Annotated in this window: 45 protein-coding genes and 1 tRNA gene (1 of these 46 running past the window's edge); 29 read left to right on the top strand and 17 right to left on the bottom strand. The window is 52.1% G+C overall.

Annotated features, from left to right (window positions below):
* Positions 1–383 carry the end of a sugar phosphate isomerase/epimerase family protein gene (locus tag ABD931_RS24200; RefSeq protein WP_345270600.1) on the top strand. The gene continues 460 nt to the left of window position 1, outside the view, so the window shows 383 of its 843 coding nt (coding positions 461–843); the start codon falls outside the window, past its left edge; it ends in the stop codon at positions 381–383.
* Positions 380–1,213: a phosphogluconate dehydrogenase C-terminal domain-containing protein gene (locus ABD931_RS24195; RefSeq protein ID WP_345270599.1), complete on the top strand. Its 834-nt coding sequence runs from the start codon at positions 380–382 to the stop codon at positions 1,211–1,213. The genes ABD931_RS24200 and ABD931_RS24195 overlap by 4 nt, the downstream gene beginning before the upstream one ends.
* A 73-nt stretch (positions 1,214–1,286) precedes the next feature.
* Here the strand turns inward: ABD931_RS24195 and ABD931_RS24190 are convergent, their stop codons facing one another.
* Positions 1,287–2,414 carry an endonuclease/exonuclease/phosphatase family protein gene (locus ABD931_RS24190; protein WP_345270598.1) on the bottom strand — a complete coding sequence of 376 codons (1,128 nt, stop codon included), beginning with the start codon at positions 2,412–2,414 and terminating at the stop codon, positions 1,287–1,289.
* 199 nt (positions 2,415–2,613) lie between these two features.
* Here ABD931_RS24190 and rimP point away from each other — a divergent pair, with 199 nt between their 5' ends.
* The 6 genes from rimP to ABD931_RS24160 all read left to right on the top strand — a co-directional run bounded on the left by rimP (position 2,614) and on the right by ABD931_RS24160 (position 13,682).
* Entirely contained in the window at positions 2,614–3,114 is a 501-nt protein-coding gene (rimP, locus tag ABD931_RS24185; RefSeq protein ID WP_345270597.1) for a ribosome maturation factor RimP, read from the top strand.
* 91 nt (positions 3,115–3,205) lie between these two features.
* Complete coding sequence (gene nusA, locus ABD931_RS24180; protein ID WP_345270596.1) at positions 3,206–4,450, top strand: transcription termination factor NusA; 1,245 nt, start codon at positions 3,206–3,208, stop codon at positions 4,448–4,450.
* 76 nt (positions 4,451–4,526) lie between these two features.
* On the top strand, positions 4,527–8,006 hold the full coding sequence (gene infB, locus ABD931_RS24175) for a translation initiation factor IF-2 (RefSeq protein ID WP_345270595.1): 3,480 nt from the start codon (positions 4,527–4,529) through the stop codon (positions 8,004–8,006).
* 220 nt (positions 8,007–8,226) lie between these two features.
* A complete protein-coding gene (locus ABD931_RS24170) occupies positions 8,227–10,320 on the top strand; it encodes a BatA domain-containing protein (RefSeq protein WP_345270594.1) in 2,094 nt (697 codons plus the stop codon).
* 93 nt (positions 10,321–10,413) lie between these two features.
* Positions 10,414–11,523, top strand: coding sequence for an LBF_2804 family protein (locus ABD931_RS24165; protein WP_345270593.1), 1,110 nt, complete (start codon positions 10,414–10,416; stop codon positions 11,521–11,523).
* A 233-nt stretch (positions 11,524–11,756) separates the two neighbouring features.
* Positions 11,757–13,682: a T9SS type A sorting domain-containing protein gene (locus ABD931_RS24160; RefSeq protein ID WP_345270592.1), complete on the top strand. Its 1,926-nt coding sequence runs from the start codon at positions 11,757–11,759 to the stop codon at positions 13,680–13,682.
* On the opposite strand, the gene gldE is transcribed toward ABD931_RS24160, so the two are convergent.
* From gldE to mutY, 3 genes are all read right to left on the bottom strand, one after another.
* Entirely contained in the window at positions 13,669–15,030 is a 1,362-nt protein-coding gene (gene gldE / locus ABD931_RS24155) for a gliding motility-associated protein GldE (RefSeq protein WP_345270591.1), read from the bottom strand. The two genes, ABD931_RS24160 and gldE, sit on opposite strands and share 14 nt — an antisense overlap.
* A 36-nt stretch (positions 15,031–15,066) precedes the next feature.
* Complete coding sequence (locus ABD931_RS24150) at positions 15,067–15,627, bottom strand: single-stranded DNA-binding protein (protein WP_345270590.1); 561 nt, start codon at positions 15,625–15,627, stop codon at positions 15,067–15,069.
* Between the two features lie 73 nt (positions 15,628–15,700).
* The gene (mutY, locus tag ABD931_RS24145) at positions 15,701–16,789 is read right to left on the bottom strand and encodes an A/G-specific adenine glycosylase (RefSeq protein ID WP_345270589.1); all 1,089 of its coding nucleotides are present in this window, start codon (positions 16,787–16,789) and stop codon (positions 15,701–15,703) included.
* 140 nt (positions 16,790–16,929) lie between these two features.
* Between mutY and ABD931_RS24140 the strand changes: the two genes are divergently transcribed.
* From ABD931_RS24140 to ABD931_RS24130, 3 genes are all read left to right on the top strand, one after another.
* The gene (locus tag ABD931_RS24140) at positions 16,930–17,232 is read left to right on the top strand and encodes an HU family DNA-binding protein (RefSeq protein WP_345244793.1); all 303 of its coding nucleotides are present in this window, start codon (positions 16,930–16,932) and stop codon (positions 17,230–17,232) included.
* Between the two features lie 77 nt (positions 17,233–17,309).
* Positions 17,310–18,179 carry a tetratricopeptide repeat protein gene (locus ABD931_RS24135; protein WP_345270588.1) on the top strand — a complete coding sequence of 290 codons (870 nt, stop codon included), beginning with the start codon at positions 17,310–17,312 and terminating at the stop codon, positions 18,177–18,179.
* Positions 18,180–18,525: 346 nt separating this feature from the next.
* Positions 18,526–20,088, top strand: coding sequence for an Rne/Rng family ribonuclease (locus ABD931_RS24130; RefSeq protein WP_345270587.1), 1,563 nt, complete (start codon positions 18,526–18,528; stop codon positions 20,086–20,088).
* An 81-nt stretch (positions 20,089–20,169) separates the two neighbouring features.
* Here the strand turns inward: ABD931_RS24130 and ABD931_RS24125 are convergent, their stop codons facing one another.
* Together ABD931_RS24125 and ABD931_RS24120 are read right to left on the bottom strand one after the other, a co-directional pair.
* Positions 20,170–21,285 carry a hypothetical protein gene (locus ABD931_RS24125; protein WP_345270586.1) on the bottom strand — a complete coding sequence of 372 codons (1,116 nt, stop codon included), beginning with the start codon at positions 21,283–21,285 and terminating at the stop codon, positions 20,170–20,172.
* Positions 21,286–21,314: 29 nt separating this feature from the next.
* Complete coding sequence (locus ABD931_RS24120; RefSeq protein WP_345270585.1) at positions 21,315–21,509, bottom strand: hypothetical protein; 195 nt, start codon at positions 21,507–21,509, stop codon at positions 21,315–21,317.
* Positions 21,510–21,724: 215 nt separating this feature from the next.
* Between ABD931_RS24120 and ABD931_RS24115 the strand changes: the two genes are divergently transcribed.
* The gene (locus ABD931_RS24115; protein ID WP_345270584.1) at positions 21,725–22,732 is read left to right on the top strand and encodes a LytTR family DNA-binding domain-containing protein; all 1,008 of its coding nucleotides are present in this window, start codon (positions 21,725–21,727) and stop codon (positions 22,730–22,732) included.
* Here the strand turns inward: ABD931_RS24115 and ABD931_RS24110 are convergent.
* Positions 22,713–23,411, bottom strand: a complete 699-nt coding sequence (locus ABD931_RS24110) for a LuxR family transcriptional regulator (RefSeq protein WP_345270583.1) — start codon at positions 23,409–23,411, stop codon at positions 22,713–22,715. The genes ABD931_RS24115 and ABD931_RS24110 overlap by 20 nt on opposite strands.
* A 272-nt stretch (positions 23,412–23,683) precedes the next feature.
* Between ABD931_RS24110 and ABD931_RS24105 the strand changes: the two genes are divergently transcribed.
* Positions 23,684–24,076: a hypothetical protein gene (locus ABD931_RS24105; protein WP_345270582.1), complete on the top strand. Its 393-nt coding sequence runs from the start codon at positions 23,684–23,686 to the stop codon at positions 24,074–24,076.
* Between the two features lie 66 nt (positions 24,077–24,142).
* Here ABD931_RS24105 and dnaG read toward each other — a convergent pair whose 3' ends face one another.
* Positions 24,143–26,161, bottom strand: a complete 2,019-nt coding sequence (gene dnaG, locus ABD931_RS24100; protein ID WP_345270581.1) for a DNA primase — start codon at positions 26,159–26,161, stop codon at positions 24,143–24,145.
* A 268-nt stretch (positions 26,162–26,429) separates the two neighbouring features.
* Between dnaG and ABD931_RS24095 the strand changes: the two genes are divergently transcribed.
* Positions 26,430–27,758, top strand: a complete 1,329-nt coding sequence (locus ABD931_RS24095; RefSeq protein ID WP_345270580.1) for a vanadium-dependent haloperoxidase — start codon at positions 26,430–26,432, stop codon at positions 27,756–27,758.
* Positions 27,759–27,837: 79 nt separating this feature from the next.
* Here ABD931_RS24095 and ABD931_RS24090 read toward each other — a convergent pair whose 3' ends face one another.
* The 3 genes from ABD931_RS24090 to ABD931_RS24080 form a co-directional block, all read right to left on the bottom strand.
* Entirely contained in the window at positions 27,838–29,730 is a 1,893-nt protein-coding gene (locus ABD931_RS24090; RefSeq protein ID WP_345270579.1) for an amidophosphoribosyltransferase, read from the bottom strand.
* A 129-nt stretch (positions 29,731–29,859) separates the two neighbouring features.
* Positions 29,860–31,344, bottom strand: coding sequence for an NADH-quinone oxidoreductase subunit N (locus ABD931_RS24085; protein ID WP_345270578.1), 1,485 nt, complete (start codon positions 31,342–31,344; stop codon positions 29,860–29,862).
* Positions 31,345–31,395: 51 nt separating this feature from the next.
* Positions 31,396–32,220, bottom strand: coding sequence for a TerC family protein (locus tag ABD931_RS24080; protein WP_345270577.1), 825 nt, complete (start codon positions 32,218–32,220; stop codon positions 31,396–31,398).
* 214 nt (positions 32,221–32,434) lie between these two features.
* On the opposite strand from ABD931_RS24080, the gene yihA reads away from it, so the two are divergent.
* Entirely contained in the window at positions 32,435–33,040 is a 606-nt protein-coding gene (gene yihA, locus ABD931_RS24075) for a ribosome biogenesis GTP-binding protein YihA/YsxC (protein WP_345270576.1), read from the top strand.
* Between the two features lie 146 nt (positions 33,041–33,186).
* Complete coding sequence (locus tag ABD931_RS24070; protein ID WP_345270575.1) at positions 33,187–33,681, top strand: DUF5606 family protein; 495 nt, start codon at positions 33,187–33,189, stop codon at positions 33,679–33,681.
* 133 nt (positions 33,682–33,814) lie between these two features.
* On the opposite strand, the gene pyk is transcribed toward ABD931_RS24070, so the two are convergent.
* Complete coding sequence (gene pyk / locus ABD931_RS24065) at positions 33,815–35,251, bottom strand: pyruvate kinase (protein WP_345270574.1); 1,437 nt, start codon at positions 35,249–35,251, stop codon at positions 33,815–33,817.
* Between the two features lie 90 nt (positions 35,252–35,341).
* Positions 35,342–37,852, bottom strand: coding sequence for a replication restart helicase PriA (gene priA / locus ABD931_RS24060; RefSeq protein ID WP_345270573.1), 2,511 nt, complete (start codon positions 37,850–37,852; stop codon positions 35,342–35,344).
* 148 nt (positions 37,853–38,000) lie between these two features.
* Between priA and ABD931_RS24055 the strand changes: the two genes are divergently transcribed.
* The gene (locus ABD931_RS24055; RefSeq protein ID WP_345270572.1) at positions 38,001–39,023 is read left to right on the top strand and encodes a YpdA family putative bacillithiol disulfide reductase; all 1,023 of its coding nucleotides are present in this window, start codon (positions 38,001–38,003) and stop codon (positions 39,021–39,023) included.
* Positions 39,024–39,078: 55 nt separating this feature from the next.
* On the opposite strand, the gene ABD931_RS24050 is transcribed toward ABD931_RS24055, so the two are convergent.
* The gene (locus ABD931_RS24050) at positions 39,079–40,107 is read right to left on the bottom strand and encodes a ScyD/ScyE family protein (protein WP_345270571.1); all 1,029 of its coding nucleotides are present in this window, start codon (positions 40,105–40,107) and stop codon (positions 39,079–39,081) included.
* Positions 40,108–40,307: 200 nt separating this feature from the next.
* Here ABD931_RS24050 and ABD931_RS24045 point away from each other — a divergent pair, with 200 nt between their 5' ends.
* The 4 genes from ABD931_RS24045 to ABD931_RS24030 all read left to right on the top strand — a co-directional run bounded on the left by ABD931_RS24045 (position 40,308) and on the right by ABD931_RS24030 (position 47,296).
* Positions 40,308–41,804: a capsule assembly Wzi family protein gene (locus tag ABD931_RS24045; RefSeq protein ID WP_345270570.1), complete on the top strand. Its 1,497-nt coding sequence runs from the start codon at positions 40,308–40,310 to the stop codon at positions 41,802–41,804.
* Positions 41,805–41,859: 55 nt separating this feature from the next.
* A complete protein-coding gene (locus ABD931_RS24040) occupies positions 41,860–44,241 on the top strand; it encodes a family 78 glycoside hydrolase catalytic domain (RefSeq protein WP_345270569.1) in 2,382 nt (793 codons plus the stop codon).
* A gap of 89 nt (positions 44,242–44,330) precedes the next feature.
* Positions 44,331–46,616: an ATP-binding protein gene (locus ABD931_RS24035; RefSeq protein WP_345270568.1), complete on the top strand. Its 2,286-nt coding sequence runs from the start codon at positions 44,331–44,333 to the stop codon at positions 46,614–46,616.
* A 59-nt stretch (positions 46,617–46,675) separates the two neighbouring features.
* The gene (locus tag ABD931_RS24030; protein ID WP_345270567.1) at positions 46,676–47,296 is read left to right on the top strand and encodes a response regulator; all 621 of its coding nucleotides are present in this window, start codon (positions 46,676–46,678) and stop codon (positions 47,294–47,296) included.
* A gap of 7 nt (positions 47,297–47,303) precedes the next feature.
* On the opposite strand, the gene ABD931_RS24025 is transcribed toward ABD931_RS24030, so the two are convergent.
* Complete coding sequence (locus tag ABD931_RS24025) at positions 47,304–48,575, bottom strand: S1C family serine protease (RefSeq protein ID WP_345270566.1); 1,272 nt, start codon at positions 48,573–48,575, stop codon at positions 47,304–47,306.
* A 186-nt stretch (positions 48,576–48,761) separates the two neighbouring features.
* On the opposite strand from ABD931_RS24025, the gene ABD931_RS24020 reads away from it, so the two are divergent.
* Together ABD931_RS24020 and ABD931_RS24015 are read left to right on the top strand one after the other, a co-directional pair.
* Entirely contained in the window at positions 48,762–49,541 is a 780-nt protein-coding gene (locus tag ABD931_RS24020; protein WP_345270565.1) for a DUF3575 domain-containing protein, read from the top strand.
* Between the two features lie 501 nt (positions 49,542–50,042).
* Positions 50,043–50,495 (top strand): outer membrane beta-barrel protein, encoded by a 453-nt coding sequence (locus tag ABD931_RS24015; RefSeq protein ID WP_345270564.1) that lies wholly within the window; start codon positions 50,043–50,045, stop codon positions 50,493–50,495.
* A gap of 41 nt (positions 50,496–50,536) precedes the next feature.
* Here the strand turns inward: ABD931_RS24015 and ABD931_RS24010 are convergent, their stop codons facing one another.
* Both ABD931_RS24010 and ABD931_RS24005 read right to left on the bottom strand, forming a co-directional pair.
* Entirely contained in the window at positions 50,537–51,853 is a 1,317-nt protein-coding gene (locus ABD931_RS24010) for a Gfo/Idh/MocA family protein (protein WP_345270563.1), read from the bottom strand.
* A gap of 61 nt (positions 51,854–51,914) precedes the next feature.
* On the bottom strand, positions 51,915–53,132 hold the full coding sequence (locus tag ABD931_RS24005) for a dipeptidase (RefSeq protein ID WP_345270562.1): 1,218 nt from the start codon (positions 53,130–53,132) through the stop codon (positions 51,915–51,917).
* A gap of 123 nt (positions 53,133–53,255) precedes the next feature.
* Here ABD931_RS24005 and ubiE point away from each other — a divergent pair, with 123 nt between their 5' ends.
* The 6 genes from ubiE (at position 53,256) to ABD931_RS23975 (ending at position 57,575) form a co-directional block, all read left to right on the top strand.
* Positions 53,256–53,984 (top strand): bifunctional demethylmenaquinone methyltransferase/2-methoxy-6-polyprenyl-1,4-benzoquinol methylase UbiE, encoded by a 729-nt coding sequence (gene ubiE / locus ABD931_RS24000; protein WP_345270561.1) that lies wholly within the window; start codon positions 53,256–53,258, stop codon positions 53,982–53,984.
* Entirely contained in the window at positions 53,927–54,655 is a 729-nt protein-coding gene (porT, locus tag ABD931_RS23995; protein ID WP_345270560.1) for a type IX secretion/gliding motility protein PorT/SprT, read from the top strand. Before ubiE ends, porT begins: the two co-directional genes overlap by 58 nt.
* Positions 54,656–54,777: 122 nt before the next feature.
* A tRNA-Val gene (locus ABD931_RS23990) sits at positions 54,778–54,852 on the top strand.
* Positions 54,853–54,978: 126 nt separating this feature from the next.
* A complete protein-coding gene (locus ABD931_RS23985; RefSeq protein WP_345270559.1) occupies positions 54,979–55,821 on the top strand; it encodes a hypothetical protein in 843 nt (280 codons plus the stop codon).
* 266 nt (positions 55,822–56,087) lie between these two features.
* Positions 56,088–56,519, top strand: coding sequence for a very short patch repair endonuclease (locus ABD931_RS23980; RefSeq protein ID WP_345270558.1), 432 nt, complete (start codon positions 56,088–56,090; stop codon positions 56,517–56,519).
* Positions 56,520–56,549: 30 nt separating this feature from the next.
* Entirely contained in the window at positions 56,550–57,575 is a 1,026-nt protein-coding gene (locus ABD931_RS23975; RefSeq protein WP_345270557.1) for an HNH endonuclease, read from the top strand.
* Positions 57,576–57,671 lie beyond the last annotated feature (96 nt).

Raw genomic sequence — 57,671 nt, 5'->3', positions numbered from 1 at the left:
TCGGCAGTAAGCACGTAGGCATCTGCCTCGACTCTGCCAACTCGCTGGGTGCCGCCGAAGGGCTGGAAACAATTGTCGATTGCCTGGCTCCCTATACGGTGAACCTGCACCTAAAAGATTTCGGCATTCAGCGGCTGCCGCATAAAATGGGCTTTCAGATTGATGGCCGGCCCGCCGGCAAAGGCATGCTGAATATCCCGTGGCTCTTAGAAAAGATTAGTAAAACGGGTAAGTGCCATACGGCTATTCTGGAGCAGTGGGTAGTGCCGGAGACGGAGCAGGACGACACCCTGCGCAAAGAAGAGCAGTGGGCCAACGAGAGCCTTCAATACCTGAAACCCTTATTTGAATCCAAATCACCTATAACCTTTACCAACGAATGACAACGATTACCCTGGTCGGTGCGGGCGGCAAAATGGGCTGCCGGCTGGTCGATAATTTTCAGAAGCTCCCTCATTACGACGTACACTGCCTGGAGGTAAGCCCCAAAGGCCTCGAAAACCTGCAACAGCGGGGCGTTACCGTAAAAAATCAGGCCGACGTGGTCCCCATATCGGATGTCGTTATCCTGGCCGTGCCCGACGTAACTATCGGAGCCATCTCCGACGAAATCATCCCAATGATGAAGCCCGGCTCCGTAGTTCTCACCCTCGACCCGGCAGCCCCGCTCGACGGCGTTATTCACCACCGCGACGACCTCGGCTATGTGATTGCCCACCCCTGCCACCCCTCCGTCTTCAACTGGGAGCCTACCGAAGCAGCCTTCCGCGATTTCTACGGCGGCATCTCGGCCAAACAGTCCATTGTGGTAGCCCTGATGGCCGGCACCGAAGACCACTACCAATTAGGCGCAAAAGTAGCCCAGGAGATGTACCAGCCCATTAAAGACACCTACCGGATTACGCTGGAGCAGATGGCTATTCTGGAGCCGGCTATGGTGGAGACCCTGGCCCAGACCTGCATGGAAGTGGTGAAAGAAGGTTACGACCGGATTGTGGAATTAGGCGTACCCGAAGCAGCCGCCCGCGACTTTGTGCTGGGCCATCTGCGTATTCAAATTGCAGTCCTGTTTAAAGAAGTCAACGGCACCTTCTCCGATGCCGCCTACAAAATCAGCAAACGCGCCAAGCCTCTGCTCTTCCGCGACAACTGGAAGCAAATCTTCGAGATGGACGACATCCGGGAGCAGGTGAAGGATATTACGAGGAAGTGAGTGAAGAGTTAAGAATTAAGAGTGAAGAATTATGCGGCTTCGGCCGTCCGATGGCGCAAGCAACTCTTAACTCTTAATTCTTAACTTCTTCAAAAACGTAGGTTCCCATAATCGGGAAGTGGTCGGAGTAGGGAACGTCCCGGTAGGTAACAAAGTCGAGCACCTGTAGGCCGGCGCTGTAAAACTGATTGTCGATGCGGATGAAACGGGGAGCGCGATTGAGGGTGAACTGAAAACCCCGGCCGCCATCTTCGTAGGCGTTACGCAACCGCCGGCGGAGTCGCTCGTACACAATACTATACGGAGTCTCGTTCAAGTCACCGGTTACAATCACGGGGTAAGGGCTTTCAGCTACGTATTTTTCTACGATCCGCACCTGCTCCCGGCGTTCAATAAAACCTTCTTTCAGGGAAGACAGTATATCTTTCGTTTCACTTTTAACACCTTCCATTTCTTTCTGAGTGAACACTTTCCGAACGCGAATCCCCATCGAATGCAGATGAACATTAATAATCCGGATTGTATCGCCACCAGCGTTAATATCCGTCCACAGTACCCCATTCAGGTGCTGTAACAGTTCTCCGCCCTGATTCAGGATTGGATAACGCGAAAAGGTAACTACGCCTATAACCTGATCTGGTTGTGAAGTCCCTTTAGGCGGTAAGCTGGCGTAATAGGAGTAACCGGCATCACGCAGCCGTTGTATAACCCGGTAGCCCGGTATGTTGGTATTACTGTAAAACTCCTGAAAGCATTTTATAGGAGCCTCCTGTTCGACTGACCAGGTAATGACCTGACGGGCTTTGGGAGATAAACGCCGGGGCTTCCAGTAAGCATCGGCGTCGAAACCGGTGGTATTAAAGCTTAAAACTTTGAGCGGGCGATGACCGGTTTGAGGTACCTGAGGCACATTATACGCAATAGTTCGCGGCCAGAACAGAAATCCGGCCAGAATCGAAACGGCTGATAATAAGGCCCGCCAGGAACGGCCTAACGACCAGCTTAACACAAACCCGATGTGCAACATCCAGGTCACTGGCATGGTAATCAGCAGCAGACTTGCCGACCAATGCTCTGTGGGCAGTTTGTATAGCAGAAAATACAGCAGCAGCGTGTACAGGAACAGCAGCAGATTCAACGACCAAAGCAACGACGACAAAAATGTACCAATTAGTCCGCCAACGCGTACGCGGGTAGCCATAGATAGAATTAAAATCGGGAGTAATGGTAATGTACCGGTTATTCAACCGCTAAACTTACAGCTTGTTTGCCAAACCATCCCTTTTACCTGAGCAAAAGGCTTGCTCCTTAGTCGGTTTTCTATTATCTTTGCAGCGCTTACCAAACAAGTGACTGTTCGGAAAAGGGAGTTTTACTCCCTTTTTTGTTAGGGTATTAGCATGGACGACATTGCTCGCATTACCGAACTGCTCCAGCCGTATCTGAACGGTGATCAGTTCTTTATTGTTGATATTCACGTGGCCGGTCGCCAGGGTGGCCGGATCAAGGTTACTGTCCTGCTCGACAGTGACGAGGGCATTACCATTGACGAGTGCGCCAGCGTTAGCCGGCGTCTCGGTGCGCAGTTAGACGAAATTGATTTATTCAGCGGAGCTCCTTTTACCCTTGAGGTATCATCACCCGGCATCGATTTTCCGCTTCAGTTCCGGCGGCAGTATTTGAAAAACGTCGGTCGCCAGGTTGCGGTCACGCTGAAAGACGGTCAGGTTCTGCACGGACAACTGGAGTCGGTCGGCGATGATCATATTGTAGTGGATATTCCACCCGTAAAAAAACCAAAGAAAAAGGCTGTTGAAACGATTGCCCCTGAACCCACCGGATTACAGACACTCCGGTTTAACGATATTCAGAAAACCAACGTAGAAGTGTCCTTTAAATAGGTTTGAAGTTTAAGGTTTAACGTTTGAAGTTGCTCCGCCGGAGTGAACTCACACCTTAAACCTTAAACCTTAAACCTCAAACGCTAAAAAGATGAACAGCGGAGTACTTATAGATTCGTTCGCCGATTTTGCCAAGTCAAAGAATATTGACCGGCCAACGATGATCAAGATCCTGGAAGATGTGTTCCGGACGATGATACGTAAGAAATTCGGCACCGACGATAACTTTGACGTAATCATCAACGCGGAAAGCGGTGACCTCGAAATGTGGCGCACCCGCGAAATTGTCGACGATGATTCGGAAGATATCTGGGATTACGATAAGATTCCTTTATCGGAAGCCCGTCGGATCCAAACCGACTTTGAAGTGGGCGAGCAGGTTGCCGAAGAGGTAAAGCTGGAAGACTTCGGCCGCCGGGTGGTGCAGACCGCCCGCCAGACCCTCATCCAGAAAATCAAGGATCTGGAGAAAGAGCTGTTGTACCAGAAATACAAAGATCAGGTAGGTGATCTTGTCAATGCCGAGGTGTACCAGTTGGTCAAGAATGAAGTAATTCTGGTCGACAGTGAAAACAACGAACTGAGCCTGCCGAAAGGCGAGCAGATTCCGAAAGACCGCTACCGGAAAGGCGAAAGTGTGAAGGCAGTAATTCACCGGGTTGATATGCTTAACGGCTCGCCGAAAATCATTCTGTCCCGCACATCGCCGATCTTCCTGGAGCGGCTGTTCGAAACAGAAATTCCGGAGATCTACGACGGCCTGATTTCCATCCGGAAGATTGTGCGGGAACCGGGCGAACGGGCCAAAGTAGCCGTCGAATCATACGACGACCGCATCGACCCCGTTGGTGCTTGTGTGGGGATGAAGGGTTCCCGGATTCACAGCATTGTGCGCGAGTTGGGCAACGAGAACATCGATGTCATCAACTATACCGAAAACCTCGAACTGCTCATCAGCCGTGCCCTCAGCCCGGCTAAGATCAGTTCGATGCAAATTGACCGCGACGCCAAACGGGTGTCGGTATTCCTCAAACCGGATCAGGTGTCACTGGCCATCGGAAAAGGCGGCCAGAACATCAAACTAGCCAGCCGGCTGGTCGATTTGGAGATCGATGTATTCCGTGACACCGAAGGGCAGGAAGACGATGAAGATGTTGATCTGTCGGAATTTACCGACGAGATCGACGAGTGGATCATCGAAGAACTGCGTCGGGTAGGACTCGATACGGCCAAGAGCGTGCTGGCGCTGAGCAAGGAAGAACTACTCCGCCGGACCGATCTGGAAGAAGAAACGATCGACTACATTCTGGATATCCTGCGTCAGGAGTTTGAATAAGAGGGATTTTTATTACTGTAACTATTGTTCTTACCATACAAACAACCATTAAATTTGCCTATTATAGACCGAACGTATGGCAGAAGATAAATCAATGCGCCTAAGCCAAGCGGCAAAAATTCTCAACGTGGGTATTGCCACGGTGGTGAGTCATCTCTCTGCCAAAGGGTTTAAGGTCGAAAGTAATCCCAACACCAAGTTATACTCCGAGCAGTTGGAGGTACTGGCTAAGGATTTTAAATCTACAGACCTCGTCAACGGAGCGAATGCGCGCCCGGCCCCGGTGGCTGAAGCGCCCCGCCGGGACGAAGGAAATGTAGTGCAATATTTCCGCGACGATAAAGGACGTCCTGCATCGTCTCAACCGCAGACTGCTACTCCGGCCCCGGCTCCGGTCGAGCGTACTCCCGAGGTTCCTAAGGCCAGCGAGCGCGTGGCCGAGCCTGTTTCCGGCAATCAATTGCCAGGTCTGAAAGTATTGGGTAAAATTGACCTGAATGCCAAACCGGCACCGGCTCAGCCAAATCCGCAACCTGCCACTCCGTCCCCGGCTCCGGTCGAAACCCGGCAACCACAGCCTGCACCGGCCCAGCCGGCCCCCCGGCCCACGGCCGAACCCGCGCAACAGCCGGTGGTCGCTAAACAGCCGCAACCGGCCGAACCGCAGCCGCAGCGTACAGACATCCCGAAACCGGCTCAACCAACCGCCCCGGCTCCTGTCGAAGCCCGGCAGCCGCAGCCGGCACCGGCCCAGCCGGCTCCCCGGCCCACGGCCGAACCCGCGCAACAGCCGGTGGTCGCTAAACAGCCGCAACCGGCCGAACCACAGCCGCAACGTACGGAAGCCCCAAAGCCGGCTCAACCGGCCGCCCCGGCTCCCGTTGAAGCCAAACAGCCGCAGCCTGCACCGGCTCAGCCCCAACCAGCTCCCCGGCCCACAACCGAACCCGCGCAACAGCCGCAACCCGCTGAATCGCAGCTACGTACCGATCGGCCGACCCGGCCTGCTGAGCCGAACCGCCCGGCCGAACCGGTAGCTCCGCCTGTTCAGGCAGATGAAACAGAAGGGAATGGGTCATCAGAAACTATACGGGCTGAAGGTCGCCACCAACTGCGGGGTCTGACTATCAAAGGAAAAATTGATCTACCCGTCGATAACCCCCGCCAGTCGGGCGGTGGCGACCGGGATCGTGATAAGAAGAAGAAACGCAAACGCATTCGCAGCCGCGAAGGTGTAGCGGTAGGCCCTAACACCGGCGGAGGTGGCCAGCCCGGTCAACCCGGCGGGCAGGGTGGTAATAACTTCCGGAACCGTGAAGGTGGACCAGATCGTGGTCCCACCGGTCGTGGCCCTGGTGATCGCAATCCGAACGAGCGTGGTCCGCAGGGTGACCGCAATCAGCAGGGACGCGGCCCCGGCGATCGTCCACAAACCGAGCGTGGTCCGCAGGGTGACCGTCCGCAATCAGATCGTCCACAGGGCGAACGTACCGAACGCGGACCGGCACAACAGGGTCAGGGCAATCGTCCGGCTCAGGCCGGTGGACCGGGTGCCGGCAACAATGCCAACCGGGGTGGTACCAACAATGCAAACAAGCGGAACGACCGACCGGGCGATAAACGGCGCGAACGCCGGGAGGAACCCTCAGCCCGTGATGTACGGGATTCGATCAAGGCGACGCAGTCCCGGATGCTGGGATCAAATAAACCAAATCGGGGTGCCAAAGCCAGAGAGGATCGTCGCCGGAACCGCGCCGAACGCGAAGAGCAGCGTTTACTGGCCGAACAGGAAGACGCCAAGGTACTGAAGGTAACCGAATTTGTGTCGGCCAACGACCTGTCCTCGTTGATGGATGTCTCCGTTAACGAAGTGATCTCGGTATGTATGAGTCTGGGCATGTTCGTTTCGATCAATCAGCGGCTCGATGCCGAAGCCATTACGGTGATTGCCGATGAATTTGGCTACGATGTGCAGTTTGTTTCGGCCGAGGAAGAGGTAGAGGCAGGCATCGACGACGGACAGAACGATGCTCAGGAAGATCTGGAGTCCCGTGCGCCCATTGTCACCATCATGGGTCACGTTGACCACGGTAAAACATCATTGCTTGACTACATCCGCCGGACCCGCGTTGCCGCCGGTGAAGCCGGGGGTATAACCCAGCACATCGGGGCTTATAGCGTAACGACAGAAGATGGTCGGATGATCACCTTCCTGGATACACCGGGTCACGAAGCCTTTACGGCCATGCGTGCCCGCGGGGCCAAGGTAACCGATGTGGTTATTATTGTGATTGCCGCCGATGACAGCGTGATGCCACAAACCCGCGAGGCTATCAACCACGCACAGGTGGCAGGTGTACCGATTGTCTTTGCGTTCAGCAAAGTGGATAAGCCGGGCGCCAACGCCGAAAAGATCCGCGAAGAGCTGGCCCAGATGAACCTGCTGGTTGAGGACTGGGGTGGCAAATACCAGGCTCAGGAGATCTCATCCAAGTCGGGTATGGGTATTGACGACCTGCTGGAGAAGGTGCTGCTGGAAGCCGAACTACTCGATCTGAAAGCCAATCCGAACCGCCGGGCCAATGGTACCGTTATTGAAGCCTCGCTCGATAAAGGCCGTGGTTACGTCTCGACTATTCTGGTACAGAACGGTACGCTTAAGGTAGGTGATATTGTACTGGTAGGTGCCCACTACGGCCGTATACGGGCAATGACCGATGATGTAGGACAGCGCATCAAAGAAGCGGGGCCGTCAACGCCGGTTCAGATTCTCGGTCTGCCAGGTGCCCCACAGGCCGGAGACAAGTTCAACGTCATGGAAACCGAGCGCGAAGCCCGCGAAATTGCCAACAAGCGCGAGCAGTTGGTGCGCGAGCAGACCATGCGGACCCGCAAACACATTACGCTGGAAGAGATTGGTCGCCGGAAGGCTATCGGTTCGTTCAAAGAGCTGAATGTGATCGTGAAAGGTGACGTAGACGGTTCGGTAGAAGCCTTGTCGGATTCACTGCTGCAACTCTCGACCGAAGAGGTACAGGTGAATATCATCCACAAAGCCGTTGGTCAGATTTCCGAATCGGATATTCTGCTGGCATCGGCCTCGGATGCGATCATCGTCGGCTTCCAGGTACGGCCGTCGGCGAGTGCCCGTCGTCTGGCCGAGCAGGAGCAGATTGAGATTCGTCTGTACTCGATAATCTACGACGCCATCAACGAGGTCAAGGATGCTATGGAAGGTATGCTGGCCCCGACGGTTGAGGAGGTAATTGTCGGCAACATTGAAGTACGCGAGGTCTTCAAGATCAGCAAGATCGGTACCGTAGCGGGTTGTTACGTAACCGAAGGGCTGATCAAGCGCAACAACAAGATCCGGGTTATCCGCGACTTTATTGTGGTGCATACCGGCGAAATCAGCGCGCTCAAGCGGTTTAAAGATGATGTAAACGAAGTTCGCTCCGGCTACGAATGTGGTTTGAGTGTGAAAAACTTCAACGATATAATGGTGGGAGATACCATTGAAAGCTTCGAATTGAAAGAAGTGAAGCGGACGCTGTAAGCTCACTGAGCCGTTTACCCGGAAAAGGCCTTCCTGTTCGCACAGTGAAGGCCTTTCTGCATTTTACCCCATACCTGCTCCCTGAACCTAATTGCCATCGAAAACTCGTATAGCTTTTTATAAACAGGTACTTCCGGAACCCGCCCGATTTGTTAATTTCAGGCTTCCTAAACCAAAACCGTGTTGTAGGGCGTTAATCACTTACTGAGCAAGCGTTTTCATGAGTTTTCTATATCCTTCGTTCCTGCTGGGCTTACTGGCCGTGTCGGTACCCATTGCCATTCACTTATTTAATTTTCGGCGCACCCGCCGGGTGTACTTTACTAATGTCGCCCTGCTGAAAACCGTACAGACCGAAACCAAGTCGTTCCGGCGGCTCAAGCACTGGCTGCTGCTGGCGGCCCGCGTGCTGTTTATCACCTGTCTGGTATTGGCCTTTGCACAGCCGTTTATCCCGAGCAAAAATAAACTGGGCCTGACACGGCAGGGCGCCACCAGCCTCTACCTCGACAACTCGTACAGTATGCAGAATGAGCAGAACGAGAAGCGTTACCTGGATATGGCGATTGGTAAGCTGGACGAACTGATGACCCTGTTCCGGAATGCCTCCTCGCTGCAACTGCTCACCAACGACTTCTCGGCCGATGAACAGACACTGGCTACTGCCGATGCCATTCGTGACCGGGTAACGTCTGTCCGGTTTGCCCATACGCCCCGCACATTGGAGGCCATTTATCGGCGACAGAAAAATCTGCTGGCTACGGCCAATCCTGGAGGGCGCAATCAGCTTTTTTGGTTCTCCGACTTTCAGAAAAGTACCGCCGGTGACCTCAGCCGCCTGCAAATTGACACCACCGACCGGCTGTTTCTGGTTCCGCTCGACGCTAAGCCTACCCGTAATGTATACGTCGACTCGGTATGGCTGAGTACCCCCTTTATCCGGGAGATGCAGAACAACAGCCTGAACGTGAAACTTAGTAACAGCGGCCGTGACGCCGTGCGTAATCTGCCCATCCGGCTGTACCTCGATGATATTCAGACCTCAACCGCTACGGTTAATCTGGACCCTAAAGGTGCCGGTATTGCCACGCTCAACTTCAACGTAACGGCCAAAGGATACCACCGGGGCCGCATTGTCTTTGAAGATTATCCCATCACGTTTGATAATCAGTACTTCTTTGTTATCGAAGCTTCCCCCTCCATCCGGGTGTTGCACCTGCACGAGCAGAAAAGTAATACCGATTATGTAGATGCCGTTTTTTCCAATGACAGCCTGTTTGTTCGCCGGAGCTACAGTGCCCGCAATTTCGACGTTGGGCAGTTGAAAGAAACCGACCTGGTGGTGCTGGAAGGTGTTTCGCAGATCAACGGAACGCTGCGTACCGAACTGGAGCGGTTTGTCAGGCAGGGCGGCAGTCTGGCTGTGATTCCACCTGGTAACCCCGACGTAAATACCTACGGGCCATTTTTAAATGCCCTCGGCGTGGGGGGCGTACAGTCGCAGGCTCAGCCGTTGCCTACGGCCCAGCCCCTAAGCGACCCCGACCGCCGGAGTCCGTTCTTCCGCGATGTGTTTCAGCAGACCTACCAGAGCGAACCGCTCAACCTGCCCAACGCCGTACCGGTCTGGCGCTGGAATGCCGGCGACCGCCTGCTGACGCTGCGCGATGGCAATCCCTTTCTGACCCAGTCCCGTGCCGGGCAGGGCTATCTGTATATGCTGGGCAATCCGCTTGATCCTCAATACGGCAACATTGCCCAGCACGCCCTGTTTGTGCCGGTCATGTATAAGATAGCCGCGCTGAGTGCACGGCCGCAGCGAACGGCCTATTCGTTCGACGAAAATCTGGTGTCTATTCCCATTACAAATCCGTCGGAGAAGGCGGTGTATACCCTTAAGAAAGACAAGCTGGAATTTATTCCGGTGCAACGGGTGGTAAATAACCAGTTATTGCTGGAGATGCCAAAAAGCAATCAGCTCAGCAGCGGTCAGGAAATTGAATCAGGCTACTACGAGCTACAGCTCAGCCGCGACGGAGCCGCCGGCAGCGAAGGCAACGGCCGAACCGAGCGCCTGCTGGCCATCAATCATGGCAACCGAGAGTCGACCATGGATTTTTATTCGGCCGCCGAACTGCGTCAGGCCTTCGCCAACCAACCCAATGTGGAAGTGTTCGACAGCATCAACGACGGTGATTTTGTGAAGGTGCTGGAAGAAGAGAACCTCGGTAAAAGCCTTTGGCAGTACTTCCTGATTGCTGCCCTTGCCTTCCTGCTGATGGAGATCCTGCTGGCGCGGTTTATGAAAGGATAAGTCAAACCGCTACAAATAGAGGCAGTCCGCAAACAGCAGCAGCCATTGAGCAGTTATACTGCTTAGTACACTGACCGTCTTCTGCTGACCATTATGGCGACACCTCCGCCAAACGATGCCTCTGGCCCCACCAATCACCTGGCGCTGCGTTATTTACGGCGTTCGCTCGATTTAACCCATCCGGCCGACGAACCGTTTGTGATGAACGAGTGGGAGCAGCGTATTATTCGGCGTGTCAAATGGGAAACAATAGCATCGGCAACAGGCGTGGGTACCGCCGGTCTGTTACTGCTGTACCTGCCACAATATTTCTGGCCTGCCCTCTTCGAAAGCACCCTGATCGCCGTGTTTGAACAGGAGTACGAAGTCCCGCTGATTACTATTTTATACGGTATTCTGCTGGTTTATCTGGAGGTTTATCTGCTCATTTATATGAACCTGCGGGCTATCCGGATTATTATGGCCATCTGCCAGTTTCCCCGTGCCCACGATCCGCATTATGAGCGACATTTATACGCCACCACCGAAGCGGCACTGGATACCGACAACTTCGGCTTATTTCGTTTTGGTCTTCACCCTTATTTCAGCCTGCCGCAGTGGGGCTTAACTGTTTTCTTTTTATCTCACAAACTCCTGGCAGCGGTAAGTACCTTTCTGCTGAAATTTCTGCTGAGGCTGCTTTGGGGAGGGTATGCCGTACCGGTTTTAACCAATACCCTGATTGGCATACCCATGTTTGCCTTCTGGAATGTGATTGCCTCCCTGGCTGTAATTCATGAAGCTAAAATCCGAATTATGGCTCCGCTTACAATTCGGGGCTTTGTAGATGAAATTCATGAAGAGTGGGGGCAAAATCCGCAGTTTTGTGCGCTTATCCCTGAAGCGCTTTCTTTTTTGTCGATTCAGGCACGGCAGTATAATTATGCGCATCTGTTATTGACCGAAGAGCTGATGGATCGGTTTGGCCTGGATGTGATTCACCCCAAAGGCCGGCTTCTGGAGCAAATGGCTCAGGTACCCGACGAAGTTCGGCAGGGTCTCGAACGGCTCATTGTGTTCGGTGCTTTGATTGATGGTCGCTTATCCCGGCTTGAAAAACGCCGGCTGCGTCAGCTAAAAGTCAATGGCTGGCTAACCTACCAGATGACAGAAATAAAAGCCATGGGAAAGCAATTCTGTCAGGGCCGGGGCTTATGGATATAAATCATCAATTGCCCCTCCACTTGTCTACCTGCTGCGTTTAGCGGGCTGTACCTGTAAGAAACTGATTGTATGGACACCTGCATTACCCGATTTGTTTCTTTATTTTGTATAATCATTTGGATCAACAAACAATAATGAAACTGTGCATAAAGTTTTTACTCTGGACTTGTTGCCTTCTCCAAAGTTCGCTTTCTGCGCTGGCGCAATTAGAGGTTACGTATCCATTCCCGCGAATGGTTGTTCAGCGCAATAGCAACAATAAGGCCCCGTTGCATATTGCCGGTACCTACTCTATACCTGTTGATTGTATTGAGGTCCGGCTTACGCCAGCGCTGAAGAATCATGGTCGGCAAACCGATTGGATGCCGCTCCAGTCTGATCCGCAGAACGGCATTTTTCAAGGTACCATTCAGGCCGAAGGCGGGTGGTATACCCTGGATGTACGAGGCATACGCGACGGACGAATGGTGAGTCTGGCGCAGGTAGAGCGGGTAGGCATTGGTGAAGTTTTCCTCATTTCCGGGCAATCCAACGCAACCGGTATTCTTGATTACGGCTCCAAAAGCAGTTCAGAACGAGTTGTCACCCACAATGCCATCAACACCTACTTCCGGGACGATGGCATGCTGCTCGCGCCCAATACGCCCTTTCCGGTGCCGGCCTTTTCTACCCTTAGTGACAATAGTAATGTGTATCCGGCTGGGTATTCTTCGTGGTGCTGGGGCGAGCTGGGCGACCTGATTGCCGACCGTTTTGGTGTCCCGGTTGCTTTTTTCAATGCATCCTGGCCCGGCACCATTGCCGAAAACTGGAGTGCATCAGCAAAAGGAATTCCGGCCGAAAATATCTGGATTAGAAAATACTGGCCACTCAATCAGCCCTATGCTAATTTGCGTAATACGTTACAGTATTTTCACCGCCAGTTCGGTATCCGGGCAGTATTATGGCATCATGGAGAATCAGACGCGATCCCCCTGGCAACTACCGAGGATAATTACTACCGCATGATTCAGGACCTTATTAATGGCTCCCGTCGGGATTTTTCCGATAATCTTGCCTGGGTAGTTGCGCTGAGCTCTGTAAGTCATTATACATCAACACCTGTTCCCTCTATTATTAATGCCCAGAACCGGTTAAGTCAAACACCCGGCTATAATGTATGGCCGGGACCGGATACTGATAAAATTCAGGTACCCCGTCCTTCGCATGGCCATTTTGAAAACGTAAGAAATGGTCTGCAGGGCCTCTCTCTCTGCGCGGCCTCCTGGAATCAGTCGCTGACGGATGATTTCTTTAGAAAAGCACCGGTTAGCCAGCCGTTATGGTTTCTGCGAACAGGGCTGCTTCCTGCTCAAATTCCTGTGGGCACAGAGCTGCCTGTGCCGTTTAGCCGGCTAGGATTTGATAATATCAATACCGAGTATAGTATCGAGTTGCTCGATAACCAGGGGCAGTTTATGATGGAACTGGGCAGAGGACCGGCCAGTCCTGTCCGGGTCCGCATTCCCCGTGACCTGTCTGCTGGTAAATACCGGCTGCGGGTAGCTTCGTTAAAACCCGTACTCTCTGGTGTTCCTTCGGCTTCTTTTGAGGTAACAGCCCCGGGTGAATCAGCCAGAACCTTACTTGATGCCCAGACCGAGACGGCCGGCTACATGAATGCCGTCCACTGGCTAACGGCTCAGGAGCCAGCCGGCAGCCGCTTTGTTATAGAACGCCAGGATAGTCTCGGGCAGTTTCAGACACTGGCTACCGTGCCTGCCCGCACCGACGGAAGTCTGCACCACCTGTATTCGGTTTTTGATAATCGGCCGTTGCCCGGTGCCAACCGCTACCGGATCAGGCATGAGCTGCCCAACGGAAAGGCTTATTACAGTGGCATTCTCCTGGCGAGTCCGATCGGCGATATTGATGAGCCGTTTATCTTTCCTAACCCGACAGATGGCCACAACCTGACCTTACGAGTCCCAGAGAGCGGGAACTGGCAGCTCACTATACTTGATATAAATGGCCGGCTTCGCTGGCAGCAGCCGGTGCTGGCCGTAGCGAACCGGCTGATTTCGCTACCCCTGCCTGCTACCCTTACGAGTGGTGCATATGTGATGCAGATTCAGAACGATAATCACCATACCACCCGGAGACTTATCATTCAGCGTTAGATCGGTTATTCAGCGTTGGCGTCAGGCTGTTCTGGGTAATTCTGACTTCGTTGATGCGCTTATCATCGGCGCTAAGAACGTGGAAGGTAAAGCTTTCGTACGTAATTTCTTCCCCGGAGGTCGGCAGGCGGTTAAATAGCTCCAGCAGCAAACCGCCCAGCGATTCACTGTCTCCACGTACGTCTTCAAATATAGCTGAATCAACATCCATGATTCGGCACACATCAGACAAGGGCACTTTGCCTTCAATAACTACCGTCCGCTCATCCAGTCGCCGGTAGTTTTCGGGCGTTTCCTCGTCAAATTCATCATTGATGTCGCCGAAAATTTCCTCGATAATGTCTTCTAACGTGATAAGGCCCCGCGTACCGCCGTATTCATCGACCACAATGGCCATATGTACCCGCCGTTTCTGGAAGTCCTGTAGTAAATCGTCAATTTTTTTAGTTTCCGGGATAAAAAATACAGGTCTTAGCAGCGTCTGCCACTGATAGTCATCCTCTCGGTGCAGGTGCGGCAGCAAGTCTTTAATATATAAAATTCCCTCGATTTGGTCAATGGATTCCTTATAGACCGGTACCCGCGAATAGCCGGAGGCATTAATTAGCTCAATTAGTTCCGAAAAGGTCAGGTCATCAGCAAAGGCAGTAATATCCATTCTGGCCCGCATCACCTGACGGGCCGTCAGATTACTGAAGTTAACAATCCCTTTCAGGATCTCGCGCTCTTCGGCGGTCGCTTCACTACTGGTCAGCTCTACTGCCTGGTTCAGTTCTTCCATAGAAAGCTTATATCCCCGGCGCTGAATACGCTTATCCACCTGATTACTCAGGCTCACCAGTAGCACCGACAGGGGAGTAAAGATCAGAGAGGCTGCCTGCGCCAGCGGAGCCGTTCGGCGGGCCATTTGCAGGTGATTCTGGCTGGCATATACTTTAGGAACAATTTCCCCAAAAAGTACAATCGCCAGCGTTGTCGCCAGCGTAATACTTGTCAGCATCCAGGCCGATGCCCGGGATACCTGCCAGAATTCCCAGGTCAGGTACGAGACAATAATCACAATAGCGATGTTCAGCAGGTTATTCAGGACAACGAGGGATGCCAGCAGGCGTTTAGGACGCTCAAGCAGGGCCGTAATGCGATGATCGGCGGGGCGGCTGCTGTCCCGGCAGAGAGCCCGGTCTTCGGACGTTAAGGAGAAGAAAGCCGCTTCGGCAACCGAGGCCAGACTAGCCAGCAGCAGAAGCAGCAGAAGAATGGCCACATAAGGCCCATATAAAGTGAAATAGGTGCCCCAGCCAATAGCGGCTGGGAGCACCTGTTGCGTCAACGGATCGCCAGGGTCCATGCAAGTGGGGTCTGGTTCAACAATAAGCCGGTGGCTTTAGAATGGTAAATCATCATCGCCACCGCCTTCAAAAGCAGTCGGCTCGGATTGAGTGCGACGGGTTGCCGAAGCAGCAGCCGGACGGTTCTGAGCCGTTGCCGCTGCGGTTGCTGCCGGAGCAGCCGGCTGGCGGGGAGCCGCAGCCTGCTGACGCGCCGGTGCGGGTGCAGCCACTGGAGCCTGCTCCGTATAAGTCTCACCGCTATCCTGTACGTCACCGCTATTGGGCCGGCCACCGATCAGTTGCATACTGGTTGCCCGCACCCGAACACCTGAACGCTGCGCACCGTCTTTATCCTGCCAGGTCTCCGTCTTTAGCTTCCCTTCAATATATACCTGATTTCCTTTTCGCAGATATTGTTCAGCAACTTTAGCCAGATTATCCCATAATTCAATTCTATGCCACTCGGTTTGCTCTACCCGCTCACCGTTGCGATTTGTGTACGACTCCGACGTAGCGATATTGAACCGCGCTACCACCGATCCCCCATCCAGATACCGAACTTCAGGATCGCTGCCCAAATTGCCTACCAGAATTACTTTGTTTACACCAGCCATAAATCAAAAATAGTTAAACAGATGAAAATTACAAGCGGGTTCTAAGAAGTTAAAGTTACTCAAAAAAACCGATTTAACCAAACTTTTGGCGAAGATATGAGGTGATTAACACCGGCTTAGGAAGCCGCCCGATTTCGTCCGGTGTATACCACTGCAAGCCCTCGGGAAGCGCATTTTTTAGCGCATCCGGCACGTCGATCATCCAAAACTTAGCTTCTATCCGCTGGTGCGAAAGCAGTTGCTGCCCGGCCTCCGGAAACCGGTCGACTGCTTCTGTCTGCACTACTGGTTCAGACGCAACCGGTAGCGCCAGGTCACGCAACGCTTCGGTCGGCTCGTCGGTTTCAATCAGGTAAAAATCGTACAGTTGCTGCCAGATGTCCTTAGCCGTTCGTTCACGCATGGCCAGTTGGCCGTTATTTCTGAATACCAGGTAATTAAAAAATCGTTGCTTCACTGGAACCTTTTTCGCTTTCACCGGTAGCTTATGTTGCTGCCCTGTCAGAAAGGCCCGGCATTGCTGCTGTAACGGGCACAGCAGACAGTCGGGAGCGCCCGGCGTACACTGTATCGCGCCGAACTCCATAATAGCCTGGTTATAATCGGCCGGATCCCGGGCAAATGCAATTAGCCGCGTTGCCAGGTCAGCAAATAGCTTTTTAGCTCGTGTGGTGGTAATATCGTCGACAACTCCAAACACGCGGGCCAACACACGGTACACATTGCCATCTACCACCGGCACACGCTCACCAAACGCAAAGGAGGCTATGGCAGCAGCCGTATAGGTACCAATCCCTTTGAGAGCCAGAAGACTAGCATAGGTTTCAGGGAACTGCCCCCCCAATTCCTGAGTAACATATTTAGCCGTCTTGTGCAGGTTTCTGGCCCGTGAGTAATAGCCTAGTCCCTGCCAGAGCCGCAGCAGGTCGCGCTCATCGGCCCGGGCCATATCAGCCACTGTTGGAAAGGCTTCGATAAATCGTTCGTAGTAAGGCCGCCCCTGAGCAACGCGGGTCTGTTGCAGAATGATTTCGGAAAGCCAGATGCGGTACGGATCACGAGTATGTCGCCAGGGTAAGTCGCGTTTATGATGCTGGTACCACCGGTCAAGTGTGGGGGCAAAAGCCGTAATAGTTTTGTTGGCGTCTGATTGCCAGTTCAAAATAAAATCAGAAAATAGGTCGTTGAGGAGAAAATACCGGTGCCAGGTTTTTAATTTTTAGGGGAAAGGTCTACCTTTGTATCCCATTTTGGGCACCTGAAAATTCAACAACAAAATAAACGTTAAAGTTTAGTAAAGTCGTGACGAAAGCAGACGTAATCGCAGAAATTGCCGAGAAGACAGGGATCGACAAGGCTGATGTAACGCAAACCCTGGAGACATTCTTCTCCGTGGTCAAACAGTCGTTGGCAAGCCATGAGCCGATATATGTGCGGGGGTTCGGCAGCTTTATCAACAAGCGCCGGGCACGGAAAGTAGCCCGTAATATTTCTAAAAATACGGCCATGGTAATCGACGAGCATTTTATTCCGAGTTTTAAGCCGGCCAAAGTTTTTGTAGAGCAGGTAAAAACCAGCGAGAATACCAAAGCTTCTGTCGAGTAAGTCAGGCCGCGTTTTCATAGCCTGCCCGGTGAGACCAGGCCAAGCCGGTCCAGACGTTTGCTGAGAAGAGTTACATCATGAAAAAATCCATAATTGTTGTTTTAGTTCTGGCTACTGCGCTGACGGCCGGCTTGTATAGCCTGCCTAAGGTTGTTGTACAGAACGAAAACAAGCAGTTGGGGGGCCGCTCTTCTGCCCAAACGTCTGGTTCGGGCCTGGTAACCGGCGATTCAACCAGTGCGGGTGGTCATGTAGGTGATACCCAAAACGCTGATCTCCACCAAAAGCCGCTCACGGCGGAGCAAGAGCGCCGGCTGGGAACGCTACAGCGCCAGTATGCTTCGGCTACCGTGGCCGGCAAACCGGCCGCAGCCAACGAGTTGATCACGTTCTTCCGCTCGGTGAGCCGCTACGATAGTGCCGCTCATTATGCAGCGGAAATTGCCAGACTGGAGCCAACCGAGCAAAACTGGCTGCGGGCCGGCGATCAGTATTTTGAAGCCTACGGATTTGCCGTTGATGAGCAGAAAGCTGCGAATCTGGGCGAAAAAACCAGAGTAGCTTACCAGAAAGCCCTCGACAAAAACCCGAACCTGTTGGCGGCCAAAGCCAATATGGCCATGACGTACGTGAGTACGCAAACGCCGATGCAGGGAATTATGCTGTTGCGGGAGGTGTTACAGCAAGACCCAACTAATGAACTGGCCTTGTTCAACCTGGGCCTGTTGTCTATGCGGTCGGGGCAGTACACCCGCGCTATTGATCGGTTCCGCCAAATTCTGGTAACCAGTCCGGGCAATCGAAAAGCGCAGTTTTATCTGGGCATCAGCCTGGCCGAGGCCGGTCAGAAAGATGAAGCCCGGAAAGTGCTGGCTCAGGCGAAAACGCAGGAGAAAGACCCGCAGATTCTGGCCGCCATTCGGGAATACGAGGAGCGGCTCAAGTAAAATTTTGGGCTGGCAGGTAGTCAGCCGACATTGTATAACATAAGTAAACTATTTTACCACTATGCCTTGCGGTAAAAAAAGAAAACGTCACAAGATTGCTACGCACAAGCGTAAGAAGCGGCTGAGAAAGAACCGGCACAAGAAAAAATAGTGGGCAGTAGGCAGTAAGCCGTTCTCAGTATGCAGTCAACAGATCTTTTTCTGCTCACTGCCAACTGTTTATTGCCTACTCTTCCTGAAGCCTCGTGGAATGACGCGGCTTCTCTTTTTTTTAGCCCTTGTGCCGTAGGTACGGCACCTCTGTTTTGCATTCATGCATTCCGCCATCTAACCGCGCATTCATCTTGTGAGTAATGAATTAGTGATCAGTTCAACTCAGAAAGGTGACCGCATCGCCCTCTTGCAGGACAAGAGGTTGCTGGAATATCACCTGGAAGAGTCAGACAGCAATTTTACGGTTGGGGACATATACCTGGGTACAGTAAAAAAGCTGGTTACAGGCCTGAATGCGGCTTTTGTCGATATTGGTTATGAAAAGGACGCCTTTCTGCATTATCTTGATCTGGGACCGAACATCAACTCCCTGAACAAGTTTACGAAAGATGTCATCGCCAAGCGCGTCAATACCGGCCGGCTCAACAATTTTAAACTGGAGCCGGAGATTGATAAGTTAGGTAAAATAGATAAGGTCCTGACCAAAAATGCACCCATTCTGGTGCAGGTGGTAAAAGAACCCATTTCGACTAAAGGGCCGCGACTTTCCTGCGACATTTCGATCGCAGGTCGCTATCTGGTGCTGGTGCCGTTTGCCAATACGGTTAACCTGTCAAAGAAAATTACGGATAAAGCCGAGCGCAGCCGCCTGATGCGGCTCATGTCGTCCATTAAACCCCAGAATTTCGGCGTTATCGTCCGGACGGTGGCCCAGGGAAAAGACGTGGAAGAACTCGACCGTGATTTGCAGGCATCGATTGAAAAATGGGAGAACGGGATCAAAGCGTTACGCGACGCTAAACCCCGCGACCGCATAATCGGTGAAATGAACCGGGCATCGTCTATCCTCCGCGATATGCTGAACGAATCGTTCGACAGCATTACCGTTGACACGCGGGAGATGTTCGACGACATCAAGACGTATATCCACACCATTGCACCAGAAAAAGAGCGCATAGTAAAGCTGTACAACGGGAAGACGAAAGTCTTCGAAGCCTTTGGGCTCGAAAAACAAATTAAATCCCTCTTCGGACGGTCGGTGAGCCTGCCCGCCGGTGGTTACCTGATTATTGAGCATACCGAAGCACTGCACGTTATCGACGTCAACAGTGGTAACAAATCAAATTCCGAAGAAGATCAGGAGGCTACGGCCGTTAGTGTCAATCGGGAAGCTGCCAAAGAAATTGCCCGCCAGCTTCGGCTGCGCGATATGGGCGGTATCATTGTGATCGACTTCATTGACATGAAGAAGGCCGAGAACAAGAAAATGATTTTCGACCTGATGCGGGAGGAGATGAAAGCCGACCGCTCCAAGTTCACCATTCTACCGCTGACCAAATTCGGTCTGATGCAGATCACCCGGCAGCGGGTACGCCCGGAACTAAACATTGTTACCCGCGAAACCTGCCCGACCTGTGGCGGAACCGGTACCATTCAGGCTAGTGTACTGGTTACGGATATAATCGAGAACAACCTGGAATATATCCTGACCAAGCAAAACGAGCGCGGTGTACAAGTGATGCTTCACCCCTTCCTGCACGCCTACTTCACCAAGGGACCGTGGTCGCGTCAGATGCAGTGGTTCTGGAAATACAAAACCTGGGTAACCCTCATACAGGATAGTTCGCTGGGCGTTGTCGATTTTAAGTTTCACAACCGATTCGGCGAAGAGATCGAACTGGCTGCGGTCAGTTGACGACGGGCTTACCGGAAAAAAGAGAACGGCCTCCTGCCAAATCTGGCGGGGGGCCGTTCCGTTTCAGGATAGGTGTATGTTTTAGCAGATAATCTCCAGATCTACCAGTTCGGTAAACAACTCGACCCCCAGCGTATCTTCAATGGAATCAACACTGTCTAAATCAAGCAGCAGGTCACGCAGATCAGTAGAGATTTCGTACGTTTCATAAAAGCGTCGGTCAAACAATACCGGAGCATCTTCCAGATCACACAAAGAATAACGCTCCTGGTTAAACGCAGGTCGGATAGGTAATGCATTCAGCTTAGCCGGCTTATCTTTCACCGGTTCCAGAAAGGAATGGATGTAGTTCCAACCCTCCCATTGCCCCGGGTACTGGTTCAGATAAGCCCAGAATGAGTCATACAGTTGTTGCATCGTCTGCCGGGAATACGTCTCCCGGTCAATCGAGCTGTCTGGGCGGATAGGATCCAGACAGTGCAGCACATTAGAAAGGTTAGCTTGCCGGTAACTGATTACGGGGACAATCGGTACGCCGGCAGCGTGTGAGATAAAGCCTACGCCCTTGCGGGTCAATAATTTTCGGTTACCGAAATGGACCAGCATGTACTTGTCCGCTTCATTTTCGGTGGGTGCGGTTTCGGGACTTCCGTCTACGTAAACGATAAGCGATTTACCGGCTCTGAGTTCACGGAGAATCGTCATGACGGCGGCCGGATTGCCGGCTTCTACTATGCGAAACGAATTAGTCAGACCACGTTGCTGGCGGAGCGCATCAATATGCGCCTGCATACTACCGCCCTGCTGGTGATGGGCCTGGCTACCGACCAGTAAGACACAGTCTATACCTTTCCGGTAGAGCAGGCTGGTAAGCAGGCGATAAGAGCCGAGGTGGTATGTGCAGTAGATGTGCGGCCGGCCGGGGCGCATAGCCTGCCGGTAACCTCCGCGTAGCTGCACTAATTCTCCGGCGCTTAGGAACTCCTGATCGAAGGTAGTAAACACCTGCTGAAGAAGAAGTTCGCGAAACAGCCGCTCGTGCTGTTCACGAGGAATGCCGGGCATGATGTTTTCCATATTTGCCGAGAAGGTTGTAAACTTAACCAGGTATCCCTGTTCCTTCTGTAGATTAATGGATTCGAAACGTTGCCGGCAACGACTGAGTTCTCGCTGGTACTGACGAAGTGTCGTCTGCATAATAATACTTTGTTTAAACGCTTACGGACTTAGGACAGAACCGGGGTCTGTTGTACATTCGCACCGAGGAAGGTAATGAGCCAGGGGCAGCATCCCTGATCTTTGCCACCACCGGCAGCGCCTGCCAGGTCTAAAATTGAGTAGATTTCCTGTTTTGCTGACGGCAACTGATTCTTCTCGTTAACAAACGACTGAACGGGCTTGATAGAAAATTGCTTTTTCATGGTACTGTTCTGTAGGTTATAGTTAAAAATCGATGATTGTCGCGGGTATTTTAAAGCGCTTTATTTATCGCGATCGAACAGTACAAAAGTAGTTACGTCAGGTAGGTGAACTCAATGGAGAAAAAGTATCAAAAGAGGTAGTGAATTAGTCAATAATTACTATTAACTTAGCTTCGAGAGTGCAGAGGAGCATGAAAGAGGTTCAGCTTAACCGATTGTATTTACGAAACCCCTTCAATAGTATCGGCATTTTGGTAGCCGTTGCCTTGTTGTTTGAAGGACTGACCTGGGCGGTTGCTTATCGGGGCAAAATGGTTCAGATCGAAGAGCTGGGTGGTGGCCTTACTTACGTAAGTCTGCTGCTCCGGGGTCTTTTTTTGCCTGAGATTTGTACGTTATATATCCTGATCACCCTGATCAATGCCTATCACACGGCCTTCAGGATTAATTCCCTGCCCTTAAACTGGTCCTCCATTACCCATTATCAGTTACGTCTATTACCGGTTCTGCTGTTAGCTTTTTTTGTTTTTAATCCGTTTACCCAAAGCGTTCGATTCCTGACAGAAGCGTTTCCGTATTATTCTTTTGACCGGTACCTGCACCATTATCTCCTCGGTACATTCAACGTCCGGATGTATATCCTTTACCTGACGCCGGTCGTGATTATCGGGTATCTGGCCGTGAACGGCTCCCTGGTCTACGATTATTTTAACCAGCGCCCGTCGGCGGCAGAGAGCACAGAAGCCACCCGGCCGCTCGACCCAACCAGCAGTGCTGGTGCTGCTATTGCTACACCCATCCCAGAATACCTGGAGACGGTAAAAAGCCGAAATGCGCAGGGCGATATGATTCTGCCCGTAGACGAATGCTTATGCTTCACCATCGAAGATCGTAATTACTACGTCCTGCACCCGAAAGGCCGGTATATGCTCAGCAAAACGCTGAACGAACTGGAAACCGAACTGGATCCGGCTCAGTTTTTCCGGATCAACCGGGGTATTATTTTGAATCGTCAGGTTGTTCAGAGTTATGCTCACTGGGAAAAAGGCAAATACATTGTTCGTCTGAATATTCGCTACGACGGCGAGGTTATCCTGCCAAGAGCACGGCTACAAGAGTTCAGAGACTGGCTGGCCGGTAAATACCAGCCGGTCTCTCCCCCATTATCCAGCCCAACGGTATCGCTACCTGAAACACCAATACTCACAACAAGTAGTTTTTAATCGTTATTCCATACCGGGTTAGCTGGCGGCAACTGCCTACATTCAACTTTTTGGCAATATTCGTTTTGTGATTTGATAAGGTCCGGTAGCTGATATGCAGCATCCGGGCTATTTCATCACCAGGCAAGCCCTGGCTGATCAGCCGGAGTACTTCGCGCTCCCGATCAGACAGTCGGCTAAGTTGCTGCCGGGTATCTTCTTTCAAGACTTCAACCCCATAGTTTTTCAAAAGCGACATAAATCCGGTGCTGTAGTAACACCCCCCATTGCTGACCGTCTGAAAACACTGGTAAAGCTCTTCCAGGCCATCGCTGGCGTAAAGAAACCCAAAAAAACCCGTTTGCATGGCATTCGCTATCAGGTGCAAATCCGGACGACTCGTATACAAAATAAACTTTGTACGCTGGTCATCCGTCTGCGACTGTCTGACAATATCAAATCCCTGCCGGCCTGAGATCTCGGCATCCAAAATAACGCATTGAGGCCGCTTCACCCGGATTTGCTGGAGCGTGTCATTCATCTCTACAGCCCTACCCACTACATTGTACCCCTGCTCTTTCAAAAGTTGGCTAAGCACCTCACACGTGAATTGCTCCGACTGAGCTACTAAGATTGAAAACTCCCGTCGGCGAAGAAAATATTTCTTTTCGCCGTTTAGGCTGTCTGTCATTTGTTCCATAAAGTTTCCTGGTAAGAATACATCCTGAATCTACGCTGAAACGCAGCGGCTGTCAATTTGGGTTGGCTGAAATCACCATCTGAGCCGACGAAATGACTAAAAAAGAAGAGTATGGTTAATGCTATTTTAGTCATTTCGTCGGGCCTGATGGTGATTTCATTCAGCAGGAGTTGACTAAAGTGATGTCTTTCCTGTAGTTTCAATCCGAAATACAGGCGATACCTGCGGTTTCGCCAACTCAGAAACGTATCGGGCTATACTGAAACTATACTATGGAAACGTCATCTTTTATGTACCACATGCCAGTCCCGGAATCCCAAACTGTTGTGCTGGATTGGGTGAAAGCTACCGAGGAATTTTATCAGTGGTACTTCCTAATTGATCAGGTACTCAACCGTGCGCAGTCTGGCGGCAGGATTCGACCTGGAAAAAAAAGAGCGGCTCAGCAAACCAAAAGCAACGATAACGTGCAGCAGTTACTACAGCTGCGGAAACAGATGAAAGATGTGTTATCGACGCTGATGGGTGATATGAATACCGCTAAACCTACCCGGCAGGCTGAGGTGTCGAAACCAGGCAGGCTTGTTGTTCATACCCGGCTGCTGGAAGATCTGAACCGAAATATTGCCAGTGAGCTGGATAAGCTTACAGGTGCCCAGGCGTAGTTATCTCCTCCTTGCTATAGATCTCCTGTCCCGGCTCCGGAAAACCGTTAAGCCGGGACAGGCTTTTTAGCCGGATATAACCGTACCAAGAAGTTTGGCAATCTCCATATCCACCCGCTTGAAATGCATATACTCCAGCATATACTGGTCCGACTCAGCCGGATCGGCAGCCTGGCTGATGAGTTGCTTCAGGCGGACCATTTGCTGCTCTGCCAGCAGTTTTTTAATCCGCAGAATATTCCCGTAAGCAGCATCTGCCAGGATGGTTATTTCTTCTTCCGTCGGGACAATAATCTCGTGTTTCAGCCAGCCGTCACTGAGTTCGTAACGGGGTGTGGTCAGGGTAATGGCTTCGTGCTGCAGAGCCGGATCATTCTGGTCCAGGAAATCACCGGAGGTCAGAATATCCCCCCGGAGGAATGCCTCACGGAAGAGCGTCAGCATCAGGTCGTATGGGGCATACTGGAACTGAATATCGCCCAGCTCACTCAGCACATAATGGCATAAGGAGATGCCAGGCTCCAGTTCCCGGGCTCCGTAGTTGATCAGCAGCCGGATACACTCCTCTTCCTGATAGGAAAGGGCACTGCGAGCTCCTTTTTTGGCAGCAGGCAGTTTGGTGGCCAACGGGTCAGGTACCCATACATCCTGGGGAGCCGACTCTATCTCCAGGCCGTTCAGCAAGGCGTTAATATCCTCCAGCGAAGGCTCACCCGGCGCTGCGCTCCGGGCCGGTGCCGTTTTCTGCCGCTCATAATCCCGTGCTTTCTGCTCCTGCAGCTTGCGAATAATCCGGTTGCCTTCGCTGATCAGCGTCTGCTCATCAACCTGTAACTGCTGGGACGTGGTCCGAAAAAAAACCTGACGTTTAATAGGGTCCGGTATTTTTACGATACTCCCTACAACTTCGGCAATTACCTCCGCCCGCTTAAACGGATTATCACCGGCTTCGCGCAGCAGGGCGTCTGCTTTAAACGTAATAAAGTCGAGCGTATGCCGGCGCAAATGGTCCCGGAAAGCCTCCGCACCTACTTTCCGGACGTAGCTGTCGGGATCGTCGCCATCAGGGAAGGTAGCTACGCTGACGTTAAGCCCTTCTTCCAGCACCATATCCAGGCCGCGCAGGGCCGCTTTAATACCGGCCGCATCGCCATCGTACAGAATCGTAACATTCTGGGTAAACCGACTGATGAGCCGAATCTGCTCAATAGTCAGCGAGGTGCCCGACGAGGCTACTACGTTTTTAATACCCGCCTGGTAGAGGGAGATCACATCGGTGTAGCCTTCGGTCAGATAACAGACATCCTCCTGCCGGATGGTTTGTTTGGCCTGAAAGATGCCATACAGCACCTGGCTTTTGTGGTAGACCTCTGTTTCGGGCGAGTTGATGTATTTAGGCTGCGACTTATCCGTTTTCAGGATTCGTGCTCCGAAGGCAATAACCCGCCCGGCAACGTTGTGGATCGGGAAAATGACGCGGCCCCGGAACCGGTCGTAGACTTTACCGCCGTCTTTGGCCAGCACCAGACCGGCTTTCTCCAAAAGTGCGGTATTATAGCCTTTCCGCTGGGCTTCTTCCAGCAACGCCCCCCACTGATCCAGGCTGTAGCCAAGTTCAAAGGCCTCGATAGTGGGGTTAGTAAAGCCCCGCTCCCGAAAATAGCTCAGGCCGATGCTCTGTCCTTCTTCGGTGTGGGTAAGGGTTTCCTGATAAAAGCTTTTGGCAAAATTCAGGATGATATACAAACTTTCGCGCTCGTTCTGCCGGATGAGTTCTTCGGGCGTGGCTTCCTGCTCCTGAACCTCGATGTTGTACTTCTTCGCCAGAAAACGCAGGGCTTCGCCATAACCAATGTTTTCGATATCCATGACAAACCGCACCGCATCACCGGCCTTACCGCAGCCAAAGCATTTATAAATCTGACGGGTGGGGTTTACGTTAAACGAAGGCGTTTTCTCATTATGGAACGGGCAGCAGGCAATGTAATTACTACCCCGCTTTTTCAGTGAGACAAAATCACCCACTACTTCTATAATATCCGCAGCCTGGCGAATACGGTCAACGGTTTCTTCGGGGATACGCATTAGCGCTGGATCAAAACGTTACCAGAGTCTCCTACCGCAGGAGTCTACACCAAATTTACGGTAAATCTTATCCAGGAGCCTTACTTCTTTCTATTTATGGCAGAATTTTATCGTTGCTTTCCGGCAATATTTTTGCTCTATTTGTTAAACAGAACTAAACCAGACCGGTAAGTACTGGTACAGACGTTTTATGACTCAAGATATACCTCTTTTTATAAAGACATCCAAAACACGCAGGCGAAAAAGCCCGTTCCGGCTTTTCGCAGGTATGTTACTCTTTATGGGTCTTTTGCTTTTTCAAGCCTGTAAGTCATCAAAAGAGCCGGTAAGTCCGCAACCAAACGCCGTTGAGAAGTTCGACGCAGAAGTAGCCCTCAAATGGTCAGATCTGCATCTGAAGTTAATCCAGACCTCCGCCGGTTTTACGCCCCCGGTTGCGGCCCGTACCATCGGCTACGCCGGCGTAGCGCTCTACGAAGCTGTTGTACCGGGTATGCCCAACAACCGCTCACTGGCCGGTCAGCTCCAGGGCCTTTCACAACTCCCCCAGCCGGAATCCGATAAAATCTACAACTGGGCCTTAAGTGCCAATGCTACTCAGGCCGCTATCCTCCGCAATCTGTTTGCCAATACCTCGGCCGTTAATAAAACCCGCATCGATTCTCTGGAGAAGGCCCTACTGACGCAATATAAAGATAGCGATGAAGCCGTAAACGAGCGCTCGACTGTGTTTGGCCGCAGTATTGCGCAGGCCATTTTTGAGTGGTCGAAAAGCGATGGCGGGCATGAGGGATACAACCGCAATTTTCCTGCCGATTTTAAAGTACCGGTGTTTCCCGGCGCCTGGCAACCTACCGAAAACGGCCGGCAAATTCCCCTGCAACCGTACTGGGGAAATAACCGCCTGTTTGTATCGGCAAACAGCACCCTGCCCATGCCCCAGCCGCTGGAGGTTTCTACCGATGTAAAATCCCAGTATTTTGCGCAGTACCTGGAGGTTTATACCAAAAACAAAGTGTTGACGCAGGCTGAAAAAGAAATATCGATCTGGTGGGCCGACGACCCAGGTGAAACGTTTACCCCGCCGGGTCATTCGTATAACCTGGCCCGCATTGCCATCAAAACGGCCAATGCCAATCTGGCCAAAGCGGCCGAAACACTCGCCCGCGCCGGCATTACCGTGGCCGATGCGTTTACCCTGTGCTGGAAGTGTAAATACAAATTCTTCAACGAACGACCGTATACTTTTGTCCGCCGGGCTATTGATCCCGCTTGGGTACCCTTCTGGCCGGCACCGCCGTTCCCGGGCTATACCTCCGGCCATGCCACCCAATCGGCGGCTACGGCTACCGTATTGGCCGACCTGTACGGCGACAGCTTCGCCTTTATCGATGACTCGCATGTAGGTCGGCCCCGCGATACGCAGCGAGGTGTAGACTTCAAAGCCCGGTCTTTTCCGTCTTTCTGGGAAGCGGCCGAAGAATCGGCTCGTTCACGTTTTCTGGGCGGCATTCACACCCGGCAGGATAACGAAACCGGCCTGATCGAAGGCCGGAAAATAGGCCGGAATATAAATGCGCTGGGCTGGCGTAAATAACCCTGACAACCTATAACAGCAGCGGCCCCGGTAATGATACCGGGGCCGCTGCTCATTTATAGCGTTCAATTACTTAGACTTAGTAGGCCCGCACAACTTTGTTTTCCATAAAGTTAACAAAGGCTTTGTTAACAACTTTGTTACCGCCGTCGGTCGGATAATCGCCGGTGAAGTACCAGTCACCGGAATGATTCGGGCAGGCGCGGTGCAGGTTATCAACCGTTTGGTACACCACCGCCAGTTCGGCATTCAGGTCTTTGGGCGTGACAATATGCGCAATTTTCTGCGATACCTCCTGATATGTAAAAGGTTCAAAGAGCGCCTTTACATAGTTCTTCCGGGTAGCATTGCCAGACTCGATAGCCACCACACACTGGGCATACACCTCATCGATCAGATTGTCTAGCCCACGCTCCCTGAGCAGTTCCAGCACCGCCCGGAAAGCAACAAACTCCTTTACCTTGGACATATCAATACCGTAGCAGTCCGGAAAGCGAATCTGTGGGGCCGACGAAACAATGATGATCTTCTTCGGACCCAGCCGGTCGAGCATCCGCAGGATACTTTTCTCCAGGGTGGTTCCCCGCACAATGGAGTCATCCATCACCACGATATTGTCTTTGCCTTTTTTGATAACCTCAAATGTGGTATCGTATACGTGCGACACCATATCGTCGCGGTGAGCGTCGTCGGTGATAAAGGTACGGAGCTTCACGTCTTTGGAAACCAGCTTCTCGATCCGGGGCCGGAACGACAGGACTTTCTCGAGATCCTGCTCAAACAGAATACCCTCCATGATGGCTTTCTTCCGCTGTTTGGCCAGGTAATCTTCCAGACCTTCTACCATGCCGAAGAAGGCCGTCTCGGCGGTATTCGGAATGTAAGAGAAAACGGTATTTTCGAGATCGTGGTCAATTTCTTCCAGGATCTGCGGCACCAGCAGGCGGCCGAGCATTTTGCGCTCGTTGTAAATATCCGGATCGGTAGCGCGGGAGAAATAGATGCGTTCAAAGCTACACGAGCGTTTTTCGATGGGCTTGATAAATTCGTACTCATCGTATTCGCCGTATTTATCGATAATGAGGGCATGCCCCGGCTTTACCTCCCGAATCTGGCTGTACTCCACATTGAAGGCCGTTTTAATGGCCGGTTTCTCCGACGCCACCACCACTACCTCATCATCGGCATAATAATAGGCAGGCCGAATACCGGCCGGATCGCGGGCCACAAAAGCAGCGCCGTAGCCTGTCATACCCGCCATAGCGTAACCACCATCAAAGTCGCGGCACGAGCGGTGCAGTACCCGCTGCAGGTCCATGTTGTCCTCGATAATGTCCGACAGGTCAGGGTTTTCGTAAATGCCTTTGAAGCGGTCGAATACCCGTTGGTTTTCTTCGTCCAGGAAGTGGCCGATCTTCTCCATCACCGTGACCGTGTCGACCCGCTCTTTGGGGTGCTGCCCCAGCGAAACCAGTTTATCGAACAGTTCATCGACATTGGTCATGTTGAAGTTACCTGCTACCACCAGGTTACGGCTCCGCCAGTTGTTCTGACGCAGCATGGGGTGGCAGTTTTCAATCTCGTTGGCCCCGTGGGTACCGTAGCGCAGGTGTCCCAGCCAAACCTCACCCGTAAACGCAACGTTTTCCTGTAGCCAGCGGGCATCGCGGGCTGCATCTTTGTTACCTTTCAGGGATTTTTTGACTTTCTTATTAATCTTCTGGAAGATCTCCGCCACCGGTTGCGAATCTACGGAACGGTAGCGGCTGATATAACGGTGCCCGGGCGGAACGTCAATTTTGATGTTGGCCACTCCGGCTCCGTCCTGCCCCCGGTTTACCTGCTTTTCCATCAGCAGGTACAGTTTGTTGGCCGCGTAAAGGGGTGTTTTGTATTTGTCGATGTAGTACTGATATGGCTTGCGCAGACGAATCATTGCAATGCCGCACTCATGTTTGATGGTGTCGCTCATGAGGAGGTTTTTAGTGATGAAAAAGTAACGTTACCACTTGTTTTTTCGTTCGTTGAACGGCTCAAACAAATGTAACAAACCACCGGACTTCTCGCATCACAGACGGCCTCTTTTTAGCTAACTTTAATGTTACAGGCCGGCAATCAGTTGCAGCAGCCAGTCGGGTTTCAGGAACAGGAGAATCACCGGTGCCACCAATACGCCGATCAGTACCTGCTGCGAAATAGGCGTTATGGCAACGACTTCTGTTCGGGTTCTGACCTTGAAAAACAGCAGATACGGAATTTTCAGGTAGTAGAATAGTGAAACCACGGCGTTCAGCACGCCCAGACCAAACAGCACGAGCAGCCACGGATTGTCTGTGGTCTGATATGCCTGCAGCAGGGCCGAAAACGACAATAGTTTGGCCGTGAAGCCTACGGTAGGCGGCAGGCCGGTCAGGGCCAGCATCACCACGGTCATGGCTACGGCCAGCCATGGCCGGTCGGCGCCCATTCCGGCAAAGTCGTTGATTTTCAGGCTGCCCGACGTACTCTGAGCAAAGGTATCGATCAGAAAAAAGGCCGCCAGGTTGATGAACAGGTAGGTAGCCACATAAAAGGTAGCGGCCTGAAAACCGCTCTCGTTGAATGCCACCACGCCCACCAGCAGAAAGCCGGCATGGGCAATGGTCGAATACGCCAGCAGCCGCTTGGCATCCGTCTGCCAGAGCGCAGACAGGTTGCCGAGGGTAATGCTAGCCAGCGCCACCACTGCCAGCGGTGTTTGCAGCTCACCCGGCAGGGCCGACACCAGCCGCATCAGCACCAGCAGCGCAGCCGCTTTGGGGCCGATGGAGAAAAAAGCCGCTACCGGCACAGGGGCCGCATCGTAGGCGTCGGGGGTCCAGATATGAAACGGCACCAGCGATAATTTGAACAGGATACCAGCCAGGGTCAGCAGCCCGGCCAGCGCTACTACTACCGTCCCGTTCTTGGCCAGTTCGACACCAAAGACGGTGCTGGTAATGTCGAGCGTGCCCGTCATGCCGTACAGCAACGATATGCCATACAGCATAATGGCCGAGCTGACTGCGCCGAACAGCAGGTATTTAATACCTCCTTCAGACGCTTTGCGGGTAGTAGTCAGGGCCGTCAGCAGGTAGGAGCAGATGGAGGCCAGTTCCAGGCCGAGGTAAATTGCCAGCAGGTTGGTAGCCATGGTCATGATAAACAAACCCAGTACCAGCGCCAGCAAGAGCGAATACCATTCCGGGGGAAGCTGATAGGCCGACGAGACCGATGCACGTTCTGCCGGCCCATATGCCTCATAGGCGAGTACAGCCACGGCTCCGACAATAATGACAAGCTTAAAGAAAACCGCCTGGTCATCCAGGAAGAGCAGGTGCAGAAACAAAAACCCGCGCAATGGCTGCCATAATGCCCAAGCTCCGGCAATCAGCAATGCGCCGATGCTCAGCACCGCTAACCAACGACGCGTATACTGGGGATTTCCTGAGCGAGCCAGCAGCAATTCGGCAACAAGCAGCCCCGAAAAGGCCAGCGAAAGCCAGACCTCCGGCCCGAAACCGCCTAAGCTATCCAGTATGTCCTGTAATTGATCGCGAAGTTGCAAAGTGATGGGTACGTGACTGGCACGCAAAGGTAAGAGAAAAAGGAAATTCCTCTAAATTACCCCTTCACGCTGGGCCTGCTGGCTATAACTGTTTAGCTCTACTGGTTTCTGGCTCTTACGGGTGCGCATGTTCAGGAATTCAACCAGCAGCGAGAACGCAATAGCAAAATACAGATAGCCTTTGGGAACGGCTCCGATTTCCTGATTGAAGATGACTACATCGGCCTGATGAGCCCCTTCAGCGATCAACATAAAGCCAATCATGATCAGGAAGGCCAGACCCAGCATTTGAATACTTGGATGCTGATTGATAAAACGGCTGACCGGCCCGGCAAAAAACATCATAATACCAACCGATATAACAATAGCAATGGCAATAACTGTGTAGTTCTGGGTTAAGCCCACTGCGGTTAGAATAGAATCAATGGAGAAAACCATGTCAATCAGAATAATCTGAAAAACGACTCCGGCTACTCCGCGTCTGACTGCGGTTTGAGCCAGGGGTTTCCCCTCTTCTTCTTGAGCAGAGTTCCCCTCCAGTTTATGGTGTATCTCAGAAGTCGCTTTGTACAATAAAAAAAGTCCCCCAACTACCAGAATGACACTCTGCCCAGAGAAAGCCCCCTCAAACAGTTTACTATTTATGGTTGTAAACGGTTTACTCAGCGAGATAAGAAGAGAAACTGCAAACAACAGCCCTATCCGGAAGAACATCGCGGCCAACAGACCAATATTTCGGGCTTTGGCCTGATCACCCGGCGGTAACTTATTAGCGGCAATGGAGATGAAGATGATATTGTCTATGCCTAAAACTACCTCTAAAAAGGTTAGCGTCAGAAGACTAATAATGGCTTCTGGCGTAAATAAATTTTCCATTCGTTTATACGTTAAATCCAGTTCAAAACTATTGAGTTTGCCTATCCAGTGACGGGCAAATTACAGGAATGAACGCTTAAATAAGCGAAAGGTTCGACACTGGCCTGAACGGAACCTAAACCGTTTCGCAACTCTCCACAACAGCCCCATACCGGCAGGGTTGTCTTTTATCCGTATTCTTTTCGAACTTTGCGGCCGTAAACAGGCCAATCCTATGAAAATCAATACAGCTGAATTTGTTATCAGCAACAGCGACCCGACCAAATGCCCGCCCCCGAAAAAACCGGAATACGCCTTTATCGGCCGCTCCAACGTCGGCAAGTCGTCGCTGATCAATATGCTGACGGGCCGTAATTCGCTGGCGAAAACATCGGGCCGACCGGGAAAAACGCAGCTCATCAACCATTTTATCATCAACAACAACTGGTTTCTGGTCGACCTGCCCGGCTACGGCTACGCCAAAGTCAGCAAAACCGAGCGGGAAAAGTGGGGTACCATGATTGATACCTACCTGACCACCCGCCCCAACCTGATCTGTACGTTTGTGCTGGTCGACGCCCGGATTGATCCGCAGCCGATCGATCTGGAGTTTATGGCAAAACTGGGCGAAAAAGGCCTGCCGTTTGTGATTGTTTTCACCAAAACGGAGAAACTGAGTAAAACGGCGCTTGATAAACAACTGACGCAGTACCGCCAAACGATGCTGGAAACCTGGGAAGATGTGCCGCAAATTTTCATAACTTCGGCGGTTTCGGGGGCCGGCCGCGACGAAATTTTATCGTTTATCCAATCGCTCAATCAGGAAGTAACGCTTCCCTGAGCGTCAGGCAACTACCCGCGAAAGCCGAAAAACAGAACCCAAATTTCTGGCCTGAACTAACCAAACTTGCTTATTTTCGCGGCTTAATTAAACAAAAATCTGGCAACAATCTTTTTAAAGTGGCGTTAGAGATAAACAAAGGGAGTATGGAAGCACTGAAGCAAATCGCAAACATCGCCGGCCATAGCGGCCTCTATCGGATTCTGAAACCGAGCCGTTCGGGCGTAATTGTCGAAACGCTCGACGAGAAGAAAGAGAAAACCATGATGGGACCGTCGGCGCGAGTTTCGGTGCTGCACGATATTTCGGTGTACGTAGACACGGCGGACGAATCGATGCCCCTGGGCGAGGTGTTCATGGCCATTGCCGACAAATTCGGCGACGAGCTACCCGTCACCGCCAAAAGTGCAAACAACGAACTGACCGATTTTATGGAGGAGGCCCTCCCCGACTACGACCGGGAGCGGGTACGTCCCAACGATATCAAGAAAATTGTAAGCTGGTATACCATTCTGCGGAAAAACGCACCAGACGTTTTCGAGAAGAGCAACTCAACCGAAACGCAAACGACCGAACCCTCCGCCGAAGCCAGCGAAGCCTCCACCAGCGAAGCTGGACAGGAAGAGCAGGCTCCAGCCTAAAGAGTATCCATTTTCAGTGAAAAAGAAAAAGCAGCGATTGGCCCTTGGCTTCGCTGCTTTTTAGTTTCGGTTAGTCGTTAGTCATTAGTGGTTGACGCCTGTTTTTACTAATGACTATCGACTAACGACTCAACTAATCAACCAGACTCAACTTGACCGTATTTGTCCGGCGGTGCTTGGAGAGCGGCATACTGAGCGTATTGATCAGGATATCACCTGACTTAAGAATGCTCTTATTCACCAGTACTTCCTTGATTTCATCGACCGTCTGGTCAACATTGAGGCTTTCGTTCGGTTCGTACGGCATTACCTCAACCCCCCAGTACAGTCCCAGGATGTTGCGGAGCCGGGCGTTGGATGAGAACACGCAGATCTGTGCTTTGGGGCGGTGGTGCGACAACCGCACGGCCGTATAGCCCGATGTGGTGATACCCACAATGGCTTTGGCGTTGGTATCCCGAGCCAGCCGGCAGGCGCTCATCACCACGTTATCGTTCAGGACGTTTTCGGTAGGCTGCTCGTTTACGTGGGCGTGGTACCGGAAATACAGCTTATCGGCCGAGTTCTCCACCTGCTGAATGGTGCGGGTCATGTTTTCGACGGCCAGAATCGGGTATTTACCCGAAGCGGTTTCGGCGCTGAGCATTACTGCGTCGGCCCCGTCGAGTACGGAGTTGGCCACATCGTTGATTTCGGCGCGGGTGGGGCGGGGTGCATCAATCATGCTTTCGAGCATCTGCGTCGCCACAATTACCGGTTTGGCTGCCCGGTTACACTTCTCTACAATCATTTTCTGGATCATGGGCACCTCTTCGGCGGGCAATTCAACGCCCAGGTCACCACGGGCAACCATGATACCGTCGGTGACTGCAATGATTTCGTCGATGTTCTGAATAGCCTCGGGCTTTTCAATTTTGGCCACCACGCGGCAATTTTTCCCCTTTGCCTTGATATAATCTTTTACTTCCTGAATATCCGACGCGTACCGCACAAACGAAAGGGCAATCCACTCCACATCGTTTTCCAGGCCAAAGTCCAGGTCGATATAATCTTTTTCGGTTACCGAGGGCATCGATACTTTCGTATTAGGCAGATTTACGCCTTTCTTTGACTTCAGCGGCCCACCATACACCACTTCAGTGACAACATCGGTATCTTCTATGCCCACCACTTTCACCTCCAGTTTGCCGTCGTCCAGCAAAATCCGCTCCCCCGGATGAACGTCGCGGTACATACCCTTGTAGGGAGTACTGACACGCTCGGCAGTACCGATGATTTCATCATTGGTAAACACGAGCCTATTCCCCGCCAAAATGGTTACGCCATTGTCATCCTCCACCTTACCGATACGAATTTTAGGGCCCTGCAAATCCTGTAGAATACACAGGTTCAAGCCTCTTTCTTCGTTAATTTCGCGGATGCGCTGGATGCGGGCCAGATGATCTTCGTGGGTACCGTGGGAGAAATTGAGCCGGAATACGTTGACCCCGGCTTTTGCCAGTGCCAGCAGTTGGTCTTTTGTGTCAGAGGCCGGGCCGACAGTGGCAACAATCTTGGTTCTTTTGAACATAGGGTACAGTAAGATTTGGTAATGTTTACCAAAAACCGCTGCAAAATTAACCGCCTATCTGAATTTGTCGGTAAAATTTTTGCAAAACCCTCATAACGGGTCAACATCAATTACTACCGACACCGCCCGCAGCCCCTTATCGGTCAAAATAGTGGTGATGCATTCCTGAATGAAGGCTTTTACAGCTTTGATGTTGATTTTGTCCCGCTCCAGCTTGATCAGAATGTCGTACAGAAACTGGTTGCGGATGCGCTCCACCAGCGGCTCCTCCGGTCCCAGCACCCGGTTGCTGCCCAGCTTTTCGGCCAGGTCGGCGGCCAGTTTGTTGGCGGCCTGACGGCTGATTACCTGCTCCTGATGCCGGATGGTCAGCTTAATGATCCGGCTGAAAGGGGGGTAATTGAAGTTCTGGCGCTCGGTGACTTCTTCCTGGTACAGGCCAAAATAGTCGTTTTCCAGCACCTTCTGCAAAATTGCCTGCTCCGGATTGCTGGTCTGGATGAGCACTTTCCCCTGCCGGTCGGCCCGGCGGCCGGCCCGCCCGCTCACCTGCGTAATCATCTGAAAGGCCCGCTCCGTTGCCCGGAATTCGGGGTAGTGAATGAGCCGGTCGGCGTCGAATATACCCACCAGGCTGACGTTGTCGAAGTCGAGTCCTTTGGTAATCATCTGCGTACCCACCAGAATATCCACCTGCCCCTCCTCAAACTCTTTGATGATCTGCTGGTACGCGTTTTTGGTACGGGTCGTGTCCAGGTCCATCCGTTGAATACGGGCCTGCGGGAACAGGATCTGCAACTGATCTTCAATCTTTTCGGTACCGAAGCCGACCGTCTTTACCTTGGTGGAGCCGCAGACGGGACACAAACGCGGCACCTCTTCTTTATGGCCGCAGTAGTGGCAGCGCAGCTCAGCGGCCCGCATGTGGTAGGTCAGGCTCACGGCGCAGTTGGGGCACTCAGAGGTCCAGTCGCAGTCTTCGCATTGCAGGTAGGGCGAATACCCCCGGCGGTTCTGGAACAGAATACTCTGCTCCTTCCGGTCGAGGTTCATCTCCAGTTCCTGCAGCAGGGCCGATGAAAACTCGTTTTTCATGGTCTTCTGCTTCCGCTCCTGCCGGACATTCACCAGCCGGATATTGGGCAGCGTGGCCTGCCCGTAGCGCTGAAACAGCTCCACCAGCCCATACCGTTTCTGCTGCGCGTGGTAGTAACTTTCGACAGAGGGCGTAGCGGAGCCCAGCAGCACTTTAGCCTTTTGCCAGTGGGCCAGCATAATGGCTACGTCGCGGGCGTGGTAGCGCGGAGCCGGGTCATGCTGCTTGTACGACGTTTCGTGTTCTTCGTCGACAATAATCAGCCCCAGGTTATCAAATGGCAGAAACACCGCCGACCGCACCCCAATCACAAACTGGTACTGCCCGGAGATGATGCCTTTCCAGACCTCGACGCGCTCATTGTCTGAAAATTTAGAATGGTAGATGCCCATTTTATCGCCGAACACCTTCTGCAGGCGCACCACGATCTGGGTAGTCAGGGCTATTTCGGGCAGCAGGTACAGCACCTGCGAGCCCCCTTCCAGCGCCTGCTGAATCAGCCGGATGTAGATTTCGGTTTTGCCGCTGCCCGTGATGCCGTGAAACAGCACCACATCCCGCTCCTGAAACAGAGTGGTTACCTTGTTAATCGCTCCCTGCTGGGCGTCGGTCAGCCGGATTTCGACCTGGGGCGTAATGCCGGTATCGCTGAAGCGCGGCTGAATGACCTCAAACGTCTCGAATACTTCGTTTTTGATGAGTGTTTGCAGCGACGACTGCGAGAGTTCGTCGTCCTGGTTCAGCACGGTTTTGTCCAGACCTTTCTGGTTGGTTGCCGGGTTGATCTGCACCGGCACGTAACGGAGGTAGCGCATGACCACCTCCTGCTGCTTCGGCAGTTTTTCGAGCCGGTTAATGAGCATCAGCAGTTGTTCGCGGTTCTCGTAATTGGCGTGCAGGCGGATCTTGCGCACCATCTTGGGTACGTATTTCTCCCGCACCTCTTCAAACACAATCACAGCTCGCTTCCCCACCAGCGATTTGATCATGGCCGGTACATGTACCTCGCCAACCAGCCGGCCCAGTTCCTCGTACGACAAGGCCGGGTGCTTCTGCAACTCTTTCAGCAGATCCCATTCCTCTTTGGTCAGCAGTTCGGGATAGTCAAAATCGGGGTTGTACTGCACCTTCGACTGGCTGGTGATCTTCAGGCCCGACGGCAGGGCCACGTTCATCACCTCCCCCACGCAGCACATGTAGTACTCGGCCATCCAGTTGAATAGCTCCAGTTGGTAACTGGTCACCAGCGGGTACTCATCCAGCAGTTCCAGCACGTAGCGAGCCTGGTATTTGGCCGGCGGGTGGTTGTGCATCCTGGCGACTATAGCCGTCATGACCCGGCTTTTCCCAAAAGGCACAATCACGCGGGCACCAATTTTAAGCAGCCCCGCCATATCGCGCGGTACCCGATACGTGAACAGTTTCGGCACCGGGATGGGCAAAATCAGGTCCACAAAAAAGGTAACCTCCTCAGCAGCAGTGTATGGAAATAGCGAATCGAACAAAAGACAAGCCGGTTGACGGGAACTCAGTCAGTAAATATACAACAGAAAAGCGAACGCGGCCCGCCGGAAACTGATCCGGCTCGGTATCAACTTCACAAAAATACCCGCCGGTGTAAACCATAACGGGGTTTGCTATTGTTTGTTCGGTATGGCAACAATGAATGGTACAGCAACTTACGACGTCATTATCGTTGGCGGTGGTCCCTGTGGTCTGGCGGCCGGGATAGAAGCCTCGAAAAGTGGATTGACCCACCTGATTTTGGAGAAAGGGAGCATCACCGAGTCCATCCGGCGGTACCCTAAGATGATGCGCTTCTTTTCGACGGCCGAAAACATCGAAATCGGCGGCATACCGTTCCCGATCACCGGCGTAAAGGCCAACCGGAACGAAGCCCTGCAGTATTACCGCAAAGTAGCAGGGTATTATAAGCTGAACGTGAAGTTGTTCACAACAGTAGACCGGGTGGAGAAGCACGGAGAGGCCTTCCTGGTATTGACCACAACCGGCCAAACCTACCACGCCCGAAAGGTGATTCTGGCGACGGGCTATTTCGATAAACCGCGCTGGCTAGGTATTTCGGGTGAGGAGTTGCCGCACGTCACGCATTACTACGATGAGCCTTTCCAGTACTCCTTTTCGAATGTGGTGATTATCGGGGCCTCCAATTCGGCGGTGGAAGCGGCACTGGAATTATACCGGGCCGACGCCCACGTCACGATTGTACACCGGGCAGAGGATTTTCGGAAGACGGTGAAGTACTGGCTGATTCCGGACGTAAAAAACCGGGTGAAAGAAGGCAAAATTCATACGCAGTTCAACACCTGCATTACACGCATTGAACCCGGCAAGGTCTGTACCGCCAACCTGCAAACCGGCGAAGAAAGCGAATTACCTGCCGATTTTGTCCTGATTCTGACCGGCTACATCCCCGACGCCGACCTGCTCCAGCGATGCGGGGTCGAGTTGAACTACGAAACGCAGGTGCCCGTTTACGACAAAGAAACCTTTGAAACCAACGTGCCGGGTTTGTACGTCTGCGGCACTGTCATGGCCGGCATTTACACCGAAAAAGTATTTATTGAAAACGGCCGCGAGCACGCCCAGGCCATTATCGACCACATTGTGGGTCGCGAGGTGCATCAGGTGAAGGAGTTGATTGAGCGGATATAATAGCCTGGAATGGTATTCCGGGAGTGTAGCCCGGAATACCATTCCAGCTTACTCATTAATACGTAACTTTCTTAATCGTCCCTCCCACCAGGCTATTGATATAATAGGTATTCGGGCCGGCTTTTTCAAGATCCGTCGGCAAGTTCAGACCCGTCAGTAAATTCGCGCTACTACTACCATTTGACCGGACTACACTGCCCGTATTGGGTGCAAAACCGGCCGGCAACGCAAAATCAGCGAAATGCACAGCCAGTGGCTGATTATCGCTTCCCAACTCCACATCGACCAACGTAGTCAGTCCGCTCTGATAGACTGAAAATACGCCGTTGAGTCCCAACCGGTAAATAGCGGCCTGCCCAGGTATGAACGGAAAGCCCGTGAGAGTTGTCACATAAAACCACCCGTTTCCGTCATAGACAATACCCGTTGGTACCGGATCAATTTTAGGCGGGCCAATCATCGGGTTCGTTGGGTTTGTAAAACGGGGTAGGGTGGCAAAAACACTCAACGTGCCGTTTGTTGCCCGGCGAATAATGGAATTAGCGGCTGCATCGGCAATATAAAGCTCTCCGTTTGGACCCATGGTTAGATTAAACGGATTAGACTCACCTGTGTCTTCCGCCCCAAAATCGTAGTTCACTACAAACTGACCAATATTTTCCGTTTGCAGGTTACTCGCCGGCACCGGTGCACTGGTTCCGGGAACAAACTGGCTGACGTCGGCTTTATACAGCAGGCCATTCGCATGTAAAATGTAGAGGGTTCCGTTTATATACAGGAGGTGATTTAGCCCAACCGGAAAAGGCTCAGTGGGGACAAAAAATGATGGAAAACCAGTGATAACTGAAAACCGGGAACCATTCGGCAAGATTACCGAAATTCGACCATCGTCCTTTCCGGTTCCCGCTTCCGCTAGCCAAACCCGGCCCTGTGGGTCGGTATCCATACCCATGGGCGATAGCAGGTTAGCAGCAAAATCGAAGACCTGAATCTGAGCGGGATTTACCGGTAAAGAATGGTCCCGGCAGCTAAACGTCAACAGACAGACAAAGAAGGCGAGTGATACTGTAATCTTGCTTTTCATAGAATTGAGATGTTTAAGTGAGTAACCGGGCAAACATTTTCTGCGAACAGCCTGTTAATTTCTTTCGCTTTACCCAAGTTATCCTTAGATCATTTAGTATTCGGCAAGAAAACTTACTAAGAGATTGCCTGCTACTGGCTCGCCCCTTACAGATTCCTGCTAAATTGGTGCCCAATCCATTTTTTACTTGCAGTATGTCCATGGATGGAATAATTCTTCGCCTGGCTGGTCTATTGGCCGTAATTTGTATCCTGCCGGGTAACAGTCCTGCCCAGATCATTCTTCGAAAAGATACTTTGCAGGCCGGGATGGAAGCAGGCGGAATGGTAGCCTCCACATCATCTATGCCGTTCTGGTTACGAACCAATCAGTTTGGCATAGTACCCCTATCGGCTCCGGTAGTGACTCTGAGAGCCTATCTGGTTAAGAGTTATGCCCGGCCGGATAACATGACCGCCCCCAAAAAATGGGACTGGGGTTTTGGGATAAATCCGGTGGTCAACGCCGGTAAAACAAGCCAGGTGCTGCTGCCCGAAGCTTACCTGAAAGGCCGGTTCCGGGCGCTTGAACTGTATATAGGTCGTCGCCGTGAACTGATCGGTCTGGGGGATTCTACTCTGTCCTCGGGGTTTATTATCTGGTCCGGCAATGCCCTGCCCGTTCCCAAGGTACAATTAGCCACCACCGGCTATGTACCGCTTACCTTTCTGTGGAGTTTTCTGGCTATCAACGCCGGTTATGCCCACGCCTGGTATAATGTCGATTACATTAAAGGAGCGTATCTGCATCAGAAATACCTCTTTGGACGTTTTGGCAAGCCCAATTGGGTAGTTAAGGCGCATATCGGCGTCAACCATCAGGTGCAGTGGGGCGGTCAGGCCGACTTTCTCCGTAACTTTCCGGATCGGGCCGATGCCGACGGCCGGCTACCGTCTTCGCTCAAGGCTTACGCAGCGGCCGTTACGGGGCTTATACCGAGTGATTGGCAAACTACCGATATTACTGCCTTTGATCTGTATTCGGTCGGGAATAATCTGGGCAGCTACGATGCCGGTCTGGAAGTAGATACCCGGCAGATGACCTTTCTGCTGTACCACCAGCATATTTTTGAAGATAAATCAGGCCTTATGCTGGTCAATATTCCCGATGGCTTGACCGGTCTGAGCTGGCACCGGAAAAACCTAATGCCGGCCACAGGCCGCTTCCGGGTAAACCGGGTGGTGCTGGAATTTATCAGTACCCTCGACCAGAGCGGAGCCACGTTTTATGTACCGAACTCAATTTACCAGGGCCAGGACAATTATTTTAACCACGCCCAGTACCAGCAGGGGTGGTCGTATAAAGGCCGGACCATCGGCACGCCGTTCATTGCGCCCCGTACCGACTTCAGGCCGGAAACACAGCCGCTGGGCCAGAACTTCTTTCCCAATACCCGCGTTGCGGTCTGGTATGCCGGTGCAGAAGGTCAGTTCCTGAACGGCATCAACTGGCGGCTACGGACATCTTTTAGCCGCAATTACGGCTCCTTTGTGGGAGAATACCCATCCGTACTCAACCAGTTTTCGGCCCTACTATCGGCCCAGGTTCCGCTTCCGCACCTACCGGGTACGGTGCTGACGGCCTCACTCGCCCTGGACCAGGGGCAGATGTATGTCAATACCATCGGTGGCTTTCTGAGTGTGAAAAAAAACTGGTAGCCGCTCAGCCAATTGTCGCTAACTTGCGTAGCTAATCTGCTATTACCTGCTTTACATGAAGAACTTATGTGCGGTATGGTTGCTGCTGGCAACCAGCCTTATTACCCTTGCCCAACCCTTGAAACCAACTACCCGGTGGCAGACCGACTACTGGACGGCCAAATGGATCATGCATCCTACAGCCGCCGGCAAACAATATGGGGTCTATCATTTTCGCAAAACGTTCAGTCTGCCCCAGAAACCAGGCCGCTTCGTTATTCACGTATCCGCCGATAACCGCTACCGCCTGTTTATCAATGGCCGGCCCGTTGCACTTGGTCCGGCCCGCAGCGACCTCCAGAACTGGAACTACGAAACGCTTGACCTGGCGCCCTATCTGCAAGCCGGCAATAACACGCTGGCCGCTCAGGTCTGGTACCTGGGCGAGTCGGCTCCGTTTGCCCAGATGAGCTACCAGGCCGGCTTTATTGTGCAGGGCGATGGTGACGCGGAAAAGGTTGTCAATACCGACAACACCTGGAAGGTGCAGCAAAACACGGCCTACTCCCCCATCCGGAACGACAACGCTAAGCTGCATACCTACATCGTTGTCGGCGACGGTGACCGGGTCGATGCCGCTCAATATCCCTGGGGCTGGGAGCAGGCGGGGTTCAACGACAGCAGTTGGCCGGCCGCCCGCCCCCTGTGGTTCCCGGCCAAACCCCGTGGCCTGGGCACCGACGGCAACTGGCAACTGGTACCGCGCACAATACCCATGATGGCCGAAGCCCCCCAACGGCTCAGCACCGTGCGTCGGGCCGAATATGTTCGGATGACCGACGACTTTCTGAAAGGTAAAGCGCCGGTAACCGTACCGGCCCAAACCCGCGCTATCTTCCTGCTCGACCAGGGTCACCTCACCAACGCTTACCCCGAACTGACCGTCAGCCGGGGCAAAGGAGCCGTAATTACGCTGGCTTACGCGGAAGCCCTGGTCGACAACAAAGGGCAGAAGGGGAACCGTAATGAAGTAAACGGCCGGACCCTCGTTGGGTTTGAAGACCAGTTTGTGGCCGATGGTGGCAATAGACGAACCTTCCGGCCGCTTTGGTTTCGGACCTACCGCTACCTGCAACTGACCGTTGAAACCGGCCGGGAGCCGGTGGTGCTGGACGACCTCACCGGTCAGGTTACCGGCTATCCGTTCGAACAGAAAGCAGTTTTTGCCAGTAACGAGAAGAGTCTGGTCGACATCTGGAACGTCGGCTGGCGCACCGCTCAGCTTTGTGCCGGCGAAACCTATTATGACTGCCCATACTACGAGCAGTTACAATACACCGGCGATACCCGCATCCAGGCCATGCTCTCGCTGTACGTTACCGGCGACGACCGGCTGATGCGTAAAGCCATTATGGATTTCGACCACAGCCGCTTCAGCGACGGCCTGACGCAGAGCCGCTACCCGAGCGCCGACTTCCAGGTGATTCCCACCTTTTCGCTGTTCTGGGTCAACATGCTTCATGATTACTGGATGCACCGGCAAGACGACGCCTTTATCCGCCCTCTGCTGCGCGGAGTTGAGGGCGTTCTGGCCTGGCACGAGCAACGGCTGGAAAAAACCGGCCTGAATGGTCCGCTGGAATGGTGGAATTTTGTGGACTGGTCGAAATGGGAAGCGCCGGGCGAAAGTGCCGGGGGGGTACCGGCCGGTGCCCGCAAAGGCGGTTCCAGCATTCTGACCCTGCTGCAGGCGTATACCGGGCAGCGGGCGGCCGATCTGCTGGCCTATTACGGGCAGAACGAGCGGGCAGAGCACTACCGCACGCTGGCGCGGCAGCAAACCAAAGCGGTGTATAAACAGTGCTGGGATGCGGGACGCGGCCTGCTGGCCGATACACCCGAGAAAAACCGTTTCAGCCAGCACGCCAATATTCTGGCCGTACTGACCGACGCCGTACCCGTAGCCCAGCAACCGGCGCTGCTACAAAAAGTAATGACGGATACCAGCCTGACTCAGGCTACCTTCTACTTCAAATACTACCTGTTCCAGGCCATGAAGAAAGCCGGCCTGGGCGACCAACTGATTCCCCAGCTAAAGCCCTGGTACAATATGCTGGCGATGGGCCTGACCACCTTTGCTGAAAATCCGGAACCAACCCGCTCCGACTGCCATGCCTGGAGTGCCTCGCCGTTGTACGAGTTTCTTTCCACCATATGCGGCATCAACCCCGCCGAACCGGGCTTCCGCTCTGTACGCCTGGAGCCGTACCTGGGCGAGCTACAAATTGTTGAAGGCAAAATGCCGCACCCGGCCGGCGACATTGCCGTACGGTTTGAAAAAGGAGCTAACGGTGAATTGAAGGGAACTGTTACGCTACCGGCTAAGGTGACCGGTACGCTACGCTGGAAAGGGAAAACGGTAGCGCTGAAAGAAGGCAGTCAGGATTTTATGCTCTAACAACCTGTAAGATAAAACCTTGCTTAAAGCCAGCTGACGGTTATCGGGCAAATTGCTATCTTGGGGTAGACTCTTCCGGTCCTGCACCTATGGTAGCCCGCTTACTTCTGGCCATGTCGCTGCTACTGTTTTCGCCATGGGCAACCGCCCAGTCTGATACGTACACCGTTGCCCAGGCAAAGGCAGCCTGGAACGATCTTCAGCGGCAGCCGCTTACGGAACAAACCTTTCGGGAATCCTGCAACCTGATTCAGGCCGTCGGTCAGACTGATCTGGAACTTGCCTATACATTTCTGGCCGAGTACCTGCCCAGGATACAGCGGACCGGCAACCGGCAATGGACCCACATTCTGCTGATTAACTGGGGTAAGGCCTACGAATCGCTCAGTCACTTCGACAAAGCTGAACCTATTTTCCGGCAGGCACGCCGAAACGCGCAGTCGAACCCAATGCTCTACGGCCAGGCCATTGTGTATACCGCCTTATTGTATCTGGACTGGGATAAACCCGACTCGCTGGCCCGGTACCTGGCGTTGGGTGAAGACGCGGCTCGTAAGGCCAATGACTGGGAGACGTTGTCGTTTCTGCGTACTTTCCGGGCCTTATCTCAGCTACAGAAAGGCAAGCCTGAGGCTGTCCGGCGCGACTTCGACGAGGCTATCCGACTGGCTGAGGGTCTGCCGAATAAGAACGCACTGTTTATGGCCCGCTTCAACCGGACCGTCTACTCGCTGACCAACCCCCAGCAGCAGGTTGCGTCGTTCGACAGTTTGCTGACGCTGACCGACGATTCTACGCTTGCCCACAAACCTCGTTTCTACGAACGAACTACCTTCTACTTCCGTAACCCACGCCCAACGGTTCTGTATAATCTGGTTCAGCTCAATCTGCTGCTGGCCGATTATGAGAATGCCGGACGTTTTGCCGATATGGTGTATGATGCTCTCGTTCGCCCAAACCCTAATGGGCCGTCTGCACCTTATCTAAACGCCGAAATGTCATTCGTGAAAAGTCAGCAGGGGAAATTCCAACAAGCCCGTGCACTGCTGGATACCAGCCTGCGGCAGTTTGGCGGAGTTGAAACCAGCATTCCGTATCCGACTTACTTTATAGCCGCCGGCTTACTGGCCGAACAGGCAGGTCAATACAGTCAGGCCGCCGGTTACTACCGGCAGGCCTTAACGAAAGGCCAGACCACAGCCGCCTTTTCACGAATGCCTCCCGAACTGTTTTATGTGCGGGCACTGCTCCGCACCGGCCAGTTTGAGGAGGCCGGCCGCGTACTGACCCGGTTTGATAAAGACCTGGCCGCTAACCGGTACACAACGGTAGGTATGTATTATTTTCAGGCGTTGGCTAATTTGCGTAAAGCACAGAAAAATCTGTCGGGTTACAGTGCCGCCATCGACACGTACCACGCGATACGCGATTCGCTCACCAGCCTGAATCAATACCGGGCCATGCAGCAAATCATGGCTCAGGTTCAGCTCCGTGATAAAGAGCAGCAGATTGCCCGACTTAATGCCGAAAACGAAATAAGAACCGCCCAGATCCGGCGCGAACGCCTGCTGTACATAGTCATTATTTCGCTGGCCTTCCTAGCCATTGGTCTGCTGGCCTGGTCGATCCGAACGCAACAGGTCCGCGCCCGGCAACGCGAAGCCCTGCAGCAGAGCCGGCTTGACCAACTCGAACAGCAGCGGCAAATCGACCTGATGCAGCGCGTTATGGAAGCCGAAGAAAATGAGCGCCGGAGTATTGCCGATCAGCTACATAACGATGTAAATCCGTTACTGGCGGTCGCTTCGCTCAATGTATCGTCGGCCCTGGAGTCCGTTTTGCCGGAAACGCCGGTTATCCGCAAATTACAAAAGGCGCAAACCGTGCTGAATACCATCAGTGGAACCGTACGGGGTATCAGTCACCGCCTTACCCCACACCTTATTGAGCAATACGGCTTTCGCCGGGCCGTGGAGGAACTGGCCGATAGCGTAAATTTATCGGGCAAGGTATTCGTGCACACCCTTGTCGTTGGCTTTGACGAGCCCCTGGTCACCACCTTCCTGAGTGACCTCTACCGCATTATTCAGGAACTGGTTCATAATATTATCCGCCACGCCCAGGCTACCGAAGCCAGCGTCGAGATTGTTGAACACGACCAATACGTGACCATTCTGGTCGAAGACAATGGAATTGGCATTGATCCCGCTGCCGCCACGGATGGACAGGGTTTACAGACCATACGAGCCAAAGTGGCCCTGCGGCACGGACAAATGGACATTCTGCGCAAACCTGAGGGCGGTACACTCATTGTGATTGACCAGCTTCGGCTACCCGACCGGACCATCCTTACGCCGGGCCAGCCGATTAGTTAGGGCTAACTATTGGTTACCAGTAAGCCAATGCTGAGATTACGACCGTTTATCACAACCCTATGCGCCTACTCCTCGCCGACGACCATCCGCTGCTCCTCGACGGTCTCCGTAGCGTTCTGGAGGAGCTGCCTGACGTAGAACTGCTGCCGCCCGTCAGCAATGGGCATCAATTGCTCGATTACCTGCACCGCCAGCCGGTCGATCTGCTGCTGCTGGACCTGAACATGCCTAAAATAGATGGCCTTACCGCGCTAAAAACCATTGTGCGTCAGTACCCATTACTGAAAATTATCGTGTTTACCAGCTATACGCAACCGCAATACATCCGGAAAGTGCAGATGCTGGGAGCCAACGGATATCTCTTGAAAACGACTGATGCCGTTACCCTGAAAAAGGCGGTAAGCGCGGTGGCGACCGGGCAGAACTGGTTTCCCGAAACCCCGACCGTCAGTACTGGAACAGTTGACGACCCATTCAACCAGAAGTATCAGCTCACCCGTCGCGAGATAGAAATTATTCGCCTAATCGCCCGTGGTTTAACGTCCCGCCAGATTAGCGAACGCTTGTTTGTCAGTGAGTTTACGATAAATGCCCACCGGCGCAACATTGCCCGCAAAACAGGAGCCGATACACCGGTAGCGCTGCTCACCTTCGCTCAGGAGCAGGGACTGCTCTCATAAAGCCATGTCAGGGCCATGTGCCCGATCTTATACCAAACCGAAACGATTGCAGAATAGCGGCATAATACTGATCGTAATCAGCTTGCTGGCTGCTGGGACACGCCAGCTCGATGGATAACAGATAATTGGGCTGAGAAACCACAATAAACCGGTCAACCTCGATTTCTCGGACATTACCGTTCTGGCCAATGGCTTTATACATCCGCGCCGGTATATTGTCCAGGGCTATTGCCGCCGAATCCGGTGTAAAGGCAAAACCGTCGTTATTGGCTAATGTTCTACGCTTGAATGCCGTTCCCCAGCGATTTACCATATTCTGGGTCCATACCTGGCCAGATCTCGGCTGATAAAAAATGACCCGGATGCCTCCCGACAGATAACCCGTCTGCGGATTATACGCACCTTCCGGCGCTATTACACTCGACTGAACATAGCTGGTATCAGGATCGGTGGCATAGCGCCAATACTGATATTGATAGGTTTTCCAGTGGCGCGGATACAACATCGAGAACAGATTGGACGGATGATTATAGAGGGTAAAATATCGCTTAAACTGTTCCTCGTCCCGTGCTTTCTGCTTCGCCAGCACCTCGGCCAGCGTAAACCGGGCGGAGTGGCCGTGTCTGATCATGGCATCATTGATGTGCGCTACCGAGAGCGAAAAGTTAAGATTCTGACCCAACCGATTGTGAAAAGTATTGATACCCACCACTTCTCCGTACAGATTCAGTAAAGGGCCTCCGCTATTTCCGGGTGAGATCGGTGCGGTCGTTTGCAGATAAGTCACGCTATCGAGCCGGTTTACCGCCGTAAATACCCGCGCTCCGGAATAGTCCCCCGACGACACCGAATGACTAAACCCGATTGGATCACCAATCGTCACCACCCGCTCACCCGGAACCAGTTTAGCGGGGTCGCCCATAGGCAGAACCGGCAGCGTCTCGTCGGGATCAATCTTGAGCAGGGCAAAATCCGGGTATCCTTCTTCATCAAAATTGTAATCCACCACGCCCAGCACCGGAAATGTTTTACCGTTAGCCAGCTTCACCACCACCGCATCCGCATTACGAATGACATGGTAGTTGGTTGCAATTAAACCCTGTGCATCAATGATAAAGCCGGTGCCGGACGAAAACGGTTTCAGGTTCTGCAAACTGGAAATCGACACTACCGCCGGGTCGGCCTTCCGGATAACCTCTTCGACGCTCATTTTCTGGGGCGAACACGCACCCATCAGCAGCCATAGACAAATCGAGAACGTTTCAAGCCTGTGCTTCATCCCGTGAATGCTTTATTTGAAAGCCAAAAATCAGCTTCACGTTGCCCAGTCTCAATAGTTAGCGTTAACTATTCCCAAATAGCTCTGCCCTTGCCGGCCCAACCCAAAAAAATCGTTAGGCCTAACTATACCCCGGCGACTTATGCCACCTGAACTTTGGTAAGCTAACGCTAAGCCTACATGTTTATGAAGCAGCGTATATGTTTTGGGTTACACCCTCTATCTCTGCCCCGGTTGGCGGTAATCGCTTTCTGCTTATGGACTGGCCATACGCATGCCCAACTTGGTAACCGAACCGTTGTAAAGTTCAACCTCTCGGGGATTATCATCAAAAGCTACACAGCTCAGTACGAACGGGTACTCGCGCCAAACAGCACAATCACCGTTTCAGCCAGCTATTCGCCCAACGCTCCACTGCCCTTCAAGCAAGCCCTGCTGGACCAATACGGCGATAATCAGGACGCCCGGCGAGCCATTGAAACTACGCTGTTTACCAAACGGATAGCCACGCTGGAATACCGCTTTTACCCGGCCGGGCACGCACCACATGGCTGGTACATTGCCCCTTTTGTTCGGTACGCCAACATGGACGTCAGTAACGACTATACCTACCGTTCGCAGGACGGCCGATTACACCAGGCGCACCTGGAGGCCGGCTTCAACGCCGGTGGTGCGGGCGTTCTGCTGGGTTACCAGTTTCTGCTGGGCAAACGGCTTGGCCTTGATCTGTGGCTGCTCGGGCCTTTTTACGGCACCAACGTAAAAGCTGTTTTCAACGGAACCGACCCCTACTGGCAAACCCTCACGAACAGCGACATCACCAGGATGAAGAGCGATATCGACAATACGAAACTGCCCCTGTATTCGGTCCAGTCATCGTTTAAACTGCCACTCATCACGGCCAATCTGGATGGCCCCTATTATGGCGTCCGGGCCTTTGGGCTGGCGCTGGCATATAGTTTTTAACAGGCAAAACAGGCCACAAGGCGGCTCATGTCTTTGTGTCCCGGAAACGCGCTGACCATAAAACAATCATTTAAACCATTAAACGCACAGCTTATGCAACCGCAACAAAGTATCGGTGTTACATGCAGAATATGCATTTACTTAATTTGCTTACTTTTTGCCTTAACCTCCTGTAAAGCATTAAAAAGAGTGTTTCAAGAAGCTGATAATAATCCAGGTTTTAAAGATGATGACCTCATTAGTGGTACTGTCAGAGACGTGTCGGCTCATCTTTCTTTTGATCTTGCGAACCAGCAACAAAGCTCAACAGGTGGTTACTCCGCGTCAACGGAATTAGCTTTACGTGAAAACATAGGAATTGTATTACTGGTTTGGCTTTTACGCCCAAATCGTATGGATGATGCAAGGCCCGTTTTTGCGACAAACAGGGTTGGTTCCTCACTCATGAATGATTACAGCTCCACCTCATTACGGGAGAGCGCTTATCCACCTGGCAAGGATATGGCTGGGAGTCTCTTTCTCTGGGCAAACCCGCAGTTTATCCGGAAGGGGGGCCGCTCCGGGTCAGGCAATTTCAAATCCGTCATCGGCATCAGTTATCTCGAACTGCCGCTCAACATCCGCTACGGCATGAGAACCCCCACCGGCGGCCGGTGGACTGCCGGTTTTGGCCCGTATGTTGCCTATGCAATCGGTGGCAGTACCAAAACTACCATCAACGGGCAGAGTACAAAAGCAGACCTGTTCACCAATGGAGGCTACAACCGGTTCGATGCAGGTCTTACCTTCGGTGCCGACTACTGGTTGCCGTCGGGTTTGTACGTGGGGCTGACTTATGATCTGGGGCTGACTAATTTACTGTCACGCAGTGGCGTATCAACCAAAAACCGGTCCATTTCCCTCAACGTAGGGTATTCAATCCGTAAACTAGCGGCTTTAGGCAAAAAGAAATAAGCCCCTGAATTTTGGCATCAATGGTGGATACTTGCCCGTAATCAGACCACCGGGTATTTCCACTGCCCCCGGTACTCCCGGCTGAGGAGTTTGTTCGCTTCAGGGTCGTTCTTAATAAGCTGCTTCTCACCATCCCACTCCACGCTGCGGCCCAGCTTATACGACAGCATGCCCAGCAAGGCCATATTGGTCGAGCGGTGACCGATTTCAATATCACTCACCGGCAGCTTATTCGTTTTAATGGCGTCCAGAAAATTGGCCCACAGCTCCAGAATGTTCTGGTCGTCGGGCTTGTGCAGTTGCGCATCTTCGTGCAGGATGGGCTTGTTGCGGTCTACAGGGTAGAACGTCCAGCCGTCGAGCCATCCCATGTGGAACGTCCCTTCCGTGCCGTAGAAGTAAACGCCCACGGCCTGCTGCGGGTGTGTTTTTTCGGCGTTGTTACCCGCAAACTGCCGGTGCTCCCAAACAGCCGTAAAATCTTCGAACTCGTACGTGGCTACCTGATGGTCGGGGGCATCGGTGCTGTCTTTCTTGATGGCCCGGCCACCGGTCGAGTACACCTTGCGGGGGTATTTCTCTTCCGTCCACCACAGGATCTGGTCGAGCCAGTGAATACCCCAATCGCCCAGCGTACCGTTGGCGTAATCGAGGTAGTTGCGGAAGCCACGTGGATGAATCTGCCTGTTATACGCCCGCATCGGAGCCGGACCGCACCAGAAGTCCCAATCCAGTTCTTTTGGCGGTGCCTCTTCGGGCACCGGTTGGCCGGGCCCACCGCCATAATGCACAAACGCCCGCACCATGCCGATTTTGCCGGCCTTCCCCGACTTCAGAAACTCCATGCCTGAGCGGTTGTGGGGCGAAATGCGCCGGTGCGTGCCCACCTGACACACGCGGCCGGTTTGCCGGGCCGCTCGTACCATGGCTTTGCCTTCGTTGATGGTATGGCCAATGGGTTTTTCTACATACACATGGGCTCCCTGCTGCATGGCTGCAATGGCAATAAGTGGATGCCAGTGGTCCGGCGTGGCCACAATCACAATCTCCGGCTTCTCGGCGTTCAGCATCTCGCGGTAGTCGCGGTAGAGTTTGGGCTTGTCGCTGGTCAGCTTGCCAATTTCCTCGCCGGCTTTGGTCAACTGCCGCTGGTCGACATCGCAGAGCGCTACCAGTTTTGATTCGCCGGCCTGGAGGGCGGCCCGGGTGATATTGGTCCCCCACCAGCCGGAGCCAATCAGGGCCGTGCGGTATTTGGTCGCCGGCATCCGGGTAATAAACGGCCGGGCCGCCAGGGGGTCCGTGATCAGTGCAGCGCCCGCCAGCGCCGACGTCTTCAGAAACTCAGAACGATTCATGATACAAGAAAGGCTTAGGAATTAGGTATCCGCATATAGAAAAGCTGGTTCGGCCACCCGGTTACTTATCGGTCTGTAGTTCTGTTTCCGGAACTTTGGCCTGTTGCAGCACCCGCATGATATTACCACCCCAGATTTTTTCGATATCGCTTTCAGAATAGTTCAGTTTCAGCAGTTCGAGCGTCAGGTTCTCGATCCGGGTAACATCCTCCAGACCCAGTACGCCCCCGCCACCGTCAAAATCACTGCCGATGCCGACATACTCGACACCGACCAGTTTAGCAATATAATCGATATGCCGGGCCACGTCGGCTACCGTTGGCTGCTCGCCGGCGAAGTGCGTGTTAACCGAGTCGATCTGGGCGTTGATGCGCTGCTGCATAGCTGCATCCAGCACTTTACCAACGGTAGCCATCCGGATTTTAGCAATGGCCTGCCGGTGGACCTCCGAGGGCTTCCGAAGGTATTCCGGCACAAAATTCACCTGAATGACCCCGCCATTAGCCGCAACGGCCTTAATCATATCGTCGGTCATGTTACGGGGGGCATCGCAAAGTGCCCGGGCGTTGGAGTGCGACGCGATAACCGGAGCCTTCGAAGTATGCAGCACATCGTAAAACGCATTATCCGACACGTGCGAAATATCAATCAGTACGCCCAGCCGGTTCATTTCCCTAACCACCTCCCGGCCAAATGCACTCAAGCCATTGTGCAGCGGGCCATCCGGATCGGTGGCCGAATCGCAGATCTCGTTGTTGGCAAAGTGTGCCAGCGTAATGTAGCGGCAGCCCAGTTCGTAATACGCTTTCACCAGCGACAGATCCTTCCCTATGGGGTAGCCGTTTTCCATGCCGATAAAGATGGCCCGTTTTCCGGCCTTCTTTAGCCGATAGGCGTCATCGGGTGTAGTAGCTAGTTCGGCCAGGTCCGGGTACTGCTGCAGTGAGCGGTAGATACTCCTGAAAATAGAAAAGGCCTGATCCTTGGCCTGCTGGTGGCCTTCGGGCGTGCGCGGCCCCTGCGGAGTATAGACGGCAAAGAACATGGCATCCATTCCGCCCTGCTTCATGCGGGGATAATCGATCTGAGCGTCTTCGGTATAGGTATCGTGCGTTACCCCGATGTTAAAACCGGGCTTCATCATGTTGATCGGCGCATCGGCATGCGTATCTACGGTCAGAATACGCTGGTGTAACCGTTTAGCCTTAGCGACCAGACGATCATCGTCGCCGGGGCCGAGAACCGCTACCAATAAGGTCCAAAAGAAAAAGTTAGTCATAAAAATCAGAACGAATGCGACATTGAGAATATAGCTGAAAACTATAGAATTCCGGTATGAAAGACAAACTTTACTACTAAACACCCGTTTTAGGTTGTACCTTTGCACTTCTGTTTGTAAACAATGGCGATTGTACCATACAAAGAAAAAAACACCAGTAAGCGGGAGCAGGTGGCCGAGATGTTTGACAATATCTCACCCAGATACGACCTGCTGAATCACCTGCTGAGCGGGGGTATCGATATCTACTGGCGTAAGAAAGCCATCCGGCAGCTCAAACCCTATGCTCCACAGACTATTCTGGATGTAGCCACCGGCACGGGCGATTTTGCCCTGGAAGCGCTGGCGCTGAAACCCCGCAAGATCGTGGGTGTCGATATTTCGGAGGGGATGCTGGCCATTGGGCGGGAGAAAATGCGGAAGCGGGGCGTTGACCGAATAATAGAAATGCGCTCGGGCGATTCTGAACGTTTGCCGTTTACAGACAATGAATTCGACGCTGTCATCGTTTCTTTTGGCGTACGGAACTTTGAAAACCTGCTGAAAGGCCTCCGGGACATACACCGGGTTACACGTCCCGGTGGGGTATGCCTGGTGCTGGAATTTTCGAAGCCACGCGGCTTTGTTTTTAAACGTCTCTATTCTTTTTATTCCAATACCATTCTGCCGCTGGTCGGACGCCTGATCAGTAATGATCAATCGGCCTATACGTACCTGCCCGAGTCGGTGCAGGCTTTTCCGGACGGGCCGGACTTTTTGCGTGTCTTTGAAGCGGCAGGGTTTACTAACACAAAATGGATACCGCTCACTTTCGGCGTTGCGTCGATCTACATTGGCCAAAAATCATCCTGACCAGCCTGCTCTGCTGGACACTTGGCACACAGGTACAGGCCCAGGACATACGCATCAAACGCGTTTACCTGCAGGATTACGATGATAAACCGGTTCACTACGGTTTTTACTTTGCCGCGCCGAGTACCCGTTTCAATATCAAGTACAGCAATGCCTTTATTTCGGACACTACGCTCCGGATTTACTCGCCCAGCCGCACGGGTTTCCGGGTGGGTTTTATCCTCAACGGCTATTTATCCGACCGCTTTGATATCCGGCTTACGCCGGCAGTATCGCTCTACGGCCGCGAAATTATTTATGATTTTCCGAACGGTACCAGCCGCACCCTGACCCGCGAGTCTACCTGGCTGGAGTTTCCGCTGCTGCTGAAGTACAAATCTGAACGGCGGCATAATTCCCGCATGTACCTGGTAGCGGGCGGGTCGTTTGGCGTCGAAACCAACGTGCGCCGGCGCGAGGTATTAGGAGCAACCCGGCTCAGCACCAACACCACCGACCTCCAGGTTGAATACGGCGTTGGCTTTGAGCAGTTCTTCGAGTTTTTTAAGTTCTCGCCGGAGCTGCGGTTTTCCCACGGTATTCCGAACCTGTTTCAGCAGACGCCCATTGCCAACGCCAGCATTCGCCGGCTGACATCGCATACGGTTACGATTTACCTGAATTTCGAATAAAGACCTCTGAAGGTCAATTCCTTACAAAAAAGTCTAACTTTTTTTGAGCAAAAACTTGGAAAACGGCCATCAGCCCCCCTATATTTGCAGTCCCAAACGACAACAACGGGCGGGACAAAAAAGGGTTCTTAGCTCAGCTGGTTCAGAGCATCTGCCTTACAAGCAGAGGGTCGGGGGTTCGAATCCCTCAGGACCCACCCTCATTATCAGGAGGTTACAACGAAAGTTGTAGCCTCTTTTTGTTTTGGTTTACACACTGGTTTACACAAGTCAGTAATTTACTTACATAGGTAGCATATAAAACACTTCAGATTGAACCGCTCATGATAACTAAGCAAAAGCTAGACGAAAAGGAGCCAATCATCAGAGAAGCGATAGAAGAAGTTTTTGATAGGGCTAAACGTAATCAGTTTATTAACAATGATTATATCGTATTCTTGGCTAACGGCTCATTTGAGCAACGATTAGTAGGGAACGTTCAAAAATTATCTCCTTATGTAATAGACAGCCAAGAAGACAAGTATAAGGATTTAGATAGGATCATTTTTTATGTAGACTACTTGAATTCTAATCCTGCCCTAATTCTAGACAGGCTTCCAGAAGAGTCTAAGGATCGACATGTTAAGTTTTACACAAGCATGGAAATGATGATCTACGCTCATCTTTGGGAGTCCACGCAGTACTTAAAAATTCTTCATAACCTTGCAACGCTAATCGATAGACAGAAATACAACTGGAAGTCACCTGTTAATCAGCACACAAACCGGCAACAATTTATTCGCAGCCAAAGGGAAGTGTTTAACCGATATGGGCTTAAGATTGCCGACTTGATAACTCAATCATACCATTCCCAGATTAGAAATGCTTTTGCCCATAGCGATTATAGTTATGGTATGGGAAGCTTTGAATCCGATATATTGCTTTGGAACTACGAAGAAAAACACAGTAGCCGGCACTTAAAGGGATTATCCCTTGAGGAGTGGAATGAACGATTTGCTATAAGCGTATCCTTAACTCACTATATTTTTGAGAAAATAAACTTAGAAAGAAGGAATTTAGGTGCCAACCGCTTTACAATTATGCATCCTAACTACTACCAAGGTGATAGACTTAAACCTGTTGATATAGAATATAGCCCCGAACGAGACTACTTCCGCTTTGTATAATGAAATAAGATACTACTGAAGTTTTACCTTTAAGCGATGCAAGAGCTAATAATTAAAACCTACTCAGTGGTAGTTATTCGGGAACCTGGTCCTGATCCGCTAACCGGTGAGGTAATAGGGTATGCTGATGAACAGTTAACTATTGATGCTACAAGCCGACAGGCAGCATACGAGTTAGCTCAAGTGTTTGCCACTCTGACATTCAGAGGCCAACAACGTCGCACATTTATAGATGGAAAGGAACACTTTGACGAAAGAGCTTAACCGTGGGAGACGTACATACCTCTGAGCAGCGAAGCTACAATATGTCGAGGATCCGTAGTAAAGACACAAATCCAGAGATTGTAGTACGAAAGTTTCTGTTTAGTATGGGGTTTCGTTACCGTTTACACGATAGTAAGCTGCCTGGCAAGCCTGATATTATTTTGCCAAAATACAAAACAGCCATTTTTGTTCATGGCTGTTTTTGGCATAATCATGAAGGATGTAAGCGAGCTAACCTTCCAAAATCTAATCTAGATTATTGGATACCTAAAATCGAGAGAAACAAGAAACGAGATGTTGAGAACCAAGCAAAGCTAGCTGCCTTAGGGTGGCATATTATTGTAATTTATGAATGTCAGTTGAAAGCTAAAGTATTATCTGATACTTTAAACAAAGTAGTAAATGAGCTAAATCTGCTAAAGGCTCATAGTTGACTCTTTTAATCTGAATACTTTACATTAATCATGAGAATAGCACTACGAACAAGCGGAGGAAGAGGTGAATACGAATTAGCAGGAACTCATGCCGGAATTACTACGGCTGATTTATTTGACAAACAATTGGTTGTCGAACTTACTCCTGGGGTGAAACTTTACACTAATAATTTCCTTAGAAACACTCAAGGAAAGCGTCGTATCCGTTTAATAGATGAACGTACAGACAAACATATTTACAGGTTACTGGCAGCCGCTTTGCTTCTACCTAAGCCTAAAAGGCAGCTAAGCGAAACTGGTTTTGGGCATTTACAATTAATTGATGATAAATTTTCTATTACAGATATTGAGTTTGACGTTGCTCAGGTGCTAAATAATGAAGTGGTTATACGTCCAACTTATGTAAGGTTATCTAATACTGACAGCAGCAAAATACTGGATGTTGCTCAAAGGATGAAATATATACTTAACCTGTGGGCAAAAGCAGAAGAAGATGTAAACAACGAGATACCCACAGTGCTGCTCAATGCACACCAACGTGCTTATTATACAGCAAAACCAATAGATATATTTGAAACAGCTTCTCTAATTAGAAGAATCATAGATTCGGATGAGGACCCACTTCGACAATTGTTAAGAATATATGGCTTAAACGATATTTCAACTTCTGACATGGCCATTAGCTCTAATATTATTATTGAGTTTCCTGATAATAACGATAAACCAATTATTCAGTCAACTAATGAAATAATCCGGAAATGGCGTTACATTGCGTATAGAGGTATGGGCGGAGAACGGTTCAGGCAAAACGTTAATCAAGCCTACAATTATAAATGTTTATTCACTGGTTATCATTTACCTAAACTTCCATTAACTGACTCCACAGGCGTTGATGCAGCTCATATACTACCGTGGGCTTCACATGGGATTAATGAGGTTCAAAATGGGATATGCCTTAACAAACTTTGTCACTGGGCCTTTGATGCAGGTTTATTGAAATTAGATTTTGACGTAGAGCAGAGAAATTGTCTTAGCCCCCTAAATAGCTGGACATAGATTCTACAAAGTATCACTTTTAACTTTGTAGCAATCATGAGCAAAAAACGAAAAACCTGGACCGCCGACGAGAAGCTGGCTATCCTTCAGGAAGCT

This window comes from Nibrella viscosa, from assembly GCF_039541875.1.
Classification (GTDB): domain Bacteria; phylum Bacteroidota; class Bacteroidia; order Cytophagales; family Spirosomataceae; genus Nibrella; species Nibrella viscosa.
Note: the sequence above shows the minus strand (reverse complement) of the source record. Positions and strands in the feature narration are given on the sequence as shown.

Excerpts from the sequence above, each read along its gene's own strand:
- ABD931_RS24150 (WP_345270590.1), bottom strand. The coding sequence starts at position 15,627 with ATGGCTGGTGTAAACAAAGTAATTCTGGTAGGCAATTTGGGCAGCGAT.
- nusA (WP_345270596.1), top strand. The coding sequence starts at position 3,206 with ATGAACAGCGGAGTACTTATAGATTCGTTCGCCGATTTTGCCAAGTCA.
- ABD931_RS24105 (WP_345270582.1), top strand. The coding sequence starts at position 23,684 with ATGGAAACGTCATCTTTTATGTACCACATGCCAGTCCCGGAATCCCAA.
- ABD931_RS24125 (WP_345270586.1), bottom strand. The coding sequence starts at position 21,285 with ATGCAGACGACACTTCGTCAGTACCAGCGAGAACTCAGTCGTTGCCGG.
- ABD931_RS24020 (WP_345270565.1), top strand. The coding sequence starts at position 48,762 with ATGAAGCAGCGTATATGTTTTGGGTTACACCCTCTATCTCTGCCCCGG.
- ABD931_RS24135 (WP_345270588.1), top strand. The coding sequence starts at position 17,310 with ATGAAAAAATCCATAATTGTTGTTTTAGTTCTGGCTACTGCGCTGACG.
- porT (WP_345270560.1), top strand. The coding sequence starts at position 53,927 with ATGGATACCGCTCACTTTCGGCGTTGCGTCGATCTACATTGGCCAAAA.
- ABD931_RS24010 (WP_345270563.1), bottom strand. The coding sequence starts at position 51,853 with ATGAATCGTTCTGAGTTTCTGAAGACGTCGGCGCTGGCGGGCGCTGCA.
- gldE (WP_345270591.1), bottom strand. The coding sequence starts at position 15,030 with ATGGACCCTGGCGATCCGTTGACGCAACAGGTGCTCCCAGCCGCTATT.
- infB (WP_345270595.1), top strand. The coding sequence starts at position 4,527 with ATGGCAGAAGATAAATCAATGCGCCTAAGCCAAGCGGCAAAAATTCTC.
- ABD931_RS23985 (WP_345270559.1), top strand. The coding sequence starts at position 54,979 with ATGATAACTAAGCAAAAGCTAGACGAAAAGGAGCCAATCATCAGAGAA.
- ABD931_RS24015 (WP_345270564.1), top strand. The coding sequence starts at position 50,043 with ATGGCTGGGAGTCTCTTTCTCTGGGCAAACCCGCAGTTTATCCGGAAG.
- ABD931_RS24005 (WP_345270562.1), bottom strand. The coding sequence starts at position 53,132 with ATGACTAACTTTTTCTTTTGGACCTTATTGGTAGCGGTTCTCGGCCCC.
- ABD931_RS24090 (WP_345270579.1), bottom strand. The coding sequence starts at position 29,730 with ATGAGCGACACCATCAAACATGAGTGCGGCATTGCAATGATTCGTCTG.
- ABD931_RS23975 (WP_345270557.1), top strand. The coding sequence starts at position 56,550 with ATGAGAATAGCACTACGAACAAGCGGAGGAAGAGGTGAATACGAATTA.
- pyk (WP_345270574.1), bottom strand. The coding sequence starts at position 35,251 with ATGTTCAAAAGAACCAAGATTGTTGCCACTGTCGGCCCGGCCTCTGAC.
- ABD931_RS24110 (WP_345270583.1), bottom strand. The coding sequence starts at position 23,411 with ATGGAACAAATGACAGACAGCCTAAACGGCGAAAAGAAATATTTTCTT.
- ABD931_RS24190 (WP_345270598.1), bottom strand. The coding sequence starts at position 2,414 with ATGGCTACCCGCGTACGCGTTGGCGGACTAATTGGTACATTTTTGTCG.
- yihA (WP_345270576.1), top strand. The coding sequence starts at position 32,435 with ATGAAAATCAATACAGCTGAATTTGTTATCAGCAACAGCGACCCGACC.
- ABD931_RS24080 (WP_345270577.1), bottom strand. The coding sequence starts at position 32,220 with ATGGAAAATTTATTTACGCCAGAAGCCATTATTAGTCTTCTGACGCTA.
- ABD931_RS24170 (WP_345270594.1), top strand. The coding sequence starts at position 8,227 with ATGAGTTTTCTATATCCTTCGTTCCTGCTGGGCTTACTGGCCGTGTCG.
- ubiE (WP_345270561.1), top strand. The coding sequence starts at position 53,256 with ATGGCGATTGTACCATACAAAGAAAAAAACACCAGTAAGCGGGAGCAG.
- ABD931_RS24045 (WP_345270570.1), top strand. The coding sequence starts at position 40,308 with ATGGATGGAATAATTCTTCGCCTGGCTGGTCTATTGGCCGTAATTTGT.
- ABD931_RS24030 (WP_345270567.1), top strand. The coding sequence starts at position 46,676 with ATGCGCCTACTCCTCGCCGACGACCATCCGCTGCTCCTCGACGGTCTC.
- ABD931_RS24165 (WP_345270593.1), top strand. The coding sequence starts at position 10,414 with ATGGCGACACCTCCGCCAAACGATGCCTCTGGCCCCACCAATCACCTG.
- ABD931_RS24025 (WP_345270566.1), bottom strand. The coding sequence starts at position 48,575 with ATGAAGCACAGGCTTGAAACGTTCTCGATTTGTCTATGGCTGCTGATG.
- rimP (WP_345270597.1), top strand. The coding sequence starts at position 2,614 with ATGGACGACATTGCTCGCATTACCGAACTGCTCCAGCCGTATCTGAAC.
- ABD931_RS24070 (WP_345270575.1), top strand. The coding sequence starts at position 33,187 with ATGGAAGCACTGAAGCAAATCGCAAACATCGCCGGCCATAGCGGCCTC.
- ABD931_RS24160 (WP_345270592.1), top strand. The coding sequence starts at position 11,757 with ATGGTTGTTCAGCGCAATAGCAACAATAAGGCCCCGTTGCATATTGCC.
- ABD931_RS24050 (WP_345270571.1), bottom strand. The coding sequence starts at position 40,107 with ATGAAAAGCAAGATTACAGTATCACTCGCCTTCTTTGTCTGTCTGTTG.
- ABD931_RS24195 (WP_345270599.1), top strand. The coding sequence starts at position 380 with ATGACAACGATTACCCTGGTCGGTGCGGGCGGCAAAATGGGCTGCCGG.
- dnaG (WP_345270581.1), bottom strand. The coding sequence starts at position 26,161 with ATGCGTATCCCCGAAGAAACCGTTGACCGTATTCGCCAGGCTGCGGAT.
- ABD931_RS24035 (WP_345270568.1), top strand. The coding sequence starts at position 44,331 with ATGGTAGCCCGCTTACTTCTGGCCATGTCGCTGCTACTGTTTTCGCCA.
- ABD931_RS24120 (WP_345270585.1), bottom strand. The coding sequence starts at position 21,509 with ATGAAAAAGCAATTTTCTATCAAGCCCGTTCAGTCGTTTGTTAACGAG.
- ABD931_RS24040 (WP_345270569.1), top strand. The coding sequence starts at position 41,860 with ATGAAGAACTTATGTGCGGTATGGTTGCTGCTGGCAACCAGCCTTATT.
- ABD931_RS24095 (WP_345270580.1), top strand. The coding sequence starts at position 26,430 with ATGTTACTCTTTATGGGTCTTTTGCTTTTTCAAGCCTGTAAGTCATCA.
- ABD931_RS24055 (WP_345270572.1), top strand. The coding sequence starts at position 38,001 with ATGGCAACAATGAATGGTACAGCAACTTACGACGTCATTATCGTTGGC.